49 protein-coding genes and 4 tRNA genes (1 of these 53 running past the window's edge) are annotated in these 56,518 nt (G+C 73.3%); 33 read left to right on the top strand and 20 right to left on the bottom strand.

Features of this window, described 5'->3' with window-relative positions; all coding sequences use genetic code 11:
- Both ACZ38L_RS15040 and ACZ38L_RS15035 read left to right on the top strand, forming a co-directional pair.
- On the top strand, positions 1–137 hold the 3' end of the coding sequence (locus tag ACZ38L_RS15040) for a bifunctional DNA primase/polymerase (RefSeq protein ID WP_465692928.1). The gene continues 472 nt to the left of window position 1, outside the view; only the last 137 of its 609 coding nucleotides appear in the window; the start codon falls outside the window, past its left edge; the stop codon is at positions 135–137.
- 76 nt (positions 138–213) lie between these two features.
- A tRNA-Lys gene (locus ACZ38L_RS15035) sits at positions 214–287 on the top strand.
- Between the two features lie 315 nt (positions 288–602).
- Here the strand turns inward: ACZ38L_RS15035 and ACZ38L_RS15030 are convergent.
- Complete coding sequence (locus tag ACZ38L_RS15030; protein WP_465692926.1) at positions 603–857, bottom strand: hypothetical protein; 255 nt, start codon at positions 855–857, stop codon at positions 603–605.
- A gap of 106 nt (positions 858–963) precedes the next feature.
- Here ACZ38L_RS15030 and ACZ38L_RS15025 point away from each other — a divergent pair, with 106 nt between their 5' ends.
- Complete coding sequence (locus ACZ38L_RS15025) at positions 964–1,245, top strand: hypothetical protein (protein WP_465692923.1); 282 nt, start codon at positions 964–966, stop codon at positions 1,243–1,245.
- 100 nt (positions 1,246–1,345) lie between these two features.
- Here the strand turns inward: ACZ38L_RS15025 and pgi are convergent, their stop codons facing one another.
- Together pgi and ACZ38L_RS15015 are read right to left on the bottom strand one after the other, a co-directional pair.
- The gene (gene pgi / locus ACZ38L_RS15020) at positions 1,346–3,007 is read right to left on the bottom strand and encodes a glucose-6-phosphate isomerase (RefSeq protein WP_465692919.1); all 1,662 of its coding nucleotides are present in this window, start codon (positions 3,005–3,007) and stop codon (positions 1,346–1,348) included.
- Between the two features lie 148 nt (positions 3,008–3,155).
- A complete protein-coding gene (locus ACZ38L_RS15015) occupies positions 3,156–4,736 on the bottom strand; it encodes a Na+/H+ antiporter (protein WP_465692917.1) in 1,581 nt (526 codons plus the stop codon).
- A 167-nt stretch (positions 4,737–4,903) separates the two neighbouring features.
- Here ACZ38L_RS15015 and ACZ38L_RS15010 point away from each other — a divergent pair.
- From ACZ38L_RS15010 to ACZ38L_RS15000, 3 genes are all read left to right on the top strand, one after another.
- Positions 4,904–4,977 (top strand) — tRNA-Lys (locus tag ACZ38L_RS15010).
- 103 nt (positions 4,978–5,080) lie between these two features.
- Positions 5,081–5,530, top strand: coding sequence for a hypothetical protein (locus ACZ38L_RS15005; protein WP_465692915.1), 450 nt, complete (start codon positions 5,081–5,083; stop codon positions 5,528–5,530).
- 228 nt (positions 5,531–5,758) lie between these two features.
- Positions 5,759–7,597 (top strand): AfsR/SARP family transcriptional regulator, encoded by a 1,839-nt coding sequence (locus ACZ38L_RS15000; protein WP_465692913.1) that lies wholly within the window; start codon positions 5,759–5,761, stop codon positions 7,595–7,597.
- Between the two features lie 46 nt (positions 7,598–7,643).
- On the opposite strand, the gene ACZ38L_RS14995 is transcribed toward ACZ38L_RS15000, so the two are convergent.
- A complete protein-coding gene (locus ACZ38L_RS14995) occupies positions 7,644–8,273 on the bottom strand; it encodes a helix-turn-helix transcriptional regulator (RefSeq protein ID WP_465692911.1) in 630 nt (209 codons plus the stop codon).
- A gap of 263 nt (positions 8,274–8,536) precedes the next feature.
- Entirely contained in the window at positions 8,537–9,964 is a 1,428-nt protein-coding gene (locus ACZ38L_RS14990; RefSeq protein ID WP_465692983.1) for a helix-turn-helix domain-containing protein, read from the bottom strand.
- Between the two features lie 201 nt (positions 9,965–10,165).
- On the opposite strand from ACZ38L_RS14990, the gene ACZ38L_RS14985 reads away from it, so the two are divergent.
- Complete coding sequence (locus ACZ38L_RS14985) at positions 10,166–12,562, top strand: ATP-binding protein (RefSeq protein WP_465692909.1); 2,397 nt, start codon at positions 10,166–10,168, stop codon at positions 12,560–12,562.
- A 26-nt stretch (positions 12,563–12,588) separates the two neighbouring features.
- Here the strand turns inward: ACZ38L_RS14985 and aspS are convergent, their stop codons facing one another.
- Entirely contained in the window at positions 12,589–13,938 is a 1,350-nt protein-coding gene (aspS, locus tag ACZ38L_RS14980) for an aspartate--tRNA(Asn) ligase (RefSeq protein ID WP_465692907.1), read from the bottom strand.
- A 147-nt stretch (positions 13,939–14,085) separates the two neighbouring features.
- Between aspS and ACZ38L_RS14975 the strand changes: the two genes are divergently transcribed.
- On the top strand, positions 14,086–17,304 hold the full coding sequence (locus ACZ38L_RS14975; protein ID WP_465692905.1) for a S41 family peptidase: 3,219 nt from the start codon (positions 14,086–14,088) through the stop codon (positions 17,302–17,304).
- Positions 17,305–17,432: 128 nt separating this feature from the next.
- Here the strand turns inward: ACZ38L_RS14975 and ACZ38L_RS14970 are convergent, their stop codons facing one another.
- On the bottom strand, positions 17,433–17,687 hold the full coding sequence (locus tag ACZ38L_RS14970; RefSeq protein ID WP_465692903.1) for a hypothetical protein: 255 nt from the start codon (positions 17,685–17,687) through the stop codon (positions 17,433–17,435).
- A gap of 261 nt (positions 17,688–17,948) precedes the next feature.
- Here ACZ38L_RS14970 and ACZ38L_RS14965 point away from each other — a divergent pair, with 261 nt between their 5' ends.
- Positions 17,949–18,638 (top strand): hypothetical protein, encoded by a 690-nt coding sequence (locus tag ACZ38L_RS14965; RefSeq protein WP_465692901.1) that lies wholly within the window; start codon positions 17,949–17,951, stop codon positions 18,636–18,638.
- Positions 18,639–18,656: 18 nt separating this feature from the next.
- On the opposite strand, the gene ACZ38L_RS14960 is transcribed toward ACZ38L_RS14965, so the two are convergent.
- Complete coding sequence (locus ACZ38L_RS14960; protein ID WP_465692899.1) at positions 18,657–20,699, bottom strand: phosphocholine-specific phospholipase C; 2,043 nt, start codon at positions 20,697–20,699, stop codon at positions 18,657–18,659.
- Positions 20,700–21,097: 398 nt separating this feature from the next.
- Here ACZ38L_RS14960 and ACZ38L_RS14955 point away from each other — a divergent pair, with 398 nt between their 5' ends.
- A complete protein-coding gene (locus tag ACZ38L_RS14955) occupies positions 21,098–22,258 on the top strand; it encodes a M20/M25/M40 family metallo-hydrolase (protein WP_465692896.1) in 1,161 nt (386 codons plus the stop codon).
- Positions 22,259–22,270: 12 nt separating this feature from the next.
- Here ACZ38L_RS14955 and ACZ38L_RS14950 read toward each other — a convergent pair whose 3' ends face one another.
- The 3 genes from ACZ38L_RS14950 to ACZ38L_RS14940 all read right to left on the bottom strand — a co-directional run bounded on the left by ACZ38L_RS14950 (position 22,271) and on the right by ACZ38L_RS14940 (position 23,937).
- Complete coding sequence (locus ACZ38L_RS14950) at positions 22,271–22,687, bottom strand: ester cyclase (RefSeq protein WP_465692894.1); 417 nt, start codon at positions 22,685–22,687, stop codon at positions 22,271–22,273.
- Positions 22,688–22,898: 211 nt separating this feature from the next.
- Positions 22,899–23,108: a DUF397 domain-containing protein gene (locus tag ACZ38L_RS14945; protein ID WP_465692892.1), complete on the bottom strand. Its 210-nt coding sequence runs from the start codon at positions 23,106–23,108 to the stop codon at positions 22,899–22,901.
- A complete protein-coding gene (locus ACZ38L_RS14940; protein WP_465692890.1) occupies positions 23,068–23,937 on the bottom strand; it encodes a helix-turn-helix domain-containing protein in 870 nt (289 codons plus the stop codon). The genes ACZ38L_RS14945 and ACZ38L_RS14940 overlap by 41 nt, the downstream gene beginning before the upstream one ends.
- Before the next feature lie 123 nt (positions 23,938–24,060).
- On the opposite strand from ACZ38L_RS14940, the gene ACZ38L_RS14935 reads away from it, so the two are divergent.
- The 3 genes from ACZ38L_RS14935 to ACZ38L_RS14925 are packed head-to-tail and all read left to right on the top strand — an operon-like array spanning position 24,061 to position 24,783.
- Positions 24,061–24,294 carry a hypothetical protein gene (locus ACZ38L_RS14935; protein ID WP_465692888.1) on the top strand — a complete coding sequence of 78 codons (234 nt, stop codon included), beginning with the start codon at positions 24,061–24,063 and terminating at the stop codon, positions 24,292–24,294.
- Positions 24,281–24,604, top strand: a complete 324-nt coding sequence (locus ACZ38L_RS14930; protein ID WP_465692886.1) for a hypothetical protein — start codon at positions 24,281–24,283, stop codon at positions 24,602–24,604. Before ACZ38L_RS14935 ends, ACZ38L_RS14930 begins: the two co-directional genes overlap by 14 nt.
- On the top strand, positions 24,601–24,783 hold the full coding sequence (locus ACZ38L_RS14925; RefSeq protein ID WP_465692884.1) for a hypothetical protein: 183 nt from the start codon (positions 24,601–24,603) through the stop codon (positions 24,781–24,783). The genes ACZ38L_RS14930 and ACZ38L_RS14925 overlap by 4 nt, the downstream gene beginning before the upstream one ends.
- 55 nt (positions 24,784–24,838) lie before the next feature.
- On the opposite strand, the gene nadE is transcribed toward ACZ38L_RS14925, so the two are convergent.
- Positions 24,839–25,669, bottom strand: a complete 831-nt coding sequence (gene nadE, locus ACZ38L_RS14920; protein WP_465692881.1) for an ammonia-dependent NAD(+) synthetase — start codon at positions 25,667–25,669, stop codon at positions 24,839–24,841.
- A 170-nt stretch (positions 25,670–25,839) separates the two neighbouring features.
- Complete coding sequence (locus tag ACZ38L_RS14915; RefSeq protein WP_465692878.1) at positions 25,840–26,424, bottom strand: TetR/AcrR family transcriptional regulator; 585 nt, start codon at positions 26,422–26,424, stop codon at positions 25,840–25,842.
- A 93-nt stretch (positions 26,425–26,517) separates the two neighbouring features.
- Between ACZ38L_RS14915 and ACZ38L_RS14910 the strand changes: the two genes are divergently transcribed.
- From ACZ38L_RS14910 to gcvH, 3 genes are all read left to right on the top strand, one after another.
- Positions 26,518–26,964 carry an anthrone oxygenase family protein gene (locus ACZ38L_RS14910; RefSeq protein ID WP_465692876.1) on the top strand — a complete coding sequence of 149 codons (447 nt, stop codon included), beginning with the start codon at positions 26,518–26,520 and terminating at the stop codon, positions 26,962–26,964.
- 536 nt (positions 26,965–27,500) lie between these two features.
- Entirely contained in the window at positions 27,501–28,283 is a 783-nt protein-coding gene (locus tag ACZ38L_RS14905) for a hypothetical protein (RefSeq protein WP_465692874.1), read from the top strand.
- Between the two features lie 26 nt (positions 28,284–28,309).
- A complete protein-coding gene (gcvH, locus tag ACZ38L_RS14900; protein WP_465692870.1) occupies positions 28,310–28,702 on the top strand; it encodes a glycine cleavage system protein GcvH in 393 nt (130 codons plus the stop codon).
- Positions 28,703–28,731: 29 nt separating this feature from the next.
- On the opposite strand, the gene ACZ38L_RS14895 is transcribed toward gcvH, so the two are convergent.
- From ACZ38L_RS14895 to ACZ38L_RS14885, 3 genes are all read right to left on the bottom strand, one after another.
- Positions 28,732–29,379: a pentapeptide repeat-containing protein gene (locus ACZ38L_RS14895; RefSeq protein ID WP_465692867.1), complete on the bottom strand. Its 648-nt coding sequence runs from the start codon at positions 29,377–29,379 to the stop codon at positions 28,732–28,734.
- Between the two features lie 70 nt (positions 29,380–29,449).
- Positions 29,450–30,646 carry a low temperature requirement protein A gene (locus ACZ38L_RS14890; RefSeq protein WP_465692865.1) on the bottom strand — a complete coding sequence of 399 codons (1,197 nt, stop codon included), beginning with the start codon at positions 30,644–30,646 and terminating at the stop codon, positions 29,450–29,452.
- A 456-nt stretch (positions 30,647–31,102) separates the two neighbouring features.
- The gene (locus ACZ38L_RS14885) at positions 31,103–32,818 is read right to left on the bottom strand and encodes an ABC transporter family substrate-binding protein (RefSeq protein WP_465692863.1); all 1,716 of its coding nucleotides are present in this window, start codon (positions 32,816–32,818) and stop codon (positions 31,103–31,105) included.
- Positions 32,819–33,110: 292 nt separating this feature from the next.
- Here ACZ38L_RS14885 and ACZ38L_RS14880 point away from each other — a divergent pair, with 292 nt between their 5' ends.
- The 5 genes from ACZ38L_RS14880 (at position 33,111) to ACZ38L_RS14860 (ending at position 38,221) form a co-directional block, all read left to right on the top strand.
- Positions 33,111–34,094 carry an ABC transporter permease gene (locus tag ACZ38L_RS14880; protein ID WP_465692861.1) on the top strand — a complete coding sequence of 328 codons (984 nt, stop codon included), beginning with the start codon at positions 33,111–33,113 and terminating at the stop codon, positions 34,092–34,094.
- A 14-nt stretch (positions 34,095–34,108) separates the two neighbouring features.
- Positions 34,109–35,074 carry an ABC transporter permease gene (locus ACZ38L_RS14875; protein WP_465692859.1) on the top strand — a complete coding sequence of 322 codons (966 nt, stop codon included), beginning with the start codon at positions 34,109–34,111 and terminating at the stop codon, positions 35,072–35,074.
- Positions 35,075–35,079: 5 nt separating this feature from the next.
- Positions 35,080–37,236: a dipeptide ABC transporter ATP-binding protein gene (locus ACZ38L_RS14870; protein WP_465692981.1), complete on the top strand. Its 2,157-nt coding sequence runs from the start codon at positions 35,080–35,082 to the stop codon at positions 37,234–37,236.
- Positions 37,237–37,357: 121 nt separating this feature from the next.
- Positions 37,358–37,431 (top strand) — tRNA-Lys (locus ACZ38L_RS14865).
- Positions 37,432–37,648: 217 nt separating this feature from the next.
- Positions 37,649–38,221: a DJ-1/PfpI family protein gene (locus tag ACZ38L_RS14860; RefSeq protein ID WP_465692857.1), complete on the top strand. Its 573-nt coding sequence runs from the start codon at positions 37,649–37,651 to the stop codon at positions 38,219–38,221.
- 69 nt (positions 38,222–38,290) lie between these two features.
- Here the strand turns inward: ACZ38L_RS14860 and ACZ38L_RS14855 are convergent, their stop codons facing one another.
- Complete coding sequence (locus ACZ38L_RS14855; RefSeq protein ID WP_465692979.1) at positions 38,291–38,698, bottom strand: VOC family protein; 408 nt, start codon at positions 38,696–38,698, stop codon at positions 38,291–38,293.
- 83 nt (positions 38,699–38,781) lie between these two features.
- Between ACZ38L_RS14855 and ACZ38L_RS14850 the strand changes: the two genes are divergently transcribed.
- The 4 genes from ACZ38L_RS14850 (at position 38,782) to ACZ38L_RS14835 (ending at position 43,721) form a co-directional block, all read left to right on the top strand.
- Entirely contained in the window at positions 38,782–39,264 is a 483-nt protein-coding gene (locus ACZ38L_RS14850) for a MarR family winged helix-turn-helix transcriptional regulator (RefSeq protein ID WP_465692853.1), read from the top strand.
- 314 nt (positions 39,265–39,578) lie between these two features.
- Positions 39,579–39,652, top strand: a tRNA-Lys gene (locus tag ACZ38L_RS14845).
- Positions 39,653–39,947: 295 nt separating this feature from the next.
- Positions 39,948–41,273, top strand: coding sequence for a sensor histidine kinase (locus tag ACZ38L_RS14840; protein WP_465692850.1), 1,326 nt, complete (start codon positions 39,948–39,950; stop codon positions 41,271–41,273).
- Positions 41,274–41,516: 243 nt separating this feature from the next.
- Positions 41,517–43,721, top strand: a complete 2,205-nt coding sequence (locus ACZ38L_RS14835; protein WP_465692846.1) for a transglycosylase domain-containing protein — start codon at positions 41,517–41,519, stop codon at positions 43,719–43,721.
- A gap of 30 nt (positions 43,722–43,751) precedes the next feature.
- Here the strand turns inward: ACZ38L_RS14835 and ACZ38L_RS14830 are convergent, their stop codons facing one another.
- On the bottom strand, positions 43,752–44,672 hold the full coding sequence (locus ACZ38L_RS14830) for a hypothetical protein (RefSeq protein WP_465692844.1): 921 nt from the start codon (positions 44,670–44,672) through the stop codon (positions 43,752–43,754).
- Positions 44,673–44,866: 194 nt separating this feature from the next.
- Here ACZ38L_RS14830 and ACZ38L_RS14825 point away from each other — a divergent pair, with 194 nt between their 5' ends.
- Positions 44,867–45,880: an EamA family transporter gene (locus ACZ38L_RS14825; protein WP_465692842.1), complete on the top strand. Its 1,014-nt coding sequence runs from the start codon at positions 44,867–44,869 to the stop codon at positions 45,878–45,880.
- A gap of 68 nt (positions 45,881–45,948) precedes the next feature.
- Here the strand turns inward: ACZ38L_RS14825 and ACZ38L_RS14820 are convergent, their stop codons facing one another.
- Complete coding sequence (locus ACZ38L_RS14820; RefSeq protein WP_396563962.1) at positions 45,949–46,287, bottom strand: chorismate mutase; 339 nt, start codon at positions 46,285–46,287, stop codon at positions 45,949–45,951.
- Positions 46,288–46,581: 294 nt separating this feature from the next.
- On the opposite strand from ACZ38L_RS14820, the gene ACZ38L_RS14815 reads away from it, so the two are divergent.
- The 3 genes from ACZ38L_RS14815 (at position 46,582) to ACZ38L_RS14805 (ending at position 50,556) form a co-directional block, all read left to right on the top strand.
- Entirely contained in the window at positions 46,582–47,364 is a 783-nt protein-coding gene (locus ACZ38L_RS14815; protein ID WP_465692839.1) for a VOC family protein, read from the top strand.
- Between the two features lie 159 nt (positions 47,365–47,523).
- Entirely contained in the window at positions 47,524–47,949 is a 426-nt protein-coding gene (locus tag ACZ38L_RS14810; protein ID WP_396563959.1) for an OsmC family protein, read from the top strand.
- Positions 47,950–48,423: 474 nt separating this feature from the next.
- Entirely contained in the window at positions 48,424–50,556 is a 2,133-nt protein-coding gene (locus tag ACZ38L_RS14805) for an EAL domain-containing protein (RefSeq protein WP_465692836.1), read from the top strand.
- A gap of 52 nt (positions 50,557–50,608) precedes the next feature.
- Here the strand turns inward: ACZ38L_RS14805 and ACZ38L_RS14800 are convergent, their stop codons facing one another.
- On the bottom strand, positions 50,609–51,685 hold the full coding sequence (locus ACZ38L_RS14800) for an LLM class flavin-dependent oxidoreductase (RefSeq protein ID WP_465692834.1): 1,077 nt from the start codon (positions 51,683–51,685) through the stop codon (positions 50,609–50,611).
- Positions 51,686–51,863: 178 nt separating this feature from the next.
- Between ACZ38L_RS14800 and ACZ38L_RS14795 the strand changes: the two genes are divergently transcribed.
- The 4 genes from ACZ38L_RS14795 to ACZ38L_RS14780 all read left to right on the top strand — a co-directional run bounded on the left by ACZ38L_RS14795 (position 51,864) and on the right by ACZ38L_RS14780 (position 56,422).
- Complete coding sequence (locus ACZ38L_RS14795; protein WP_465692832.1) at positions 51,864–53,183, top strand: multidrug effflux MFS transporter; 1,320 nt, start codon at positions 51,864–51,866, stop codon at positions 53,181–53,183.
- A gap of 343 nt (positions 53,184–53,526) precedes the next feature.
- Positions 53,527–54,126, top strand: coding sequence for a DedA family protein (locus ACZ38L_RS14790; RefSeq protein ID WP_465692830.1), 600 nt, complete (start codon positions 53,527–53,529; stop codon positions 54,124–54,126).
- Between the two features lie 274 nt (positions 54,127–54,400).
- Entirely contained in the window at positions 54,401–55,696 is a 1,296-nt protein-coding gene (locus ACZ38L_RS14785; RefSeq protein ID WP_465692827.1) for a polysaccharide deacetylase family protein, read from the top strand.
- Between the two features lie 216 nt (positions 55,697–55,912).
- On the top strand, positions 55,913–56,422 hold the full coding sequence (locus ACZ38L_RS14780; protein WP_465692823.1) for a copper chaperone PCu(A)C domain-containing protein: 510 nt from the start codon (positions 55,913–55,915) through the stop codon (positions 56,420–56,422).
- The last annotated feature ends 96 nt before the right edge of the window (positions 56,423–56,518 follow it).

Genomic DNA, 56,518 nt, shown 5'->3' with positions numbered 1-56,518 from the left:
CCGTCCTGCTCTGGGCCTGCGTCCGCGCCGCCCGCGGCGACGACACCCCGCACGCCCCCGCGCACCCCGAGCCCGCCGTCGCCCGCACCCCGCTCACCCCCCGCCCGGTCCACCTCCACCCCCTGCCCACCGCGTGACCCCGTCCACTCCCGCCCAGCGGTATTCGATTTTGGCCCGCCCCTCCCCCGCTGCTACAGTCTTCTCTGTCAGCAGGCGCCGCTAGCTCAGTTGGTTAGAGCAGCTGACTCTTAATCAGCGGGTCCGGGGTTCGAGTCCCTGGCGGCGCACCTGAGGATTGTGGGCCTCTTCGCTTCGGCGAAGGGGCCCACAATCGTTTTGCGAACGCTTACCGCGCGCACTCCAGCGGTCCGCGGCAGCCACTTGGCAAGTGGCCCACACATCGCCTGGCAGGTGACCACGGACCGGTCCGTCGCCGCACACAGGACAAGGCGTCAGCGCCCCCGATTGATCCCCAAGTCAGCGGTGACCGATGTTCCTTCATCGGCCACCGCCCCGCCGAGGCCTTCCGTCCGCCACCACATCCGCAAGGCGGGGCCCCGGCTACAGATCCGGTTGGGCCTCGCCTTTCAGTGCCGATTCGCCTACTCCTCGGTCTTCAGCTCCTCAACACATCGGATATATCTCGCTGGCAGCCCCAGGGCCTGAATGAGCTCGCGAATCAGCTCCACTTTCGCCGGCGCCAGGGGTTGCTCCTCGTCGGAGAGGACATCGCAGAGAATCCCTGGTCCCAGCTCGGCTTCGTCTGCCTGAACACAGGAGAGAAAGTCCTGCACCACAGGCGCGGGGAGATGCCCGGAGAGCATCGCGGCCAACTCACGCGATCTGTCACCAATCATCGGCATGCTCCTGGGGCCGGGAAAGCACTCACGACACCGCGACCACTGGAGTGGCGGGGCAGCCGAAACCTGAGCTCCCAGTGCCCCCGGCAACCTGAACCGGCCGGTGTTCGGGCTGGTCGCGTTCTTCTACCTGTTGATCGCCGCTGTCGCGCCCGGCTGGTTCTCGGCCGTCCGGTGGTCGTGGCTGACCGTGGCCGGCGCGGTGACGTACCCCCTCTACCTGCCGCACGAGGAGATCGACTGGACCGTGTTCCGGCACTACGGCCGAGAGGTCAACCCGCTGGGTCCGGTGCTCGGGACCGCGGCCGTCATGGTGCTGATCGCCTGCTGGCGCACCGGATCATCGAGCGACCGGCCCCCCGGGCGCTGCGGCAGGTACTGCTGAGGGCCGCCGACCAGATACGGACGGCCTGACCCCACCGCGAACGGGTCCGGCCCCGCGCCTCGGGAGGTGCGGGGCCGGACCCGTGTCACGGGACCCGCGGTCAGCGCCCGCGGAGCTCGCGGTAGCGGGCGACCAGGTCGGCGGTGGAGCTGTCGAGGGCGTCGGCGCCCTCGCCGGTGAGCAGGATCGGCTCGATCCGCTTGGCCAGCACCTTGCCCAGCTCGACGCCCCACTGGTCGAAGGAGTCGATGTTCCAGACCGCGCCCTGCACGAAGACCTTGTGCTCGTACAGCGCGACCAGCTGGCCGAGGACGGACGGGGTCAGCTCATCGGCGAGCAGCACCGTGGTGGGGTGGTTGCCGCGGAAGGTGCGGTGCGGGACCTGGTGGGCCGGCACACCCTCGGCGGCGACCTCCTCGGCGGTCTTGCCGAAGGCGAAGGCCTGCGCCTGGGCGAAGAAGTTGGCCATCAGCAGGTCGTGCTGGGGGGCCAGGGCGGCCGGCAGGTCGTCGACCGGCTTGGCGAAGCCGATCAGGTCGGCCGGGATCATCTTGGTGCCCTGGTGCAGCAGCTGGTAGTAGGCGTGCTGGCCGTTGGTGCCGGGGGTGCCCCAGACCACCGGGCCGGTGGTCCAGCCGACCGGGTTGCCGTCGCGCTGCACCGACTTGCCGTTGGACTCCATGTCCAGCTGCTGCAGGTAGGCGGTGAACTTGGAGAGGTAGTGCGAGTAGGGCAGCACCGCGTGCGACTGGGCGTCGAAGAACGCGCCGTACCAGATGCCGAGCAGGCCGAGCAGGAAGGGGACGTTCTGCTCCAGCGGGGCGGTCCTGAAGTGCTCGTCCACCAGGCGGAAGCCGTCCAGCATCTCCTGGAAGCGCTCCGGGCCGATGGCGATCATCAGCGACAGGCCGATCGCCGAGTCGTAGGAGTAGCGGCCGCCCACCCAGTCCCAGAACTCGAACATGTTCTCGACGTCGATGCCGAAGTCGGCGACGCCCTGGGCGTTGGTGGAGAGCGCCACGAAGTGCTTGGCCACCGCCTCCTGGCCGGCGCCCAGCTGGTCGAGCAGCCAGGTCCGGGCCGAGGTCGCGTTGGTGACGGTCTCGATCGTGGTGAAGGTCTTGGAGGCGACGATGAAGAGCGTCTCGGCGGCGTCCAGGTCGCGGACCGCCTCGTACAGGTCGGCGGGGTCGACGTTGGAGACGAAGCGGAACGCGAGGTCGCGCTGGCTGTAGGAGCGCAGCGCCTCGTAGGCCATCGCCGGGCCCAGGTCCGAGCCACCGATGCCGATGTTGACGACGGTGCGGATCCGCTTGCCGGTGTGACCGGTCCACGCGCCGCTGCGCACCCGGTCGGCGAAGGCGGCCATCTTGTCGAGCACCGCGTGCACGCCCGGCACCACGTTGACGCCGTCCACCTCGATCACCGCGTCGCGCGGGGCCCGCAGCGCGGTGTGCAGGACGGCGCGGTCCTCGGTGACGTTGATCTTCTCGCCGCGGAACATCGCGTCGCGCAGCTCGGCGACGCCGGTCGCCTCGGCCAGCGCGTACAGCAGCTCCAGCGTCTCGTCGGTGACCAGCTGCTTGGAGTAGTCCACGTGCAGGTCACCGACCCGCAGCGAGTAGCGGCTGCCGCGCCGCGGGTCCGCGGCGAACAGCTCGCGCAGGTGCAGCTCGCCGAGGTCCGCCCGGTGCTTCCCGAGGGCGGCCCACTGCGGGGTGCGGTCCAGGGGGGTACGGCCGCTGACGGGGTTCTCCGGCATCGGTTTCTCTCCTCGAATCGGTCTGACCAACGGTGTCCGACCCGGGGGGAAGGACCGGGCCGGCCGCCGGTGCTTGTGGCGGGATCGACCGGCCCAGCCTACGGAAGAGTCAGCACCCTTTGCGCCATCGCGACCTGACGTGGTGCGGTCATTTACGAGCCGATCGCAGGTCGAGCCCGCGCAGCACCTGGTCGACCAGCTCGGGATCGGTCCCCGGCTCGGAGCGGGCGGCGAGCACCTCGCGGCGCGAGGCCGCCAGCAACTCCTGTTCCAGCGCGCGCAGTCGGCGCAGCGCGGCGACCCGGCGGCGGACCTCGGCGGACTCGTCCTCCTCGTACTGCTCGGGGCAGAGCCGGGCCAGCCGGTCGTGCTGGCGGGTGCGCAGTTTCTCCACCAATTCCGGCGGGAGTTCATCCTCGTGTTCCAGTTCGGCCAACCGGTCCAGCCCGGCCCGGGCGGCTCGCCACCAGAGCTGGCGTTCCTGCTGCTCGCGGCGGTCCAGGTGCGGGTCGATGCCGAGCAGCCGGACCAGCCAGGGCAGCGTGAGGCCCTGGAACAGCAGGGTGAACAGGACCACGGAGAACGCGACCAGGATGATCCGGCCACGGCCGGGGAAGTCCGCGCCGCCGTGCACGGTGAGCGGGACGGCCAGTGCCAGCGCGACGGTGGCCACCCCGCGCATCCCGGACCACCAGAGCACCACGGTCTCCCGCCAGCCGAGCGGCACGTCGTCCTCGCCGCGGCTCAGCCGCCGGGAGATCCAGGCGGCCGGCAGCAGCCAGAGCAACCGGACCAGCACCACCACGACGATCACCAGGGCGGCGTCACCGAGCATGTCCTGCCAGCCCGCTCCGGCGTCCCGCAGCACGGTGGCCAGCTCCAGGCCGATCAGGCCGAACGCCACGCCGGTGATCAGGATCTCGACGATCTCCCAGAACGCGCCGCCGACCAGCCGGTAGCCGACGTCGTCCGCGTCGACCGCCCGTTCGGCCAGGTAGAGGCCGCAGACCACGACGGCCAGCACCCCCGAGCCCTCGGTCTCCTCGGCCAGCGTGTAGGCGGCGAACGGGACCAGCAGGTTCAGCGCGACCTGCTGGGTCGGGTCCGCCAGCAGTGCGGCCAGCCGGGCGTTCAGCCAGCCGAGCGCGATCCCGACCAGCACTGCCAGCACCGCGGAGAGCACGAAGCGCTGCAGGGCGTGCCAGGCCGAGAAGTCACCGCTGACCAACGCCTCGACGGCCAGCGCGTAGATCACGATCGCCGTCACGTCGTTGAACAGCCCCTCGCTCTCCAGCACCGCCACCAGTCGCCGGGGCAGCCCCACGCTGCCCGCCACCGCGACCGCGGCCACCGGGTCCGGCGGCGAGACCAGCGCGCCCAGCGCCACCGCGGCGGCCAGCGGCAGGGCCGGCGCCAGCGCGTGGAAGGTCGCCGCGACCGCCGTGGTGGTGACCACCACCAGGGCCACCGCGAGCAGCAGGATGGTGCGCAGGTTGGCCCGGAAGTAATGCAGCGAGGCGCGCCGGGCCACCGCGAAGATCAGCGGCGGCAGCACCAGCGGCAGGATCAGGCCCGGTTCGACGGCGATGTTGGGGATCTGCGGGATCAGCGCCATGACCAGCCCGAACACGGTCATCAGCACCGGCTGCGGCACGCCCGTGCGGCGGGCCAGCGGCATGGTGACCACCGAGGCGAGCAGCACCAGGAAGAGCAGGGAGAGCTGGGCCACGGGCGGGACCTTCCGACGACTGGGGGTTCGGGCCAGTGATATCCCACATGGGCGGTTATGTCCGGAAGGCCGCACTTCGGGGCGGGCCACCCCCGGGCAGCGGCGGCGGATGAGGAACCGATTAGACCGAACGGCCGCCGACCAGGTAATGTTTCCCCTGTCAGCAGGCGCCGCTAGCTCAGTTGGTTAGAGCAGCTGACTCTTAATCAGCGGGTCCGGGGTTCGAGTCCCTGGCGGCGCACAGCGAACGACCGAAGGGCGTCCTCCCAGTGGGAGGGCGCCCTTCGGCGTTCCCGGGTGCCCTACCCTGGCCGGGGCACGGCCTCGAAGTGAGGGGTTCGGTTATGCGAGTCGGAATCACCGGGTACCGGGGGCTGTCGGAGATCACCGAGATGCTGGTGCGCGGGGCGATGTGGGAGCTGGTCACCACGTACGGGCCCTACGAGCTGGTCGGGGTGACCTGCCTGCGGCCGGGGCCGGAGACCTGGTTCGCGCAGGCGGTGCGCGAGCACGGGGGCAGGATCGAGATCATCGTGCCGGCGAGCGGCGGGGCGCTGCCGGCCGGTGAGATCGCACGGGAGGCCACGGCGGTGCACCGGCTGGCCCCGGTGGCGGCCGGCGGGCTGGGCGACGACCTCGGGCGCGCGCTGGTCGGGATGGTCGACGAGGTGATCGCGGTCTGGGACGGCGCGCCGGACTGCGAGCCCGCCGAGGTGGCCGCGCTGGCCCGGCGGGCCGGGCTCTGGGTGCACGAGATCTGGCCGGACGGCTGCCAGCGGCCGGCCCGGGACTAGGGACGATGCCCGGAGGGGCAGCGAGTGCTGCCCCCGGCCCCGCCCGTCCGGGATACGCACACCGCCCCGGTCGCCGACGAACTTCCGCTAGCTGTTCTTCCTGTTGGAACGCCCGCCGGGCTGTTTGGCTGATGGGGCAAGCACCGTGCCGCCGCCCGCCGACCCGTCCGCACCGGAAGGGACGGGAGGCGGCACGGTCCGGACTCGACAGAGACGGAGGACACCCCTTTGCTGGACCCGTCCGCGACCGGTCAGGTCATCGCCCGCTCCCCCGTCCGCCCGGCCCACCCGGCCGAGTCGATGGAGACCCTGCACCGCGCCCTGAGCGCCGCGGCCGCCGGGAGGGACGGGGCGGCGCTGCTGGTCCGCGGCGAGGCCGGGATCGGCCGGACCACGTTCCTGGGCGAGGCCGCGCTGCTCGCCGAGCGGCTGGGCTTTCGCACCGCGTGGGCCCGCAGCCATCCGCCGGTCCACGAGGAGCAGCTGGTGACCGTGCGCCAGCTGCGCGAGGAGCTGGACCGTGGTGGTTCCGGCCCGGCCCGGCCCGGGCACCCGCTCTGCCGCACGGCCGGGGCGGGCACCGGGCTCTACCGCTCGGTGGCCGCCGCGCAGACGGACCGGCCGGTGCTGCTCGCCATCGACGACCTGCAGTGGTGCGACGCCTGGTCGCTGCGCGAGGTCAGCCACCTGCTGCACCGGCGGACCGGGCTGCGGGTGGTGGTGCTGGCCGCGCTCCGCGGCGATCTGCCGGCCACCCACCCCGAGGCCTGCCGGGACGTGGTGACGGCGATGCGGCAGCTACGGCTGCGTGGGCTGGACCGGACGGCCGCCGAGCAGCTGGTCCGGAGCGTGCTGCCCGGCACCCCCGATCCCGGCTTCGTCACCGCCTGCCTGCGCGCCACCCGGGGCAATCCGCGGCTACTGCTCGCCCTGCTCACCGAGCTGGCCGAGCACGGGGTCGAGCCCGACCGGATGGGTGCCGGGCTGCTCGCCCGGTTCGCGCCCGAGGTCGCGGCGCAGCACGTACTGGCGGTGGCCGGCGGGCCGGACGGCGACGCCTGGCGGCTGGCCGCCGCGCTGGCGGTGTTGGGCGGCCGGGCCACCCTGGAGCGGGCCGCCGCGCTGGCGGGGCTGCCGCTGGAAGGCGCGGCGCACGCGGCGGACCGGCTCTTCCGGGCCGAGCTGCTGGCCACCGGGCGGCCGTTGGCGTTCTCGCACCCGATCGTCGGGGACGCGGTGGCCCGGCACCTGCCGGCCGGCACCGCCGCCTGGCTGCACGGACGGGCGGCGGTGCTCGCTCCGGCGGCGGCCACGGTTCCCACGACCGCCGCGGCTCCCACCCCGGTGACGGCCCCGGCCGCGCTGACGCCCCCGGTCGCGCCGCCGGTCACCGAGCTGCGCTGCCTGGGCGGCTTCCGCCTGGTCGTGCAGGGCCACGAGGTGGACTGCTCGTCGGCCCGCCCCAAGACCCGCAGCCTGCTCCGGCTGCTCGCGCTGCACGGCGGCAGGGCGGTGCACCGCGAGGTGCTCCTCGACGCGCTCTGGCCGGACCTGCCCTCGGACGCGGGGGTCCGCAACCTCCAGGTCACCGTCTCCCGGCTGCGGGTGCTGCTCGGCCCGGGGCTGCTGGTCCGCACGGGCGCCTCGTACGGCCTCGCCTTGGAGGGCGAACTAGTCAGCGACGTAAGGGAGTTCGAGCACGCGGCGGACGCCGCCCGGGGGTACGCCCGGGCGACCGGGGAGGAGCGGGCGGCCGGCCTGCGCGCCGCCCGCCGCTGGTACGGCGGCGACCTGCTGCCGGAGGAGGGGCCGGCCGAGTGGGTGGTCGAGGAGCGGGCCCGGCTGCGGGCCCGGGCGGCCGAGGTCTCCGCGCTGCTGGCCGAGGCCGAGCTGGCCACCGGCCGCATCCGGGCCGCGGTGCGGGCCGCCGAGGAGAGCCTGCGGCTGGAGCCGTTCCACGACGCGGCGTGGCGGACCCTGATCGACGCCTACCGGCGGGCCGGCGACCGGGCGTCGTCCGAGCAGGCCTCGCGGCGCTACGACGACATGCTGTCGTCGCTGGCCTGACCGGAAGGGGCTGGCCCGCCCCGAGCAGGCCGACCCGGTCCCGTCGTCAGATCAGCCCCTGGCGCAGCGCGTACGCGACGGCGTGGGTGCGGTTGCGCAGCTGGAGCCGGCTGGTGACGTCGTGCAGCACGTTCTTGACGGTCCGTTCGGAGTAGGCGAGCTGCTGGGCGATCTCGCGGGTGTCGTGCCCCTCGGAGACCAGCCGCAGCACCTCGATCTCCCGCTGGTGCAGCCCGGAGAACGAGAGGCCACGCGGGTCGAGGATCTGCCGCTGGATCCGGCCCATCTGGTTGAGCAGCCGCCCGAGCAGGTCCGGCGGGATGGCGCCCTCGCCGCGGACGGCCGCGCCGAGCGTGGCGACCAGCTGGTCCGCGGTCGCCTCGGAACGCCGCAGCAGCCCGACCACCCCGCACTCCACGGCGGTCGCCACGGCCGCGTCGTCCAGCGCCGAGACCACCAGGACCAGCGCGGCGGGCACCGCCCGGCACAGGCCGCGCAGCGAGCTGACCACCCGCTGGTCCACGCTGTCCGCGACGACCAGGACGACGTCCGCCGGGCTGGGGTCGGTGCTGGCGAGCAGCCGCAGCTCGGGCCGGGTGCGCAGCTGGGCGGCGACGCCCGACTGCGAGATGGGGTCGTCGGCGTGGATGCGAACGGCCATGCGCGTCGCGGTCATGAGGGGTCTCCCGGGTGGCTCGGGCCGGCCGTGAGCCTTGGTGTCGGGCGGTCCGGGTCACCCGGGCCGGCGGCCGGCGGATCCTGCCCGCGTGCCGACCGCCGTCCACGGTTGCCCGTTCGATCCGGCCGGTCGGCCACGGGCCGATGCCCTCGAGTGTGACGGACGCTGCCTACCAGGAACCTAACAGGCGATCCCCCCGGCTCACCGCCGCAGGACGGACGGGCGGACGCACGGGCCCGGTCCCGCCGCTCCCCGCCCGACTAGGCGAGTTCGGCGAGCTCGACGAGCTCGGCGAACTCCGCGGAATCGGCGAGCTCGGCGAGATCGGCGAGCTCGGTGGCGTAGCACTTCACCAGCGGCGGGATCCGGTAGTCGCCCCCGCCCAGCGGCTCGACCAGGTGACCTGCCGTCAGCTCATCCAGTGCCGCGGCCACGCCGGACCTCGGCAGGCCCAGCCGGGCCGCCAGCGACCGCCCGCAGAACCGGTCCCCCGGCAACCCCCCGAGCAGCCGGAACACCTCCGCCGCCGAGAGCACCGCCGCCCGGTCCTGGACCACCGACGCCAGCCCGGTCCAGGCCACCCTCCCGGCACGGCGCGGCTGCTCGGGCCCGCTCCCGGACAGCGCCAGGTAGCTCTCCCGCAGCCCTTGACGGACCGACAGGTCCCCCACCACCAGCTCGTCCAGCAGCCGCTCCCGGTCGCCGAGGCGTTCGGCGAGCGCCGCCACGCCCCAGGTGGGCCGCCCGGCCAGCCGGGCGCCTGCCGCCCGCAGGGCGAGCGGGAGGCCGGCACAGGCGGCCAGCACCTGGTCCACCGCCGCCGGCTCGGCGGCCACCCGGTCGGCTCCGATCAGCCGGCCGAGCAACGCGGTCGCGTCCGGCCGTTCGAACGGGCCGAGTTCGAGGGGGTGTCCCGGGTGCTGCCCCGTGGTCAGCCGGCGGCGGCTGGTGACCAGTACCCCGCAGGAGCCGGTGTCCGGCAGCAGCGGCGCCAGCTGCGTCGCGTCCGCCGCGTCGTCCAGCAGCAGCAGGAAGCGCCGGCCGGCCACGAGTCCGCGGTAGCGGGCGACCCGTTCGGGCTCCCCGTGCGGCACCTCCTCGGCCGGCACGCCGAGCATCCGCAGCAGGCGGCCGAGCAGCGCGGTCGCGTCCGGTGGGTTCTCGGTCCGGCCGCGCAGGTCGAGGTGGAGCTGCCCGTCCGGGAAGCTCTCGCGCGCCCGATGGGCCGCGCGGACGGCGGTGACCGTCTTGCCGACCCCGGCCGGGCCGGTCAACACGGCCATCGCCATCGCCTCCGCGCCGGTGCCGTCGCCCGCACCCGCGAGGATCTCGTCGAGCCGCTCCAGCTCCGCCGTCCGACCGGAGAAGTCGGCTATGTCCGACGGGAGTTGGGCCGGACGGACGAGCGGACGCGGCGGCCCGCCCGGCACGTTCCCGACACCGCCGGCCCCACCCCGCAGGGCCCGTTCGGCCGTCGCGGCGCGCAGGAAGTCGGCCCGCACCGGACCGGCCAGCCCCAGCGCGGCCGCCAGCGCCTCCACCGAGCGGCGCTGCGGCACCCTGGCCCGCCCCCGCTCAAGGTTGCCGACCGCCCGCGCGCTCAGTGCCGCGGTCTCCGCCAGCGTCTCCTGGGTCATGCCCACTGCCTTGCGATGCCGCCGGAGCAGCTCCCCGAAACTCCCCAGCATCCCGTAGGTACCCAACTTTGTTGCCCCTAAGGTCACTATGTTCGTGCCCCTCCAAGGGGTTACGACGTACCCCGGCTGCCATCGGTTACAGAGTGACGCGTATTTTTTTGGTGACCAGCCGTGGGCGAACAGTAGCCGAACGCCGGCCCGAGGGGGGCAGTGTCACCACGGCGAGTAACTGGGAATCCGGGGGGCATCGACATGACATATCAGGCACCGGCGGACGACCCGGGGCGAACTCCGGACGAACCGCCCGCCTTCGACCGTCTCCTGCTGACGCACCGTCGCACCGCCGGACTGACGCAGAGTGAACTCGCCGCCGCGTCCGGGGTGAGCGTCCGGGCGATCAGCGAGCTGGAGACCGGGCGCAGCCGGGCGCCCCAGCACCGCTCGGCCCAGGCCCTGGCCGAGGCCCTCGGTCTGGCACCGGCCGCCCGGGAGGTGTTCCTGCGCGCGGCCGGCGCCGGCCGCGCGCGCCGCCGGGGCGCACCGCCGGCGCGGCCCGGCGCGCCGCCCCAGGCGACGCGAGGGCGCCCGGCCGGCCCCACGCCACCCGCCGCCCCCGCCGACTTCACCGGCCGGCGCGCCGAACTCCGCCGCCTGCACGCCCTGGTGGCGGGCCTCGAGGCGGCCCCCAGCGGCCCGGCCCCGGTGGTCGTCACGCACGGCCCCTCCGGTCTGGGCAAGACCTCGCTGGCGCTGCGGCTGGCCGCGGAGAGCGCCGCGAGTTTCCCGGACGGCGTGCTCCATCTCGACCTGCGCGGCGCGGGCACCTGGCCGCTGGCCGCCGAGGAGGCACTGGCCCGGTTGCTGGAGTCGCTGGGCGTCCCGGCCGACCGGCTGCCCCGCGACCAGGCCGAACGGGTGGCGCTCTACCGGTCGCTGCTGCATGACCGGCGGCTGCTGCTGATCCTGGACAACGCGCACGACGAGGGCCAGGTGCGGCCGCTGCTGCCGGGCAGCCCGGGCAGCCTGACCCTGTTGACCAGCCGCCGCTCGCTGGCGGGCCTGGAGGTCAGCGAACGGCTGCCGCTGGACGTGCTCCCGGAGGCCGACGCGGTCGAGCTGCTCGGCCGGCTCGCCGGCACCGGCGCCGAGGCGGGCGCCGGTGACCTCGCGGAGCTCGCGGTCCTCTGCGGCCGCCTCCCGCTCGCCCTGCGGATCGCCGGCAACCGCCTGGCCGGCCGCCGGGGCGAGACCCCGAGCGCCCTGGCCGAACAACTGCGTGACGAGGCACGCCGGTTGGACGGTCTGGCCGACGGCGATCTCCAGCTGCGCTCCGCGTTCCAGCACTCCTACCGCTGCCTCCCCGAGCGGGCGCGCCGCCTGTTCCGCCGGCTCTCCCTCGTCCCGGGCCACGACTTCGGGCGCGGCACGGCCGCCGCCCTGACCGGCCTGCCGGAGACCACCGCCGAGGAGGTCCTGGAGGCGCTGGTGGACAGCGGGCTCCTGGAGCCGGCCCAGCAGGCGTTCCGCTATCGCTTCCACGACCTGGTCCGGCTGTTCGCCGGCGAGTCGCTGGAGCGGGACGAGACGCCGGCCGAACAGCGCCGGGCCCGGGCCGAGTTCATGATCTGGCTGCTGGAGACGGCCACCTGGTCCGGCCACCGCTTCGACCCCCCGCCGTCCGGGCCCGCGCGCCCAGCCGCCCCGGACGAGTGGAGCCGGGCGCTGCGCTGGCTGGACGCCGAGCGGGCGAACTGGCTGGCCGCCGCCCGGTGGGCGGCCGAACTCGGCCAGCACCGGCGGGTGGTGGACCTCGCCGAGGCCATGCACTGGTTCGCCGACCTGCGCAGCACGCTCAGCTCGTGGAGCGAGCTGTTCGAGCTCGCCGCCGGCTCCGCGCGGGCCCTGGGCAGCCGCCGCGAGGAGGCGACCATGCTCAACTACCTGAGCTGGACGCTGAGTCTCTGCGCGGGACGCCACCAGGAGGCGGTCACCGTGGCGGGCCGGGCGGCGATGTCGGCCCGGCTGGCCGGCGACCTGCTGGCCGAGGCCTGGTCGCTCACCTACCGCGCCACCGCGCTGCGCCGGCTCGGCATGCTGGTCGAGGCGGCCGTCGAGTACCGGAGCTCGGCCGCCCTGATGGCCGAGGCCGGCTACCCGACCGGCCGGTGGGTGGCCCGACGCCATCTGGGCACCACGCTGAGGGCGTTGGGCCACTCCGAGGAGGCCGCCGGGATCCACCGCGAGGTGGTGGACCAGTACGAGTCGGGCCACGGCGACCCACCGGGCAGCGTCCACCAGACCGCGGCACTCGCCCTCGCCCTGCGCGAACTCGGCGAGGACGAGATGGCGTTGGGCCACTGGGAGCAGGCCGCCACGGCGTACGAGCGGGTCGTCCCGCTGCTGCGCAGCCTGCAGTCGCGCTCGACCCTGGCCCAGTCCCAACTCGCCCTGGGGCGGGTGCGGTTCGAACTCGGCAGACCGGACGTGCTGGACTGCCTGGACCCGGCACTGGCCTACTTCGAGCAGTCGCCGGACCTGACCGCCCAGGCCAGCGCCCTGCGTGAACTGCGCTGCTCGGTGGAGCAGTTGGCGCCGAGCGGCGCGCTCCGCGACCAGTGGGCGCGCGCCCTCGAGCTCTGCCGCACCTGACCGGACGACGGGACGACCGGTGGGCGCTACGGCGTCAACCGGTTCGGCCCCCGGAACAGGAACCCGGCGTCCCGGATCGACCCCAGCCCCAGCAGCACCATCAGCACCCGCCCGAGCCCCAGCCCGAACCCACCGTGCGGGGGCGTCCCGTACCGGAAGCAGTCCAGGTACGACGCCAGTGGTTCCAGCGCCATCCCCTTCTCCGTCGCCTGCGCGCGGAGCACCTCGTACCGGTGCTCGCGCTGGGCGCCGGTGGTGATCTCCAGCCCCTGCCACAGCAGGTCGAAGCTGGCCGTCACCGACGGGTCGGCGGCCCGCCGGTGGTGGTAGAACGGGCGCACCGACGCCGGGAAGTCGGTGACGAAGACGAACGCGTGCCCGTGCTCCTCGGCGACCAGCGCGGCCAGCCGCCGCTCGCCCTCCGGGTCCAGGTCCTCGGCGACGCCCTCCGGGTCCCACCCCGTGGCGCGCAGCCGGGCCAGCGCCTCGGCCATCGTGACCCGCGGGAACGGCAGCGCGGGCACCACCGGCTCCACCCCCAGCAGCTCGCGGATCGCCTCGCCGTGCCGCTCGGTGACCCGGCTCAGCACCCGGTGCAGCATCCGCTCCTCGAAGGCCATCACCTCCTCGACGTCCTCGATCCAGGCGATCTCGACGTCGACACCGGTGAACTCGGTCGCGTGCCGGGAGGTGAAGGAGGGCTCGGCGCGGAAGACCGGCCCGATCTCGAAGACCCGGTCGATCCCGCCCGCGATCGCCAGCTGCTTGTAGAACTGCGGCGACTGGGCGAGATACGCGGTGCGGTCGAAGTACCCCACCCGGAACACCTCGGCACCGGACTCCGAGGGGGCGCCCATCAGCTTGGGGCTGTGCAGCTCGGTGAACCCCTCCTCGGCGGCCACCTCGCGCATCGCCTGCTCGACCGTGGTCTGCACGGCGAGCACCAGCTGCCGCTCCGGGCGGCGCAGGTCGAGGAAGCGCCAGTCGAGCCGGTGCTCGGGCCCGGAGTGCTCGTCGATCGGCAGCCCGGCCTCGGCGAGCGCGACGATCTCCACCCGCTCGGGCCTGACCTCCAGGCCGCCGAGCTTGACGATCGGGTTGGCCACCACAGTGCCAGTGATCTTCACCGCGGACTCCGGGGTGAGCCGTTCCAGGGCCGCCTCGACCGGGTCGCCGTCGCCTCCCCTGCGGTGGGTGACCTGGACCAGGCCGGTGTGGTCGCGGACCACCACGAACTGCATCCGGCTCTGCAGCCGGAGGGCGTTGATCCAGCCGTGGACGGTGACGGTCTCCGCGGGATCCGCCGCGGCCCCGGTCCGGGCCCCGGGCTGGGCCCCGGCGAGGCGGGCGAGCTCACGGATCAGGGTGCGGGCCATGGTGCGGCTCCCGGTGTGCTGGCGCGTTGTTCGCGCACTCGGCGGGTGGTAGACGGCCACCCGGGGGACCCCCACGCTAACCACGTGATCAGCGCCCGGTCACCTGGTTTTCCGCTCCGGTTGCCGGTCCCCCGGTACCCCCGAAGGATGGACGGGGTGACGACTCAGCCCGGGTATCTGCGCTTCCCGCACCTGCGCGGGGAGCTGCTCGTCTTCACCGCCGAGGACGACGTCTGGTTGGCCCCGCTGGACGCCGACGGCGCCGCGGCCGGTCGGGCCTGGCGGGTGAGCTGTGACCGGACCAGGGTCAGTCACCCCCGGCTCTCCCCGGACGGCCGTACGGTCGCCTGGACCAGCTGGGCCGCGCTCACCCCCGAGGTGTGGACCGCGCCCACCGAGGGCGGCCCGTCCGTCCGGCTGAGCCACTGGGGCAGCTCGGACACCCGGGTGCGCGGCTGGCTGCCGGACGGCCGGGTGCTGGCGGTCAGCTCGCACCACGAGCCGTTCGCCCACTACACCTGGGCCTACGCGCTGCCGACGGACGGCTCGCCGGGCACCCGGCAACCCTGGGGTCCGGTCCGCGACGCCCAGGTCACGGCCGCCCACACCGTCCTGCTGACCGGCGCCGCACCGCACGAGCCGACCGCCTGGAAGCGCTACCGCGGCGGCGCCCACGGCCGGCTCTGGCTGGACGGCGAGCGGCTGCTGCCCGATCTGGCCGGCCACCTGGCCGCGCCGCTGCTGGTGGACGGGCGGGTGGCGTTCCTCTCCGACCACGAGGGCATCGGCAACCTGTACTCCTGCCGCCCCGACGGCACCGACCTGCGCCGGCACACCGACCACGCCTCGTACTACGCCCGGGAGGCCGCCACCGACGGCCACCGGGTGGTCTACCAGCACGCCGGTGACCTCTGGCTGCTGGACGGCCTGGACACCGCCGCCCCGCTCCGGCTGACCGTCCCGCTCGGCGGCGCCCGGGCCGGCCGCCGCCCGTACCAAGTCACGGCCGCCCGCCAGCTCAACGACATGGCCTGCGACGCCACCGGCCGGGCCGGTGTGGTCGCGGTGCGCGGCAGCCTGTACTGGCTGACCCACCGGGACGGCCCGGCCCGGGCACTGGCCGACACGCCCGGTGTGCGGGCCCGGCTGCCGGTGATGCTCGGGCACAGCGGCCGGGTCGCCTGGGTCACCGACGCGACCGGCGAGGACGCCGTGGAGCACGTCCCGCTGCCCGGCCACCCGGGCCACCCGCCCGAGGAGCCGCGCCGGATCGCCGCCGGGCGACTCGGCCGGGTGCTGGAACTGGCCGCCGCGCCGGACGGGCGCACGCTCGCCACCACCGCCTCGGACGGCCGGCTGCTGCTGGTGACGGTCGAGGACGGCACGGTGCGCGAGCTGGTCCGCTCGGAGTTCGGGCCGGTGCGCGGACCGGTGTTCTCCCCCGACTCGCGCTGGCTGGCCTGGTCGCAGCCGGTGGCCGGCCGTTCGCTGCGCCGGATCCGGCTGGTCCGGTTGGACGCGCCCGAGCAGATCATCCAGGTGACCAGCGGACGCTTCGAGGACGAGCAGCCGGTCTTCACCCGGGACGGCCGCTACCTGGTCTTCCTCTCCTGGCGTGGCTTCGACCCGGTGCACGACGTGCACACCGGCGACCTGTCGTTCCCGCTGGGCTGCCGCCCGTACCTGGTGCCGCTGGCCGCCGACACGCCGTCGCCGTTCGCCGCGCCGGTGGACGGCGGGTACGGGCCGCCGGAGAGCACGGGTGACGGGACGGTCGTGGTGGACGCGGAGGGGCTGAGCACCCGGCTGGTGGCGTTCCCGGTGATCGCCTCCAAGTACTCCGCGCCCTGGCCGGTCCGCGGCGGCGTGGTCTGGCTGCGCTGGCCCATCTCCGGGATGCTCGGGGAGACCTTCGCCAGCCCGACCGACGTCTCGGCCCGGCCCGCGCTGGAGCACTTCGACCTGGCCAGCGCCACCCGCAGCACGCTCCAGGAGCAGCTGGACGGCTACGCGGTCTCCGGTGACGGCGGCACCCTGCTCACCTTCTCGGGCGGCGTGCTCAAGGTGCTGCCGCTGGGTGCGCCGGGCGCGGCGGGCGTCGTCGACCTGCGCCGGATCACCCACACCGTGCACCCGGCCGCGGAGTGGCGGCAGGCCTTCCACGAGGCGGCCCGGCTGGTCCGCGACCAGTTCTGGGACCCGGGGCTCGGCGGCCTGGACTGGACCGCGCTCACCGCGCAGTACGAGCCGCTGCTGGAGCGGATCGCCACCCCGGACGACTTCGCCGACCTGCTCCGCGAGCTCCTCGGCGAGCTGGGCACCTCGCACGCGTACGTCACCGCGGCCCGGCGCGGCGAGGGCCCGGCGCCGGTGCAGCAGCCGCTCGGGCTGCTCGGCGCCACGACCACCCGGACGGACGACGGGCGCTGGCTGCTCTCGCACATCGTGCCCGGCGAGTCCTCCGACCCGCGCGCGCACGCCCCGCTGGCCGCACACGGGGTCCGCGACGGCGACGAGCTGGTCGCCATCGCCGGGCGGCCCCCCGACCCGGTGCGCGGGCCCGACCCGCTGCTGGTCGGCACCGGCGACACCACGGTCGAACTGGCCGTCCGCGGCGGCCCGGACGCCCCGCTGCGGCGGATCGCGGTGACCCCGCTGACCGACGAGCGGCCGCTGCGGTACCAGGACTGGGTGCTCAAACGGCGGGAGCTGGTAAGGGAGTTCAGCGACGGGCTCTGCGGCTACCTGCACATCCCGGACCTCGGCGGTTCCGGCTGGGCCCAGTTCAACCGCGACCTGCGCCGCGAACTCGACCGTCCCGCACTGGTGTTGGACGTGCGGGGGAACGCTGGCGGCAACGTCTCGGAGCTGGTGCTGGAGAAGCTCAGCCGCCGGGTGCTCGGCTGGGACCTGCCGCGCGACCGCCGCGCGATCCGCTATCCGCGGGACGCCCCGCGCGGTCCGGTGGTGGCGCTGGCCGACGAGGCCACCAGCTCGGACGGGGACGTGATCATCACGGCGGTCAAGTTGCTCGGGCTCGGCCCGGTGGTGGGCTCGCGCACCTGGGGCGGGGTGATCGGGACCACCGGCCGGCACGTCCTGGGCGACGGCACCCAGATCTCGGTGCCCTCGACGGCGTCCTGGTTCACCGGCGGGTACGGGTTCGCGGTGGAGAACCACGGGGTCGAGCCGGACGTCCCGGTGGTGCGCACGCCCCGGGACTGGGCCGCCGGACGCCACACCGACCTGGCGGCGGCGGTCCGGGTGGCCCTGGACCTCCTGCGCCGCCACTCCGCCGCCGCACCGCCACCGGCCGGCACCCCGCGTCCCGACCTGCGCCGCCCGCCCCTGCCGCCGCGGACCTGAGACTCCCCGTACGGGGTGAGCACCGGGTGAGCGGCACCGCGCCGGAGGGCGCACCTCGGGGGTGCGCCCTCCGGCGCGGTGATCAGCGGGCCTCCGCCGGGGCGACGGGCGGCGCCGAAGCAGCGGGCCTACTTCTCCGGGTCGGGGCCGCCTTCGCTCTCCATGTCGTGGGCGGCCTGCTCGATCTCGTCCTGGCCCATGTCCTGGGCCTTGTGGGTGGCGTTGCCCATCGCGTCCGCGGCCGGGCCGGGCATGCGCTCGCCGGCCTTCTGCCCGGCCGAGCCCATCGCGTCGGAGGCCTGCTGGTGGTGGCCGCCGAGTCCGGCCTTGGCGTGTTCGAGGACCTCGTCCGTCTTGCTCCTGAACCGGTCGAAGAATCCCATGTCTCCTCCTTGTGGTGGTCGGCCAAGGGACTGTGACCAACATGTCACCGCTGGTACCACCCCGCACGTCGAGCAGCTCGGCCGGCGGCTACCCTCCCGCCTCAGCCCCCACACCCGCCCCCATACCCCCCCGGCGGCGGCGAAAAAGTTCCCGCCCCGGGCAATCACCGAGCCCTTCCCGGTAGTGCACCAACCGTGAGCGCACCCCCTCCCGGAAAGGGCCGACCATTGCCCCGCCCTGCCAGGCTCCGCCAGGTCCTGATGGCACTGCTGACCGCCGCCACCCTTGCCGCCTGCAGCAATCCGCCACATTCCGCCGCGGTCGACCACACCCGCGGCGTCCCGCCGTCCGGCCAGACCGCGCCGGCCACGTCAGCCGCGCCCGTCAGCCCGGCCGGCCTGCCCGGCGTCGGCCCGGCCGCAACGGCCCGGATACCCGCGGACACCGACCAGGTCCTGCTGGTCACCGGCCAGGCCCGCGACTCCCCGGCCTCCACCGCCGCCCTCTACCAGCGCACCCAGCAGGGCTGGCGGCCCGCCGCGGCCCCCTGGCCCGCCCACAAAGCGCTCAACGGCTGGACCGACGACCACCACGTGGGCGACCTGCGCTCCCCGATCGGCGTCTTCACCCTGAGCGACGCCGGCGGCCTGCTCGCCGACCCCGGCAGCAAGCTCCCCTACCACCAGTCCCCGGGCTTCACCATCGGCGGCGACGGCTTCGACGGCGAACCGCTGACCGGCTCCTTCGACTACGTGGTGGCCATCGACTACAACCGGGTCAGCGGCAGGTCGCCCCTCGACCCGACCCAGCCACTGGGGACCGGCAAGGGCGGCGATGTCTGGGTGCACGTGGACCACGGCGGCCCGACCACGGCCGCGTCAGCCTGTCGAAGGACGACATGGCGGCACTGCTCCGGGCCCTCGACCCGGAGCAGCACCCCGTCATGGTGATGGGCGACGCGGCCTCGCTCAGCCGGTGACGCTGGCCGCCCCCGTCTCCAGGTGCCCGGTGAACCGCTGCGACCAGCTGGCGTCCACGTCCACGGTCACCGACAGGTCGTACCAACCATCGTTGTAGGCGCACGCGTTGAAGTAGTCGCTGACACTGCCGCCGGCCGGGACCTCGTACGTCCAGGGCCCGTCCGTCCGGTAGTTGTTGGCGGCGATGGTGAAGGTCACCGCCGAGCTCCCGCTGTTCGTCAGCTCGAACCAGATCGCGAGCTGCCCGGTGTCCGGCGCCGCCGCGTACGAGGCGGCCACCGCCACCGCCTTGCCGGCCTTGGTGGTGTTACCGGTGAAGCGCCGCAGGAACCGGTTCGGCCCGACCACGCTCAGGTCGTACGCGCCGTTCCCGTACCCGGTACCGCAGTTGAAGAAGTCGCTGGTCGAGCCGCCAGGGTCCACCGTGTACTGCCACGGCCCACCGCTCCGGTAGGCGTTCGCGTAGGCCGCGAAGTGCGCCGAACTCGTGCCCTGGGCACCGACGTTGGCCATCGACAGCCAGACCTTGGTGACACCGCCGGAGTCGAACTCGAGGTGATCCAGGTTGGCGTTCGGCTGGTACGGCAGCGCCCGGGCCTGCCGGGTACCGGACTCCTGCACGGGCAGCGCGTTGTTCGCCGGCGCCGGGTTGGGCAGCGGGCCGCAGGCGGACAGGCCGATGGTGGCCGAGGTGTCGGGCAGCGCCGGCAGACCGTACACCGGGTTGGCGAAGTCGAAGACCGAGGTGAGGTCGCCGCACACCTTGCGCCGCCACGCGCTGATGTTGGGGCAGCTCGCCGGCTTGCCGATGGCGGCCGTCCAGACCTCCAGGAAGCGCAGCACCGAGGTGTGGTCGAAGACCTCCGAGTTCACCCAACCACCGCGGCTCCAGGGCGAGATGGCGATCATCGGGACCCGGAACCCGAGCCCGATCGGCGTTCCGCCGTACGTCTCACCGGCGGTTCCGGCCGGGGCGACGGGCGGCGGCACGTGGTCGAAGAACCCGTCGTTCTCGTCGTAGTTGAGGAAGAGGATCGAGGAGTTGTAGACGTCGGGGTCGGCGTTCAGCGCGTCGATCACCATGTGCACGAAGTGCGCGCCGTCCTCGGGCGTGGCGTAGGGGTGTTCGGACGAACCCTGGTCGGCGACCACCCAGGAGACCTGCGGCAGCGTGCCGCCCAGCACGTCGGCGCGGATCGCGGCGGCGATGTCGTTCGGGGTGTCGCCGGTGCTAGGCACCGAACCCATGCCCTTGACGGCCAGGTCGCTGCCGGCCGGCGCGTTGGCGAACTGGGTGAAGTAGGCCAAGGCGTTGTCACCGAAGTTGTCGCTGGCGTTCTGGTAGACCTTCCAGCTCACCCCGGCGGCCTCCAGGGCCTCGGCGTAGGTCTGCCAGCGCAGCCCGGACTCGTCGCCGCCGTCGTACGCCGGGCCGCCCGCGGTGCCGGCCGGGTCGATCCAACCGCTCCAGTGGTAGGTGCGGTTGGGGCCGGTGGCACTCAGGATCGAGCAGTGGTAGGCGTCGCAGACGGTGTAGTTGTCGGCCAGCGCGTAGTGGAACGGGATGTCGGCACGCTGCAGGTAGCCGAGTGTGCGGATGTTGCCCTTGGCCGAGACCCAGGAGTCCATCCTGCCGTTGTTCCACGCCGCGTGCTGGTCGCTCCAGGCGTGCGAGAGGTCGCCGTTGCACTGGGCAAGCCGCTCGGGGTCGGCGCCGCCGGCCGGACCGGTGGCGCCGAACGCCCACGGGTACTGCCGGCCGCTGCCGTTGGGCTGGTTGAACACCGAGTAGCCGCCGGCGAGTTGGATCGCGCTGCGGTCGGCGAAGCCGCGGACGCCCTGCAGCATGCCGAAGTAGTGGTCGAAGCTGCGGTTCTCCTGCATCAGGATCACGATGTGCTGGGCGTCGGTGATGGTGCCCGTGCTGGTGAGCCCGGTCGCGGCGGCGGACGCGGTGGAGGCACTCACCGCCGCGGTGGCCGCCGCACCCGCAGCGGCCACCATGAACGTTCTACGGCTCAGCTCTGTCATCGGGATCGCCAACCCTTCGATCGCGCCGCGCCGGGCGGCGTACCGGCCCCCGGGCGGATGCCGCGCGGCGCCTGAGGCCCTGTCCGCATGCCGTACGCACGTACGCGCCTTGGGGGTTGTGTGCACAACTTGAGCCGCGCGCCATCCTGACCCCACCGGCTCGCCGGAAACCAGGGGTGTGCGGCGAGTTTGGCGGACTGTTCGCCTCACCGTCAGCGGGTTGCCGCAGGGTGAACCCGAGTTGGCCGTGCCAGGGAGATGGGCCCAACTGATCGTTTCGGGTGTGGCGGCGGCTCCACGCCTGGCGGCGGGCGATCCACCGGCCGGCAAGGCGGCCGTTCGGACACCGCTGCCGGGCCCCACGCCAGGGCGCGTGGGCAGTGGGCGATGATGTCGGAGTGGAGACGATCAAGGGCGACGACCGACTGGCAGGGCTGCGCCGACGGACGGACCGCATGGTGGACCAGCTCGGGAGGCTGGTTTCCGCCGAGACCCCCTCGGAGGACCTGGCTGCCTGCGCCGCCGGTGCGCACGTGGTCTCCGAGCTCGGGAAGGAGATCCTGGGGCACCCGGCCGAACTCGTCGAGTCCGCCGGCCGGACTCACCTCCGCTGGCGCTGGCCCGCTCGGGCAGGTGGCGCCACCGTCGCCCTGATCGGGCACTACGACACCGTCTGGCCGCTGGGCACGCTGGAGCGCTGGCCCTTCGCGGTGGACGAGGCCGCCGGTACGGCCACCGGTCCGGGCTGCTTCGACATGAAGGCCGGCATCGTTCAGCTCCTGCACGCCGTCTCGGTGTTGGACGACCGGGCCGGGGTCGAGATCCTGTTGACCTCCGACGAGGAGGTCGGTTCCCACAGCAGCCGGCACCTGATCGAGGACCTGGGCCGACGGGCCGTCGCCGCGCTGGTCCTCGAGGGCTCCGGTCGCGGTGCGCTGAAGACCGGGCGCAAGGGCACCGGCATGTACCGGCTGGACGTGGCGGGCCACGCGGCGCACGCGGGCCTGGAGCCGGAGAGGGGAGCCAACGCGCTCACGGCGTTGGCGCACCTGCTGCTGGCCGTCGACGCCCTGGCGAGGCCCGAGGTGGGATCCACCATCACCCCGACCCTGAGCGCGGCGGGCACCGCGAGCAACACGGTCCCGGCCCATGCGTACGTCGAGCTGGACGTGCGGGTCCCCAGCCAGGAGGAGGCCGACCGCATCGACGGCGCGCTGAGGGACCTGACGACCGTCGTGCCCGGAACCTCGCTGACCGTCAGCGGTGGACCGCACCGTCCGCCGCTGCCGCTCGCGTCCAGTGCCGCGTTGTTCCGGCGCGCTCGCACCCAGGCGGCCCGGCTCGGCCTGGGGCCCCTGCGGAGCATCGTGGTCGGGGGCGCTTCCGACGGGAACTTCACCGCCTCGGTGGGTTGTCCCACGCTCGATGGCCTGGGCGCCGTCGGCGACGGGGCCCACGCCGAGGGCGAGCAGGTCTCGATCGTCGACATGCCCGACCGTGCGGCGCTCCTGGCTCACCTCGTCGACGACCTGCGCGCGGAGCCGGACTCCGCCGGCTGACCGCACCCCCGGTCAGAAGGGCGGAATCTGCTCGGGCACCAGCCCGGCCTGGCGGAGCAGGCCGTACAGGTCGGTCTCGCCCCAGAACTCGACGATCAGTCCTTCGCGGAGCCGGTAGGACTTGACTCCGGTCATGGTGATGTCCCGGCCGCTGCGATCGTGGGTGTAGGTGAGGGTGAAGGCCACGGTGACCCGGTCGCCGGCGGCGAAGAGGTCGTCCACCCGCACGCGGCAGTTGGACAGTCCCGGCGTCAGCACCGATCCCTCGGGGAGGTGTCGGCCCCGGCCGTGGAAGCCCGCACCGTGCACGAGGACGTCCTCGGCGACGAGTTCCTCGAGCTCGGCGACCTCCCTCGTCTCGAAGACCCGGAGGTAACGGCGGACGACCTCGGCGTTCCGCCGGCTGACGGCTTCGGTTGAGTCGGACATGGAAGGACCGTACCTCCGGCCCGCAACCGAGGTCGACCCCGGTGCGGCCGGGCTGGACGGCGAGTGCGTCGAGCATGAACTGCTCGGACCGGCGGGCCTGATCGGCCGCGGCCAGGTGATCGGGGTAGTCGATCTGGGTCGGCGCGGCGGTCTCGAAGGGGCCCTCGGTCATGTGCGTACGGTACGTGGGCCCCACGGACCGTACGCATGGTCAGATCTGGTCGAACGTACCGACCTTGACGGCCTGCACGAACGTGGCGAACGAAGCGACCGGGAACTCCAGCACCGGCCCCTCGGGATCCTTGGAGTCCCGCACCCGCCCGGGACTCGCGACATCGACCTCGACGCAGTCACCGCCGCCACCACCACCATTGCTGTAACTACTCTTCCGCCACTGGGCGGTGTGCTGATCGGTTCGCATGGCGCTCGTACTCCTCCACTACCGCTCTGATCATCTCTGCGGAGTCCCGCGGCGACAGGGCCTCGGCCCTGAGGAGATCGTAGATCTCGCGAAGCGCGATGACCTCCTCCCGACGCTCCTCAAGGTGCCCCGTACTGCTGCCTTCAAGGTAGGCCACCAGGGACCGTTCGGGCGAGGTCAGCAGCGTGAGCGAGCCAACCATCGCACCGTGCGCACCACTCCCGAACGGCAGCACCTGGATCGTCACATGCGGCAGCTCACCAGCAGCCAGGATGCGACCAAGCTGTACCCGCATCACCTCGGGGCCGCCGACCGCCCTGCGCAGTGCACCCTCATCCAGGATGAACCAGTACCGGGCGGGCTTGGGTCCGTACATGCGCTTCTGCCGGCCGAGGCGCACCGAGACCCTCTCCGCGATCTCCTGCTTCTCTGCATACGGGGTGGCAGATCGGAACAGCTCCCGCGCGTAGTCAGCCGTCTGGAGGAGGCCGGGCACGATCGGGACGTAGCTCTCATGGACCACCGCCTTCTCGGCCTGTCCCAGGAACCGCCGGTACCGATCGGGGTACGGCTCCTTCTTCGCCAGCGGGTAGAGCCGGCCGAAGATCCCGTCCGTCCCGAACGCCACGTCCAACTTCTCGGACAGCCCCTCCGGTGGCAGCGACTCCGCCGCCTCGATCCGCGCCAGATGGGCCTTGCTGAAGTTCACGATCTCCGCCAGGGCGGCGATGGACATCCCGTTCGCCCGCTCGCGGCGGCTCCGGATCTCCCACCCGTACAGATCGCGGGCCGAGCGTTCCGGCTGAAGCTCGTTCGGCTTGAAGCCCACTTCCGCTCCCCTCGCCACGCGTCTCCTCCTGTCGAGTGGAGACGCGGTTCCGCTTCCCAGGATAGCTCCAGAGCGCGACGATCGAGACACAGTCAGTGACAACTACTCCCGGGGTCCCCAGCCATGACCTCGAGACTCCAGCGGCAGATGCACCTCGCCCGTGCCCAAGCGGTCCACGCACTCGCCGATTTGACCGACTCCCTCGGCTCCGCCGGGATCGTCCTGCCCTCCGCCGCCCTCGACGACCACGCGCCGTGCACCGGCATCGTGCTGATCGAACTCGGGCGTGCCCGAGCCGACGTGGTGCTGCGCATGGCCCAGTTGATCCGCATCGGGGTCCGGCATGAGCACTCCTGATGGGTTCCCCACCATCGAGCAGCACCAGGCCCGCCTCTACCGGCTGGAGGCGGAGCGGGCCATCCGCTCCCTCACCGACACCCTGGACCTCGCCGAACTCCCGCCGCTGGTCGGCCTGGAGGCGTTCCGCATCACCGTCACCCCGGCCAGCGCGCACGTGGAGCTGGGCGGTTGCGGCGCTCGGACGCTCCAGGCGATCTCCGACTACCTGGCCGCCCACACCCGTCGCCTCGGCCGTGTCATCCGGGGTGTCACGCTGCCCGCTCGACTGGCCGAACTGCCCACTCTGCCAAGGGAACTGACCGAATGAGCCGCATGACGATCCGCACCTACCGGATCACCTCCGCCGGCCAGCGGATCGACCTCACCGCCCCCGAGGAGGTCGAGACGGAACACCGCCCGGCCGCGCCCCTCGCCTGGTCCGGCCGCGGCTGCCTCCGCTGCCTCCAGGCTCGCCCCCACCCGGACGAGGAGCCTCGGCACCGCTAGGTGTACTGGCCGGCCGGCGCGCGATCCGGCACCCTCCCGCCGGCGAGGAACCGGCTCAGGGGGCGATCGGCAGCTGCCGCTTGTGCTCGGTGAGCCGGTAGCGGCGGACGATGACCCCGAGGGCGGCCTCGTCGACCGGCTTGCCCTCCAGCAGGTCGTCGATGTCGTCGTAGCTGACGCCGAGCGCGTCCTCGTCGGGCCGGCCCGGCTTCAGCGTTTCCAGGTCCGCGGTCGGGGTCTTCCGGACCAGCGCGTCGGGCGCACCCAGCTCCTGCGCGATGGCCCGCACCCGCCGCTTGGTCAGGCCGGTGAGCGGAACCACGTCGGCCGCGCCGTCGCCGAACTTGGTGAAGAAGCCGGAGACCGCCTCGGCGGCGTGGTCGGTGCCCACGACCAGGCCCTCGTGCGCGCCCGCCACCGCGTACTGGGCGATCATGCGCTGCCGGGCCTTGATGTTGCCGTGCACGAAGTCCTGGTGGTGCGCGTCGCGGAAGACCGTGCCGCCGGCCAGCACCGCCTCCAGCGCGGCGTCGCTGGCGGACTTCACGTCGACGGTCAGGATCCGGTCGGGCCGGATGAACTCCAGCGCCAGCTGCGCGTCCTGCTCGTCGGCCTGGGCGCCGTACGGCAGCCGCATCGCGAAGAACGTCGCCTCCCGCCCGGCGTCACGGACCCGCTCGACGGCGAGCTGGCACAGTCGGCCCGCGGTCGTGGAGTCCACCCCTCCGCTGATGCCCAGCACGAACGAGCGCAGACCCGTGGAGGTCAGCTGGTCGGCGAGGAAGGCCGCCCGGCGCTCGATCTCCTGCCGCGCGTCGAAGGACGCGGTCACCCGGAGATCCCGGGCGATCTCCTGCTGCACGGATATGGACGCCAGGTCGGTCACGGTTGCTCCTCGCTCGGGCCCGCGGGGCAGGATCGGCACGCGCCGCCGGGGCCACAGGCGCGCGTGGGGGACGGAAGCACTCTAGAGGAAGGCCGCGAAGCCCTGCTCAGGGCCTGTGCCCCGGCAGCCGCCCTCCCGCTCGGGGGACCGACCCGGTGAACCGGCGGCGATCACCGGCCCGCACGGGGGACGAAGCGGTCGACCAGGAGCGCGAGGCGGTCGGGGACCCGGTCGGCGGGCAGGCGTCCGGCACGGGTGAGGGTGACCAGCCCGTGCAGCGCGGCCCAGAAGGTCTCGGCGAACAACCCCGGCTCATCGGGGTGCGCGTGGTCGGCGAGGGGCTCCAGCAGGGCCTCGAACGCCTCGCGCAGCGGGGCGGGCGTGGCCTCGTCGGCGAACAGGAGGCCGTTGTCGAGGCTGAACATCGCGTCGTACAGGACGTGGTTGCGCGCGGCGAAGTCGGTGTAGGCGCGGGCCATCGCGGCCGCCGCCTCCCGGCCGCCGGGCCGCTCCGGGACCGCGGCGCGCAGTGCGGCCGTCAGCTCGGCGAACCCCTCCAGCGCGACCGCTCCCACGATCTCGCTCTTGCCCCGGAAGTGGCTGTAGAGCACGGGCTGGCTGTACTCGATCCGCTCGGCGAGCCGGCGCGTGGTGACGGCGTCCCAGCCGTGGGTCTCGGCGAGCTCGCGGGCCGTGGAGACGATCAGCCTGTGGCGGTTGGCCCGCTCGCGTTCCTTGCGTTCGTGTACCGACATGGGTCGATTCTAGCATCGCTAGACACCGGAGCATCGACATGCCTAGCATCGACTCATAGCCTAGCGGTGCTAGGAAGAGCCTTTGGAGGGGACATGCAGGAGGCACTGGCCGTCGTCACGATCGTCGTGGTCGGGGTGATGGTGGGCGTGGAGTTCGCGGTGGCGGCGTTCGTCAACCCGATCCTTGACCGGCTCCCGAACGATGGCGGACTCGGCGCCCGCGGCGACGGGGCACGCGTCCTCGGCCGGATCATGCCGTTCTGGTACATCGGCTCGGTGGTCCTCGGTGCGGTGTGGGCCGCGCTGGCGTGGGGCGGCGCGGGCGCTTCGCTGATCGCCACGGGCACGGCACTGCTCGTGCTGAGCGTGGTGATGTCGATCCTGCTGCTCGTGCCGATCAACTCACGTGTCGCGACCTGGTCGAACGGGGGCGCACCCGCGGACTGGAAGCGGCAACTGGAGCGGTGGGACCGGCTCCACCACGTCCGCGTGGGCGTCATCGTGCTCGCCTTCGCGCTGTTCGCCATCGCCCTCGCCTAGGGGCGGCCAGATCGGTTCGCCGGGTCGGTTCGCGGGTCGTGCCGCATCGGCGAGCCGCCCGGATCGGCCGGCGGGGCAAGGGAGTTCACGGCCACCGGCGGACGGGGCGGGGCGCCGGACCGGGCGGAGACGCGGTGCGTCGTCCACAGGGGCGCCCAGGGCCGTCGGATCGAGTTCAGGCCGGGCGCGCGGGGGCTGGGCCCCCGAGACTGGGCGTCGGCCGTCGCGTTCCGGTGGTCCACCTTCCCGAACAGCGGTCAAGAGCACGGGCGTTCACCTGGCGCCGTCGGGTGGCCCCCGTGGTCGCGCTCCGGCTCGGCACTGCCGCGTTCCCCGGCCCGACGACCCTTGCCGTTCCGACGTAGCGTCATCGGCCGGGGGCGTGGCAGCGGGCGACCTCAGGGGGTGCCGGCGAGGACCGGCGCCGCATCGGCGTGGCTGCACCGACACCTCGTACCCCTTCGCATACGTTCGGTCACCGTGCGGGCACCTGCCCGCACGGCGTCCGTGCGTCCCGTCCGAAGAACGAGGCCCCCATGCGCAGCACCATCCTCGCCGCCACCACCCTGGCGGCCGCCACCGTCCTCACCGCCACTCCCGCCCAGGCCGCCCCGGACCCGGCCTCCAGAGCCACGACCACCACGTCCTCACTCGACGTGTGGATCAAACAGGCGACCGCCTCCGTCACCCCCAGCGGCCTGGTCGTCCTCGACGGCGGCTACGCGTGCCAGGACACCGACCACACCGGCAACGCCCGGATCCGGCTCGACCTCGCGGCCGACAACAACGCACACGGCACGGCCGACGTCACCGTCCCCTGCCAGACCGCCGACGGCACCTTCACCACCACCGTCATCCCCGACGCCGGCTCCCCCGCCTTCACCAAGGACCACACCGCCGAGGCCCACGCCACCATCACCCGGAGCGGCCAGCTGGGCGAGGAGGCCACCGCCGAGGCCATCCTCTTCAACCACCCGCTCTTCCTGCGGGCCGACCCCACCCTCACGCCCGACGCCAGGGGCGGCTACACCGCCACCGGCACGTACGGCTGCTCCAGCACCGCCCCCACCGTGAACCTCACCCTCACCCTCACCGACAGGTCCGCCGCCGGCATCGCCGTGGGCAGCGCGCTGGCCAGCCTCCCCTGCCCCGCCACCGACCAGCCCTGGACCGCCACCGTCGCCCTCCCCGCGCTGCCCGCCCCCAGTACCCAGCAGGCCACCGGCCACCAGCTCTCGCTCCTCGCCAGCCTCGACGGTGCCGGCACCGGCGGCTCCGAGGGCATCCGCGAGTACACCTCCCTCAAGCTCACCCGCTGACGGCAGACCCATCAAAGGAGAGAAACATGGCCAACACCCCGAGCGACCTCAAGTACACCAGGGACCACGAGTGGATCAGGACACTGGGCGACGGCAAGGTACGGATCGGCATCACGGAGTTCGCGCAGAAGCAACTCGGCGACATCGTGTACGTCGAACTTCCCAAGGTCAAAGACAAGTTCGACGCCGGCGAACCCTTCGGCAGCATCGAGTCGGTCAAGGCGGTGTCCGAGGTCTACGTCCCGGTCGCCGGTACCGTCGCGGCAGTGAACGAGAGCCTGGACGGTGAGCCGGAATCGGTCAACGACGACCCCTACGGCGACGGTTGGCTGATCGAGCTGACCCTGGCGAAGGCCGCCGACCTGAACGGCCTGCTCTCCGCCGCCAAGTACGAGGAGTACCTCAAGGAAGAAGCGTAGGGCCGCGCCTGAGCGGGGCCCGCTCCCGCTCAGGCGTCCTTCACCACGACCCCCAACGCCTGCGCGAACTGCGGTGCCAGCTCGAAGAGTTGGACGGACGAGATGAGCGCGCCGCGCAGGCCCTCGTGGCCGTCCGGGAGGTCCAGCCGGGTGGCACCGCGCAGGTCCACCTTCGTCAGCTTCGCACCACCGAAGCGCACCTGCTGCAGCGAACTGCCCGGGAACGAGACCTCGGCGAGCTTCGCCCCACCGAAGTCCACATCGGTCAACTGGCAGTCCTCGAAGACCACTTCGCGCAGCACCGCGGAGCGCAGGTTGACCGACTCCAGCTTGCACTGGCGCAGCACCAGCCGGCGCAGCTGCGCACCGTAGCCGGCGATCCCGGCGAACAGGCCGCCGCGCACGGTGGCGTCCTGCCACTCGCTCTCGGCCAGGTCGGTGGCCACCCAGCGGCAGGCGTCCAGCCACACCTCGGTGAACCGGGCCTGCCGCAGCCGGGCCTCAAGCACCGAGACGCCGGTGAACGCACACTCCAGGAAGGACGCCCCACCCGCCTGCACGCCCTGGTACGTGCCGCCGTCGAAGTGCGCGGTGTCGTAGCGCTCGTCGCGGCGCCACGGACCGGGGTGCGGCTGGAGCAGGTGGGCGAAGGGCAGGTCGGCGAGTTCGCGGGGCATGGGGTGGAACCTCCGGACGGGACGCGGGGACGGCCTGGCGATCCTCGCACCCGGCACCGACAGCCGCCGCTCAGGCCGCGGCCGTGTCCCGCGCGTGCAGCGCGACCCCCACCGCCACCGCCGCGGCCGCCACCAGCCCCGCCGCCAGCACGCCCGCCGCGCCCGCCAGCGCCGTGCAGGCCAGCACCGCCGCCGAGGCGATCGGCAGCACCCACTGCGAGGCGCCGCTCTTCACGTGCCGGGCGTGCAGCAGCCAGACGGTCAGCAGGTAGAGCGCCGCCGGCACGGTCACCGCGGCGGTGGCCGCGGTGACCGAGATGTGCGCCTGGCCGACCGCGGACTCCACCGCCACCTCCAGTCCGGCCCCGATCGCCGCCGCCGATCCGAAGATCGGATAGTGGCCGTACCCCCAGAGGAACGCCTGCCGGTTGGAGCGCAGGTGCTCGTGCACCGAGCGGGCGAAGTAGATCCACCAGGCCGAGAAGCAGAGCAGCAGGCCGCCGGCCGCGACCGGCAGCAGCCGCCCCAGCGACCGGTGCTCGTCCACCCCCGACTGCACCGCGACGGTGGCCGCGGAGACCGTCTCACCGAGCACGATCAGGGTGAACAGGCCGTAGCGCTCGGAGATGTGGTGCGGGTGCCACTGGGTCTGCGCCACCCGCTCGGCCACCGCCGGGACGCTCAGCTCGGCCGCGGCGCCGATCGGCATCACGTACGGGATCACCGTGTGTGGCAGCAGCAGCACCAGGGTCCAGCCGACCTGCACCAGCGAGACGCCGATCGCGTAGCGCCGGGCCATCCGCCGGGCCGGGCCGTGCTCGCCGCGGAACGCCCGCACCCACTGGCTGACCAGGGCGAGCCGCATCACCACGTAGCCGAGCACGCCGAGGGCGAAGTCCCGGTCGACGAAGAGCCGCGGGATCCCGGCCGCGAAGATCAGCACACCGGTGATCTGCACCAGGGTGGTGATCCGGTACGGCACGTCGTCGGTGTCGTAGGCGGAGGCGAACCAGGTGAAGTTCATCCAGGCCCACCAGACCGCGAAGAACGCGATCAGGTAGCCGGTCAGGGCGAGCCGCAGGTGCCCCTCGGCCAGCGCGGCGGCCAGCTGGCGACCGGCCTGGGCGACCGCGACCACGAAGCAGAGGTCGAAGAAGAGCTCCAGCGGGGTCGCCACGCGGTGCGGTTCGTCCCGGTGGCGGGGCACCATCCGGCGCATCACCGGCTCGGCCGGGACGGGCCCGGCGGCGGATGGTCCAACGGTCATCGGGCGGCTCTCCAGGCTCGGGGAAGGCTCGGGGAAGGCTCGGGAACGGCTCGGGAAAGGGCTGCGGACAGGCACGGGAACGGGCCGCGGACACGGATCCCCGTGATGGTCGCACCCGCCGCCGACCGGCGCACGCACCCGCCCGGCACGCCACGGCAGCCGGTCACCTGGGCCGCCCAACTCCCCCGCCCTCCCGTCAAGGGGAGTTGACGATCCAGTGCGCGAGACGGGTGACAGCTCGGCCGCCGCCGGGCGCGCCCTCGCGTCGCGCGCGGCGGGCGCCCCGAATGTCCCGATACATTCCTTCCCAGTGGATCGGCGACAGGGGCGTCCTGCGGGCAACGCGGAAGGTCAAGGCCGGTGCGGCGAGCCCGGGGGAGACATTCCCCCGACCCGGCCGCACCGGCCTCGTGATCACCGCGCTGCCCGACAGCGCCTCGGCTCTCCGTACCGGCGCTACTTCTGCCAGCCGACCGTGGTGTAGTCGGTGTCCGCGAGCCCGCTCTCGCCGTAGTTGGCCAAGCCCTTGCGGAAGGCGGCGATCCCCGGGCGCTGGTAGAGCTCGATGGTGTGCCCGAGCTCCCAGATCTTGGCGTCCGCCTCGTTGTAGAGCTTGAGCGACTGCGCCTGGTCCAAGGTGCTGGTCGCCTGCTTGAGCAGGCTGTCGATCTCCGGGGTGCTCAGCCGCGAGTAGTTCTCGAAGACGTTGTTGCCGACCGGCTCCTGGTAGTAGGGGATCGCGGTCGAGGGCGGGAAGGAGCCGGTGTTGCGCCAGGTCGCCAGGTCGAAGTTGCCGGTGTTGATGTACTTGTCGTCCAGGTCGTTGTCCGGCACCCGGTCCACGTCCACCTTGATGCCCGCCTGCAGCAGCATGTTCTGGGTCGCGGTGGCCAGGTCGAAGGTGCTCTGCGCGGAACCCTGGCCCACCACGAAGTGCAGCTCCAGCTTCTGGCCGTCCTTGGTGCGCGGCTGGCCGGCCCCGGCCTCCTGCCAACCGGCCGCCGTCAGCAGCTGCTTGGCCGAGGGCAGGTCATAGGCGCCCCACGGGCCGGAGTTGTCCTGATAGCCGACCTGATTGGTCATCAGGAAATGGTTGCCCAACTCCTTGAACTGGACGGGGACTCCGGCGTTCATCACCTTGATCAGGGCCTGCCGGTCGAGCGCCTCGCCGATCGCCTGGCGGACCCGCTGGTCGGCCAGCGGGCCGTTGGAGCCGAGCGAGATGTGCACGTCGTCCCAGGGACTGGCGCTGCGGATCACCGCGTCCGAGTCGCCCTTCAGCTGGCTGTAGGCGTCGGCCCGGCCGGCCGAGGCCTCGTCGATCTCGTTGTTGAGGAACGCCTGGGTGATCGCGTCCTGGCTCAGCACCCGGTAGGTGAACTTGTCCAGCTTCGGCTTGGGCCCCCACCAGCCGGGGTCCGGTACCACGGTGATGGTCTGCGCGGTCTTGTCGGTGGTGCCGAGCTTGAACGCGCCGCCGGTGATCGGGATCTGCTCGATCCAGCCCTTGTTGAACTCGTCCGGAGTGGCGATCCCCGCCGCCGGGAGCAGCGGGTAGAAGAGGCTCTGCCAGTCGGCGTACGGAGTGCTGAAGGTGACCTTGACCTCGGTCGGGTCCGCGCCCTGCGAGACGTCGCTGATCTGGTCGTAGCCCGCGTTGCTGGCCGCGTCGTAGGCCGGGTTCTGGCCGTTGTCAGCCTGCCACACGGCCTTGAAGTCGAGGTAGCTGAGCGCCTTCCCGTCCGACCACTTCGCCTTCGGGTTGAGCTTGTAGTCCACCACCTGCGGGGAGGTGGAGACCAGCTTGGCCGACTCCAGGTACTCCGGCACCGGCTGGTAGACACCGGAGGCGTCCACCCGGAACAGCATCGGCTCGACCATCTTCATGATCTCGACCGAGTCGCCGTAGGTGCCGTCCACCTGGTACGGGTTCCACTGACTGATCCACTGCTGGAGCGGGAGCCGCAGCTCGCCACCGTCCTTGACGTCGGACAGCGGCTGCGGGTTGATGTCGGTGGCGTTCAGCGCGGGCGCGGCGCCGGTCACCGTACCGCCGGCCCCCGAGCCGCCCGAGCCGCACCCGGCGACGAGCAGCGCGCACGCGGTGGCGGCGAACAGCGCACGCGGAATGCGCCGGCCGGACGATCGGCGGCCCGGGGCAACTACGGCCATGGAAGGGGTCTCCCAGCGTTGGGTCGTGTCGGAGGTGTCCAGCCGCCAGGTGTGGCGACCGACCGGCCTGGGCAACTTGTCGATGCTCGGCCAGGCCGAAGCTAACAGCGGATCAACGCCTGTACCAGAGGACGAAATTGGGCCATGACGGAACCGCAACGCTACGCAACACCGACGCAACATCCGCTCCGCAACTCGCTGTAACACTCTGAGCGGACACGAAGCACGACACCCCTCCCAGCGAAGGCTCGGTACTCATGACGATCGGGAACTCCCCGGCGGGGAGCGGCTGATGCTCCGCTACCTGGCGAAGCGTCTCGCCTACTACCTGCTGCTCCTGGTCGTGGCGGTCTTCCTCGCGTTCGCGCTGGCCAGCAGCGCGCTCAACCCGCGCGCCTACTTCGAGGCCAAGCAACCCCGGCCGTCCGCCGCCGCGGTGGACCGGCAGCTCACCGCGCTCGGCATCAACGACAGGACACCGGTGGTGATCCGCTTCGGCCACTGGGCCGACCGGGCCGTGCTCCACGGCGACCTTGGCCAGAGCATCCACAGCACCTCGATCAACGCCGAGTTCGGCCGCCGGGTCTGGGTCTCGCTGCGGCTGCTGGTGATCGGCAGCCTGCTCGGGATGCTGCTCGGGGTGGCCGCCGGCGCCTGGGGCGCGGTGCGGCAGTACCGGGTGTCCGACCGGGCGCTGACCTTCGCCTCGTTCGTGCTGCTCTCCACCCCGGTGTTCCTGCTGGCGCTCTTCCTCAAGAACGGTGCGATCGCGATCAACCAGGCCAGCGGGCACCAGCTGATCAACTTCACCGGGTACCAGACGCCCGGGCTGACCGGCGGGATCGGCGCCCATCTCGCCGACTGGGGCGTCCACCTGTTGCTGCCCACCCTGTCGCTGGCGCTCACCGGCCTTGCCCAGTACAGCCGTTACCAACGCGGCACGATGCTGGACGTGCTCGGCTCCGACTACCTGCGCACCGCCGAGGCCAAGGGGCTGAGCCGGCGCCGGGTGCTGGTGAAGCACGGACTGCGGACCGCCGTGATCCCGATGGCCACCCTCTTCGCCTACAGCTTCCTGGGCATCCTGACCGGCGCCACCTTCACCGAGGAGATCTTCGGCTGGCACGGCATGGGCGAGTGGTTCATCAGCGCCGTCCAGGAGAACGACACCAACGCGGTGGTCGCGGTCAACCTGTTCACCGCGGTGGTGGTGCTGGCCTCCGGGTTCCTCGCCGACGCGCTGCACGCCGCCCTGGACCCGCGGGTCCGGGCCTGATGACGGGAGCCGAGATGACGACGGAGACCGACGCACTCGTGGCACCCGCCCCCACCGCCGTGCGGGCGCCCGGCCGGGGGCGGCTGGTGCTCGGCCGGCTGCTGGCCGCGCGTGGCGCGCTGGTGGGCTGCCTGATCGTGGTGTTCCTCTTCCTGCTGGCCTTCGTCGGGCCGTTCCTGACGCACTGGACGTACACCGACATCGACTACTCCGCGATGCGCCAACCGCCCTCCGCCCAGCACTGGTTCGGGACCGGTGGGCTCGGTCAGGACGTCTACGCGCAGACCCTGCGCGGGCTGCAGAAGTCGCTGATCATCGGCCTGCTGGTGGCGCTGCTCTCCACCGTGCTGGCCGGCCTGGTCGGCGCCTGCGCCGGGTACTTCGGCGGCTGGACCGACCGGCTGCTGATCTTCGTGGTCGACCTGCTGCTGGTCTTCCCCAGCTTCCTGGTGATCACCGTCATCTCGCCGCGGCTGAAGGACGCCGGCTGGATCGCCTTCGTGGTGCTGCTGGCCGCGTTCAACTGGATGATCACCGCGCGGGTGGTGCGCTCGATGACGATCTCGCTCAAGGAGCGCGAATTCGTCCGCGCCGCACGGTTCATGGGGGTCCGGCCGCTGCGGATCATCCTGCGACACATCCTGCCGAACGCCGCCTCCTACCTGATCGTCGACGCGACCATCGCGGTCGGCGCGGCGGTGATGAGCGAGACCACGCTCTCCTACTTCGGCTTCGGGGTGCGCGCGCCGGACGTCTCGCTCGGCACCCTGATCGCCGACGGCACGGACGCCGCGCCGACCTACCCGTGGATGTTCTACTTCGCCGCCGGGCTGCTGGTGCTCTTCGTGCTGGCCGTCAACCTGATCGGGGACGGGCTGCGGGACGCGCTCGACCCCACGGCCGCGGCCGGCCGGCGCCCGTCCCGGCGGGTCGCCCGACGACGGGCCGCCGCCCCTTCGACCCCCGAGGCCACTTCGTGAGCGCCATCACCGATCTGCCGGCCCAGCGCCGGACCGAATCCGGCACCGAGCTGCTGACCGTCCGCGACCTGCACGTCGAGTTCGCCGGGGGCCGCGGCCGGGCGGCCGTCCCCGCCGTCCGCGGCGTCGACCTCACCCTGCGGCGCGGTGAGACGCTCGGCATCGTCGGCGAGTCCGGCTCCGGCAAGTCGGTCACCGCGCTCGCCGTGCTCGGCCTGCTGCCCGGCACCGCGACGGTCCGCGGTTCGGTCAGCCTGGACGGGCAGGAGCTGATCGGCCTGCCCGGCCGTGAGCTGGCCCGGATCCGCGGCCGGCGGATCTCGATGGTCTTCCAGGATCCGCTCTCCGCCTTCACCCCCGTCTACCGGATCGGCGAGCAGATCGCCGAGGCCGTGCTGGCGCACCAGCGCGTCGGCAAGGCCGAGGCCCGGCGGCGGGCGGCCGAACTCCTCGAGCTGGTCGGCATCCCCGACCCCGGGCGGGCACTCGAGAGCTTCCCGCACGAGTTCTCCGGCGGCATGCGGCAGCGCGCGATGATCGCCATGGCGGTCGCCAACCAACCCGACATCCTGCTCGCCGACGAGCCCACCACCGCGCTCGACGTCACCATCCAGGCACAGGTGCTGGACGTGCTGCGGACCGCGCAGCGGGAGACCGGGGCCGCGCTGGTGCTGGTCAGCCACGATCTCGGGGTGATCGCCCAGATGGCCGACCGGGTCGCGGTGATGTACGCGGGGCGGGTGGTGGAGCACGCGGGCGTCGACGAGCTCTTCGCCGCGCCCCGGCACCCGTACACGCTCGGGCTGGTCGGCGCCGTGCCGCGGCTGGACGCCCGGGGCGGACCGCTGGTCCCGATCCCCGGCAACCCGCCGGCACCCGGCGCGCTGACCAGCGGGTGCCCGTTCGCGCCGCGCTGCCCGCTGGTCGAGGAGCGCTGCCGGGGCGCCGAGCCGGCGCTCAACGGGAGTTCCCACGCCGCTGCCTGTGTCAGGGCCGAGGAGCTGGCCCGGACCCGGCCGGCGCCGGCGGAGGTCTACCCCGTGCCCGCCGTCCCGCCGGTGGCCCGGCCGGCCTCCCGTGCCGAGCTGCCGTCCGTGCTGGAGGTCGGCGGGCTGGCCAAGACCTTCCCGGTGCTGAAGGGCTCGGTCTTCAAGCGCAAGGTCGGCGAGGTGTACGCGGTGGACGGGGTCGACCTGGACATCCGGCGCGGCGAGACCCTCGGGCTGGTCGGTGAGTCCGGCTCCGGCAAGTCCACCACCCTCTTCGAGGTGCTCGCTCTGGCCCGTCCCGAGGCCGGCCGGATCACCCTGCTCGGGCAGGACACCGCCACCCTCGGCCGGGACGCCGCCCACCGGCTGCGAGCCCAGCTACAGATCGTCTTCCAGGATCCGATGGCCAGCCTCGACCCGCGGATGCCGGTCGGCGACATCATCGCCGAGCCGTTGCGGGCCCAGCACTCCGACCGGGAGCTGATCGCCCGCCGGATCCCCGAGCTCCTGCGCCAGGTCGGGCTCGACCCCGCGCACGCCGCCCGCTACCCGCACGAGTTCTCCGGCGGCCAGCGGCAGCGCGTCTCGATCGCCCGCGCGCTCGCCGTCGAGCCCCAACTCCTCGTCCTGGACGAGCCGGTGTCCGCGCTTGACGTCTCCATCCAGGCCGGCGTGCTCAACCTGCTGCAACGGCTCAAGGCCGAACTCGGGCTCGCCTACCTCTTCGTGTCGCACGACCTCGCGGTGATCCGGCACCTGGCGGACCGGGTGAGCGTGATGTACCTGGGCCGGACCGTCGAACAGGGCGCCGTGGACGCGGTGTTCGACGCCCCTCGGCATCCCTACACGCGTGCGCTGCTCTCCGCCGTGCCGCTGCCCGACCCGGCCGCCGAGCGGGCACGCACCCGGCTGCTGCTCGCGGGTGATCCGCCCAGCCCGACCACTCGGCACGCCGGCTGCCCGTTCCGGACTCGCTGCCCCGTCTACGCCGGGCTGCCCGCCGCGCTGCGGCCGAGCTGCGACAGCACGCCGCCGCCGCTCGCTCCTGCCCCGGCTCCTGCCCCGGCCGGGGCATCGGCCAGTGCGTCGGCCGGTGCGTCGGCCGATGCCTCAGCCGGCACCTCAACCGGTGCCGACCACGCTGCCGCCTGCCACTATCCGGAGCGCGGTTAGGGCCCTGTCAGGCGGACGCGCCGGACGGTGGCCCCGCTCGCACCGATCGATACGCTGCGCGACCGCAGGATGACGATTCGGCGAAAGCCTCATGTCCGTGTAATGTTCTCGGTGTCAGCAGGCGCCGCTAGCTCAGTTGGTTAGAGCAGCTGACTCTTAATCAGCGGGTCCGGGGTTCGAGTCCCTGGCGGCGCACATGCAGGTCAGGGCCTCCTCGCCATCGCGAGGAGGCCCTGATTCGTTCCCGCGCACCCGCGGCCCCCGACGTCCCCGACACCCCCCCGATGCGCCGGGAGTGCCCCGTTGCGCAGAGTGGCACGGATGCGACAGGTTGTAGTCGACATCACACGGCCCGGCCGATGTCGCCCGCCGGGCCGGCGAACTGACCGCTGATCAGAATCGAGGCCGGCCGATGGCTGCTGCTGTGAAGATCCTGCTCGTCGCCGGGGACGCCGCGGAGTCCCTGGAGGTGCTGTACCCGTACCAGCGGCTGCTGGAGGAGGGCTACCAGGTGGACATCGCGGCCCCGACCGCCAAGAAGCTGCAGTTCGTGGTGCACGACTTCGAACCCGGCTTCGACACCTACACCGAGAAGCCGGGCTACACCTGGCCGGCCGACGTGGCCTTCGCGGACGTCGACCCGGCCGACTACGCGGCGCTGGTCGTCCCGGGCGGCCGCGCCCCCGAGTACCTGCGCAACAACCCGGACCTGAAGCGCATCGTGGCGCACTTCTTCGCGTCCGAGAAGCCGGTCGCGCAGATCTGCCACGGGCCGCTGATCACCGCGGCGGCGGGCGTGCTCGACGGGCGGCGGACCGCCGCGTACCCGGCCCTGGAGCCGGACGTGCTGTCGGCGGGCGCGGCGTACGAGGACGGCGAGGCGGTGGTGGACGGCGTGCTGGTGTCGGCCCGAGCCTGGCCGGACCACCCGTCCTGGCTGCGCGCGTTCATCGAGGTGCTGCGCAGCAAGGCACCGTTGGCCTGAGCCGGCGATCGGGGCGGCGGGGGCGGTTTCGTGCGGACCGCCTCCGCTTCCGCCGGCGGGGCCGTTCCGTCAGTAGGACTGCAGCTCGATCAGCGTTCCGTCGGGATCGCGCAGGTGCGCGGTGCGCAGCGTCGGGCCCCACTGTGGACGGTCGGTCGCACCGACCACCAGCGTGCCGCCGTGCGCGAGGCAGAGCGTCAGGGCCGCGTCCACGTCCTGGACCCGACAGGTGAGCATCGTCCGGTCCTGGGCGGCCGGCGGTTCGGCGGGCAGGTCCTCGGTGCCGACGACGGCGGCCAGCGCCGCGCGGTCGAAGAGCACCAGGGCCGCCTCGGTACCGACGTCCCAGTTGGCGTACGGTCCCGACGGGTCACCCTTCTGCCTCGCCGCGCCGAGCAGTTCGGGCAGCACGGCGTCATAGAAGCGGAAGCACTCGGCGAAGCGGGCGACCAGCAGGCGGGGGTAGAGCGCGTCCATGGCATCCTCACGGTCCGGCACGCAGTGTTAGTGGGTGTAAACCTATCATTGGGCAGCTCCCAGGAATCCCTAGAATGGGAACCATGGACCACACGGACCGCCCCGACTCCCCGGGCCCACTGGACGCCACCCCGCCGAGCCTGCTCGACCTCACCACCTACCTGCTCTCCAAGACCGGCAAGGCGGCCCGACTGCGCTTGGCGGAGCGGCTCGCGGAGCGAGACCTGCGGCTGTGGCACATGGCGGTCCTGGCCGCGCTGGCCGACCACGGCCCGCACGTGCAGCGCGAACTGGCCACCCGGCTGACCATCGACCCGAGCGACGTGGTGAAGGTGCTGGACGGCCTGGCGGCGGCCGGCCAGGTCGAACGCGCCCGCGACACCGCCGACCGGCGCCGGGTCCTGGTCACCCTCACCCCGGAGGGACGGACCGCGCTGGACCAACTCCGCACCGAGGCCCGCGAGGTGCAGGACGAGCTGCTCGCCCCCCTGACCACCGACGAGCGGGCCCAGCTGCACGGGCTGCTGCGGAAGGTGTTCGCGGGGGTGGCGGGGGCTGGGATGTGACGGGGGCACGGCGTGATAGGGGCGCGGCGTGATGGGGGGCACGGCGTGATGGCGGCCCGAGCGTGAGCGGTGCTCTTCTTTGCGAGCAGTCGTCGCGAAGAAGAGCACCGCTCACATCCCGGATCGCCGATCAGAGCAGCGAGCGCACAGCTCTCGGCAGAGATCGCCGATCACCATGCAGAGCACAGCTCTCGGCAGAAATCGCCGATCACTGTGCAGAGCACTGCTCTCGAAAGAGGTCGGCGCTCACCCCGCCCGCGCGGCCCGATTCGGCGTATCGCCACTGATCAGGTAATGTTCTCCGCGTTGAACAAGCGCCGCTAGCTCAGTTGGTTAGAGCAGCTGACTCTTAATCAGCGGGTCCGGGGTTCGAGTCCCTGGCGGCGCACAACCGCGAAGGGCGCCCCTCCTCCGGGAGGGGCGCCCTTCGTCGTACCCGCCCCCACTCCGCCGGCCGCGGCCGCCGCCTGCTCCACCTGTGGCCAAGCTCACCCCGCCCCGCCCCCGCGAGCCCAGCAGGTCGCGCCCACGCCGCCGCACGCCCTACCGGCCAGTACCCCCGCACTCCCATGCCCCGGCGGCTCCCATCGTCCACGACCCGAGCCCTTCGTCCCTCCGGTCACCCCCACCCCTTGGGGTACCGTCGCCGCGGGGATGCGCGAGGAATCGGACGGAGTGGCAGCGTGGCCGTGGAGACTGGCTCGCCGCTGGGCGCGGCGAGCAGACCGGGACCGTTCGGCCGGGTCTGGCGGCTGGTCCGCCGTGCGTGGCAGCCGCGCAGGCGGTGGCACGCCTGGGTGGTGGACCTGTTCCTGGTGCTCATCGCCGCCGCCGACGCGCTGCTCAACTTCCCGCCACCGCGCGACTGGCACTTCGCGGTGTCACTGGTCGCGGCGGTGGTCCTGGTGGTCCGCCGCCGGTTCCCGCTGACCGTGCTGCTCCTCGCGCTGCCCGGCCTCTACGCCGGCCACGCGATGATCGCGGCCGTGATCGGCGCGTTCACGGTCGCCTGGAGCGCGCGGGCGACCTGGCCCAAGGCGCTCGCCGCCGTCACCGTGACCCTCGGCAGCTTCCTGCCCTGGCCGATCAGCGACCTCTCCCACTTCTCGCTCAGCGACCTGCTCCAGCAGCTGATCTACGCGATCATGCTCGGCACCGGCCCGGTGATGCTCGGCCTGCTCGCCCAGACCCGCAGGGACCTCTCCGACCGGGTCGCCGAACTCGCCGTGTTGCGCGACCACGAACGGGCGCTCTACGCCAAGACCGTGATAGCCGAGGAACGTGCCCGGATCGCCCGGGAGATGCACGACGTGGTCTCGCACCAGGCCGGGCTGATCGCCGTCCAGGCCGGGGCGCTCCAGGTCACCACCAAGGACCCGGCGGTCAAGGAGGTCGCGACCACCCTGCGCCAGCTCGCGGTGGCCACCCTGGAGGAGTTGCGCAGCATGATCCTGGTGCTGCGGGCCGCCGGGGCCGGCCCGACCGAACTCGTCCCACAACCCCGGCTGGCCGACCTGCCGCGCCTGGTGGCCGCCTCCGAGGTGGACGCCGAGCTGGTGGTCGAGGGCCCGACCGGCCGTGCCCTGCCCGAACCCGTCGAGCGGGCGGCGTACCGGACGGTCCAGGAGGCGCTCACCAACGTCCGCAAGCACGCGCCCGGCGCGGCGACCGCCGTGACCGTGCAGATCGGCGCCGACTTCCTCCGCGTCTGCGTACGCAACGCCGCGCCGTCCGGAACCTCGGCGGCGCCGGAACTCCCCGGCGGACGGCACGGGCTGGTGGGCCTGCGCGAACGGGCGTCCCTGCTCGGTGGGACGATCAGCGCCGAGGCCGTCACGGACGGCGGCTTCGCGGTGCGACTCTGGCTCCCGCTCCCCCGACTGTCACAGGCGGAGCCGGGGTCCGAGCCGATGCCGGAGCCGGAGTCACGGCCGGAGCCGGAGTCGGAGTACGACCGGACCACCGGCACGCTCCCTGCCACCCAGCCTCAACCGGGTCGATTCAGCTGATGACCCACCAGGAGTAGAAAAGGGGACAAAAGTCCCTACCCTGCGGTAGTACACCCCGGCAGGCTGGCACGGTCCCGTCCGTTCGACCGCGTGAGTGACCGTCACCGGGCTCGCAGGAAAGGCTCCCCCGTGCCGCGTGCCACGCTCCGTTCGTCCGCCCCGCGCCGTCCCGGGACCGGTCGGCGCCCCCGGCCGCGGCGGCCACGGCGGACCGGTTGGCGCAGGCTGCTGCCGACCTGGCGGTTGGCCCTGGGTTCGGCGGTCGTCGTGCTGCTGCTCGGAGTGGGCTTCTTCGCGCTCGGTCTCGCCCTCGTCAAGGTCCCCGACGCGCACGCCGCCGCCACCGCGCAGAGCAACACCTGGCTCTACCAGGACGGCACGCCGATCGCCCGGACCGGCGACACCAACCGGCAGAGCATCGGCCTGGACAGGGTGTCCCTCGACGCCCAGCACGCCGTGCTGGCCGCCGAGGACCGCGGCTTCCACCGGGAGGGCGCGGTCAATCCGACGGCGCTGACCCGGGCCGCCTGGAACACCCTCACCGGCAAGGGCGCCCAGGGCGGTTCCACGATCACCCAGCAGTACGTCAAGAACGCCTACCTCAACCAGCGGCAGACCATCAGCCGCAAGGTGCGCGAACTCTTCATCGCGCTGAAGGTGGACGCCACCCAGTCCAAGGACGAGATCCTGGCGAACTACCTCAACACCACCTACTACGGGCGCGGCGCGTACGGGATCCAGGCGGCGGCGCAGGCGTACTTCGGGATCGACGCCGACCGCCTCGATCCGGCGCAGGGGGCCTACCTGGCGACGCTGCTCAACGCGCCCTCCGCGTACGACGTTTCGACCGCCACCGAGACCGGCAAGCGGAACGCGCGGGCGCGATGGACCTACGTGCTGGACGCGATGGCCCAGGAGGGCTGGCTCTCCGCCGCCGACCGGGCCGCCGCCACCTTCCCGGACGTCCGTGCCCCGCAGAGCAGTTCGGGGCTCTCCGGCCAGGCCGGCTACCTGGTGGACACCGCCCGGTCCGAGCTGCTGACCCAGGGCGTGCTCGACGAGGCGGCACTGGCGAAGGGCGGCTACCGGATCACGCTGACCGTCGCCCCGGCCCGCCAGCAGGACCTGCGCACCGCCGTGGAGCGACGGCTCACCGACCAACTCAACCCGGCCAAACGGTCCAAGGACGCCGACGCCCAGGCCGGCGCGGTGTCGGTGGACCCGAAGACCGGCGCGGTGGTGGCCCTCTACGGCGGCACCGACTACACCGCGCACTACGTCAACAACGCCACCCGCCGGGACTACCAGGCCGGTTCGACCTTCAAGGCGATAGCCCTGGCGGCCGCCCTGGAGAACGGTGCCCGCACCCAGGACGGCCGCCTCATCGACGCCGGCACGGTCTACGACGGCACCAGTGGACGCCCGGTCCGCGGCGGCACGGCCAACCCCCCTTACGCGCCGCCGAATTCGGGCGGACGCGACTTCGGTCCGGTCACCCTGCGCCAGGCCACCGACTGGTCGGTCAACTCCGTCTTCGCCCAACTCGCCCAGGACACCGGGCTGGAGACCGTCCGGAAGACCGGGATCGCGCTCGGACTGCCCGCCGGCACCGGGGCGTTGACGGCCGAACCCGCACTGCCGCTCGGGGTCGCCACGCCGAGCGTGCTGGACCTCACGGGTGTCTACGCGACGCTCGCCAACGACGGTCAGCAGATCACCCCGTGGCTCGTCCGTTCGGCCCAACTGAACGGCAAGGAGCTGAAGTTGGCTCCGCACGAGGCGAAGCGGGCGACCAGCTCGGACACCGCGCGCAGGGTCACCGGGCTACTCGAGGGAGTGGTGTCGGATCCGGGCGGGACGGGGTACCGGGCGAAGGAGCTGGGCCGCCCGGTGGCGGGCAAGACCGGGACCACGGACGCCAACCGGTCGGTCTGGTTCGTCGGCTACACACCGGAGTTGGTCACCTCGGTGGCACTCTTCGGTGAGGAGGCCGGCACCGGCCGGCAGGTCACGCTGTCCGGCACGGGCGGCAGCGCACAGGTCGGCGGCGGCGGGTATCCGGCGCAGATCTGGACCGACTACATGACGGCGGCCCTCAAGGGGCGGCCGGTCAGCGACTTCGCCCAGCCGGGGAGCGGCAGCACGGGCCAGGCCGGGCCGGCGGGCACCCCGGCGGCGAGCAGCCCGGCGGCGGGCCGCACGCCCTCGCGCGGTGCGGGTCCCACGACGCCGTCCGGCCCCGGTTCCACGGCACCCGCCGAGCCGGCGGCACCGGACACCCCGCCCGCCCCGCCGGCCGTCACCCCCGCCCCGGGAGCCGAGTCCCCCAGCACGCCCCGGCCCCCGAGGCCGACGCCGACCGCCCCCGACCCGTCGGCGTCGAGCACCCCGACGGGAGGCACCGCGACCACGTCCGGGCCGCCGCGCGAGTCGGCGCCGACCGGATGAGCCACCGTCCCCCGAGCCACTGGCCAGTCCTCACGTGACGCTGTCCGTCCGCAGTGGGCCGGCGGTGACGTGCGGGGCCCTGGCGCGCGCGGGCTTCCCGCCGTCGAGACGACAGACGTGCGTGAACGGGGCCCGCACGACAGCGTCGGGGCCGGTGGGCGTCGGCGTCATCGCTCCGCCTCCTTCAGGCCGCCGCGGCGGACCGGCCGGCGACGCCGTCAGCGCCGCTCGGCGGACGGCTGCCCGTGGCCCGGGTCCGCGAACAGGGCGGCCCGGCGCAGCGGCGGCGGCTCGCCGGGGGCGCCCGCGCGGCGCCAGGAGACCCGCGGGGTGATCCGCACGATCCGCACCGCCCGGATCAGCAGGTACGCCGCGCGGGAACTCCACCAGGAACGCGGAGGCCAGGCTGCTCCAGAGGCCGGACGTCCCCCAGGAGAGCATCACGTCGAACCAGGCGTCGCAGGTCAACAGCACGGCGCTGACCAGGCAGCAGAACACCGCCAGTTGGCGCCGCCGGAACCCGAACCACGCGGTGGCCGCGAGCGCGCCCAGCAGCGCCACGTCGAAACCGACCCAGGCGTACCGCCACTGCCGCGACTCGTAGTCGACCGGGAGGGTGAGCGCCAGGTAGACGATCCAGGGGATCAGTGCCAGACAGCAGACCAGCAGCACCACCAGCGCGTTCCGCCGCCACCGAGGACCGACCGGCGCGAGTGCGCCGAGCAGCCCGCGCACCCGCGCCTCGGGCGTGACCTCGGCGGCGACGGATCCGGCGGAGGTACCGGCGTACGCGGCCGTCGCGTCCGTGCGGTCCCCGTCGGTACGAACGGGCCACTCACCACCGGCACCCTCCGGCGGCTCGGCAACGGGCGCCGCCGGAGCGGACCGGCCACCGACCGGCTCGGCGGGGTGCCGGCCACAGTACGGGCAGGCCCGCGACTGCTGCTCCATGGTGTCCTCCCGTACCGGGGATCTCCCCACCTCCGTCCTGCCCCGCGCGGCCCGGCGGACCGAGCGGAGCGGCCGGCCGGGCGGGGGTACCGACGGTGCGTCCGGCCGTGGGCACGGACGGCCGACGACGACGGTCGGAGTCCGAACCGTGGGCACGCCGGGCCGGTCCGCGCCCCGGCTGACAGAATGCGGCAATGCGCAGCAATACCGCGGCTCCCCAGCCCTCGCACCGCGGAGTCGGACTCACCCTGGCCCTGATCTCCGCGTTCTCCTTCGGCGGCTCGGGCACGGCGGCGAAGCCACTGATCGAGGCCGGGCTCTCGCCGTCGCACGTGGTCTGGCTGCGCGCGACCGGGGCTGCCGTGGCGCTGCTGCCACTCGCCTGGCGGCACCGGGCGATCGTGCGGGAGCGGCCGGGGCTGCTGCTCGGTTTCGGGCTGCTCGGCGTGGCCGGCGTGCAGGCGTGCTACTTCGCCGCGATCTCCCGGATCCCGGTCGGGGTGGCGCTGCTGATCGAGTACCTCGGGCCGCTGCTGCTGCTCGGGTACGTCCGGTTCGTGCAGCGCAAGCCGGTCAGCCGCGGGTCGGCCATCGGCGCCGCGGTCGCGGTGACCGGGCTGGTCTGCGTGGTCGAGGCCTGGGACGGGCTGCGCTTCGACGCCCTGGGGGTGCTCTTCGCGCTGGCAGCGGCCTGCTGCCAGGTCGGCTACTTCGTGCTCGCCGACGCGGGCAGCCGCGGCGACCGGCCGGCCGATCCGCTGGGGGTCAGCGCGTACGGGCTGCTGATCGGCGCGCTCGCGCTGACCGTGCTGACCCGTCCCTGGGAGGCCGACTGGCACCCGTTGGCCGGCCAGGTACGACTGGACGGGACGACGGTGCCCGCGGTGCTGCCGGCCGCCTGGATGATCCTCGTCGCGACGGTGCTGGCGTACCTGACCGGGGTGGTCTCGGTGCGACACCTGTCACCGCCGGTGGCCGGGGTGGTCGCGAACATCGAGGCGATCGTCGCCACCGTGCTGGCCTGGGTGCTGCTCGGCGAGCACCTCGGGGCGCCGCAGGTGCTGGGCGGGGTCCTGGTGCTGGCGGGGGCCTTCGCCGCCCAGACCGGCCGCCCCGCGGAACCGGCGGAGCGGGTGGAGAGGGCGGGGGAGGCCGAGCGGGCGGGGCTCGGGGAGCCGGCGGAACGCACCCCGGTCACCCCCGGCTAGGACCATGGCACGCGACTCGGCCCGGCCGGGCGCACCCCGTTCGGACGCGGGCGGTTCAGGCGGGCGGTTCAGGCGCGGGCGATCGCCTCGTGGTGGCGGATGACTTCAGCGATGATGAAGTTCAGGAACTTCTCCGCGAAGACCGGGTCCAGGTGCGCGCCCGCCGCGAGTTCGCGCAGCCGCCTGATCTGGTCGCGCTCGCGGGCCGGGTCGGCCGGCGGGAGCTTGTGCTCGGCCTTGAGACGGCCGACCCGCTGGGTGGCCTTGAACCGCTCCGCGAGCATGTGCACCACGGCGGCGTCGATGTTGTCGATGCTCTGCCGCAGGCCCTCCAGCTCGGCCCGAACGGCGTCGTCGACCCCCTCCAGCGAGGCGGTGGTGTCGTTGGCGGGCTGCTGCTCGGTCATCGCGTCTGCTCCGGATCGGGCGTCCCGGCACGGTAGGTACGACCAGGGACTGACGGGGGCCACCCGGACCTGGCCGGGCCTCCCCGGAACGGGGCAGCACCGGGGGTCAGGGGCTCGGGTCGGGCAAATCTAACAGGGAGGCAGCCGCGTCTTCGCCCCAATTGCCGCGATCGTCCGCCATGTGGACAGCGTCCGTGGACATCGGCGGGCGGGTCTCCCACCAGCCATCGTCACCGTCCGCTCTACTGTGCTCGCGGAAAGTGAACACCTGCACACCGAGAGAGGACCCCCGCCGTGCCCGTCCGTCACTCCTACCCCGACGGCGCCCCTTGCTGGGCCGACCTGACCACCGCCGACCTGCCCGCCGCCCAGGCCTTCTACGGACCGATCCTGGGCTGGGAGTTCCAGGACACCGGCCTGAACGGCTACACCATGTGCCTCAGCGGCGGCCGCCCCGCCGCCGCGCTGATGCCACCGCCGCCCGACAGCGAGCAGCTGTCGCCGATGTGGAACGTCTACCTCTCGACCGGCGACCTCGACGCGGTCTACGGCAAGGTCGCCGAGGCCGGCGGCAAGCCGGTGTTCGGACCGCACGACATCCCGGGCGCGGGCCGGCTGGCCTTCGCGTACGACCCCACGGGCGGCTCGTTCGGGCTCTGGCAGCCGGCCGGTCACCCCGGTGCCGCCGTGCACGGCGAGCCCGGCGCGCTCTGCTGGCACGAGCTCAACACGCCCGACGGGGCGCGGGCCGACGCCTTCTTCGCCGCGCTCTTCCCCTACCGGCAGCAGCAGATCGGGGACGGCGGATCCTTCGACTACACGGTCTGGCGGTTGCCGGGGTCCGGCGAGGACGAGGTCTGCGGGCGCTACCGGACCAGCGAGCTGCCGCCGTCCTGGACCACCTACTTCGGGGTGGCCGACGCCGACCACGCCGCCGAGCAGGCCGCCAAGCTGGGTGGACGGCTGCTGCGCGAGCCGTTCGACTCGCCGTACGGACGGATGGCGCCGTGCGTCGACGCCGTCGGCGCGCACGTCACCTTCTGCCGACTGCCGGAGGGCGCGCCGGCCGGCACGTAGGCTGGGCCCGCGTGACCGGGCCCACCACCCGGAACTGACCTGACGACAGTTCCCCCGGGTACGGCCCGGCCCCGGCCGGGTGAGTACCGCCCAGCACGGCGAAGTCCCAGTACGGCGAAGTACAGCGACAATCCCCCTCAGCACAGGAGGTATCCGATCGTGGCAACCATCCGCACCGCTCGCACCGCGTGGGACGGCAACCTGCTCGAAGGCAAGGGCGAGGTGACCTTCGCGACCTCCGGGATCGGCCAGTTCCCGGTCTCCTGGGCGTCCCGGGCGGAGCAGGCGAACGGGAAGACCAGCCCCGAGGAGCTCATCGCGGCCGCGCACTCGGCCTGCTTCTCGATGGCGCTCTCGCACGGCCTGACCGGCGCCGGGACCCCGCCCACCAAGCTGGACACCCAGGCCGACGTGACCTTCCAGCCCGGCACCGGGATCACCGGCATCCACCTGACCGTCACCGGCCAGGTACCCGGGCTGGACGAGGCGGGCTTCGTGAAGGCCGCCGAGGACGCCAAGGCCAACTGCCCGGTGAGCCAGGCGCTGTCCGGCACCACCATCACGCTCACCGCCAAGCTCGGCTGACCCACCGCGCCGGTGCGTCGCCCGGGCCCAGCGCTCGGCCGGCGCACCGGGCGACCCCCGCGTACGCCCCTGGAGTGCAACGATGCGTGCACACTGGGGGCGTAGCCGTCACTCCGACAGCCTCCTCCGAAACCCGGCGAATCACCCTGACGGCTGTGGCCGCGACTTCTCCCGGCCCCCTATGATCGGCCACAGTGTCTGCTCGCACGGTGCCGAACGGTGCTGAGCAGGAAGACTCCCGGGTCCACGCGACAGCTGCGGGGCCGGGCGGTTCCGGTGCCGGGCACCGGCCGGAGGAGCGTCAGCAGCGGACGGGAGCGTGCCGTGCGAGGCCGGAACGAGGGGGCCGACGCACACCGCGACGGCGTGCGACGCGAGGAGCTGTCCGATCCGGCTGTCCGGCCGACGTCCGTGACTCCTCCGGCGTCCGCAGCGCACCCGAACCACCCGGAGCCCGGACCGCTCCCGGAGTCCGTGCCACTCTCGGGGCGCTTCGCCGCCGCCCGCCGTGCCCGGTCGGACGCTGCGGCGACCCCCACCGACCCCGTCTGCCCCACCTGCGCGACGCCCCTGACGGCCCCGCCGGCCGCCGCCACCGTCCCCACCGCCACCGTCCCCGCCGACAGCGCCGAGCCGGCCCGCACCGAGGAGTTGCTGGCCGCCCTGCGCGCCAGCGAGTCGCGGTTCCGGGCCGCCTTCGCGGACGCGGGGATCGGGATGGCCCTGATCGACTCCGATGACCTGGTGATCGAGGCCAACCCGGCCTTCGCCGCGATGATCGGACGGGAGGTCAGCGAGCTGGTCCGGATGCACATCCACGAGATCATCGAGCCCGAGGACACCCCCCGCCGGCTCTACCGCGAACTGGTCGCCGGCGAGCGCGACCGGCTGCGGGTGGAGAAGCAGCTCAAACACCGCGACGGGCGGGTGGTCTGGAGCAACGTCACCATCTCGCTGATCCGGGACGGCGCCGGTCGCCCGCTCTACACCCTCGCGATGGTCGAGGACGTCACCGAGCAGCGCCGGCTCGGCGCCCGGCTGGAGTACCAGGCGCTGCACGACCCGCTGACCCGGCTGCCCAACCGCACCTTCTTCTTCGACCGCCTGAACGCCGCCTGCCTGCCCGGGGTCAGCCGCTCCCCGCAGACCGCGGCCGGCCAGCGCGCCACGATGCCCCGCCCCGCCGTCCTCGGCCCGACGGGCCCGGGCTGCCCCGGCAGCCCCGGCAGCCCCGGCAGCGCAGGCAGCGCAGGCAGCCCGGGCATCGCGATCGGCGCGGCCCGGCCGGGGAACTCGGCCGCCGCGCCCGAGCCGCCCCCCGAACGCCGGGTCGGGGTCTGCTACCTCGACCTGGACGGCTTCGCGGCGATCAACGACACCCTCGGCCACCACATCGGCGACCAGCTGCTGGTCGCCGTCGCGGCCCGGTTGGAGCGCCGGTTCGCGCGCGGTGAGGGGCGCCTGGTGGCCCGGCTGGGCGGTGACGAGTTCGCCATCCTGGTCAGCGACAGCGAGGGCAGCGAGCAGCTGACCACGCTGGCCGCCCAGGTCCTGACGGTGCTGGAGCACCCGTTCGAGGTGGCCGGGCACCGACTGGTGGTGACGGCCAGTATCGGCGTGGTCGAGCGGCCGGTCAGCTCGACCAGCCCGACCGACCTGGTGAAGGACGCCGACGCCACGCTCTACTGGTCCAAGGCGGACGGCCGGGCCCGCTGGACGCTCTACGACCGCGACCGCGGCGCCCACCAGCTGACCCGCCAGCTGCTGGCCACCGCGCTGCGCCCGGCGCTGGAGCGGCGCGAGTTCACCATCGAGTACCAGCCGCTGGTCGGCCTGGCCGACGGTGCGGTGCACGGCGCCGAGGCGCTGGTCCGCTGGCGCCACCCGCGTTACGGCATCCTCTCCCCCGATCGGTTCATCCCGCTGGCCGAGGAGTCCGGCGCGATCGTGCCGCTCGGCAAGTGGGTGCTGGAGGAGTCCTGCCGGCAGGCCCGCAGCTGGCTGGCGGAGTTCCCGGACGCTGGGGCCTTCGTCAGCGTCAACCTGGCGGCCCGGCAGATCTGGGACTCGGACGTGGTCGCCGACGTCGCCCAGGTGCTGGACCGCACCGGCCTGCCCGCCCGGCTGCTCCAGCTGGAGCTCACCGAGAGTGCCGTCCTCGGGCCCAGCGGGCGCCCGCTGCAGGCCTTGCAGGCGCTCGCCGACATGGGTGTGCGCATCGCCATCGACGACTTCGGCACCGGCTACTCCAACCTCGCCTACCTCTCCCGGCTCCCGGTCCACGCGCTGAAGCTGGACGGCACCTTCATCGAGGGCTTCCGCGACCCGGCGCCGACCGGCCGGCCGGACGCCCGCTCCCGCCGCACCGAGGCGGACGAGCAGATCGTGGGCGCGATGGTGCGCCTCGCCCACGATCTGGGCCTCACCGTCACCGCCGAGGGCATCGAGAGCGCGGCGCAGGCCGAGCGGCTCCGGCTGACCGGCTGCGACACCGCCCAGGGCTGGTACTTCGCCCGCCCGGGCCAGGCCGAGCTGGTCGCCGCCATACTGCGCGAGGGCAAGGTCCGCCAGGGCAGCCTGCCCGGCCAGGACACCCCGGTCCGATAGCGAGCGAGCACGCGCGCACCCGTCCGACCGCCACCGCCGGCCGGCCGCCGGCTCAGACCTCCTCGGTCAGCCCGTAGGCCCGGGCTATCAGCTCGTACGAGCGGAGGCGGTCCTGCGGGCTGTGCAGCTGCGAGGTCACCATCAGTTCGTCGGCCCCGGTGCGCTTTCGCAGCGCCTCCAGCCCGTCGGCCACCTCACCCGGCTCGCCGAGCACCAGGTTACCCAGCCAGGACTCGACGAACTCCGCCTCGGCGGGACTGTAGGGGTAGCTCGCGGCCTCCTCGGGCGTGGGCACCGCGGCCGGCGCGCCGCGCCGCAGCCGGAGCATGCCCAGCGCCCCGGACATGGCCAGCCGCCGAGCCTCGGCCACCCCGCCCGCGGGCACCGCGACCGCGCCGACCCCGATCAGCGCGTACGGCTCGGCCAGCACCGCGGACGGCCGGAAGCTCGCCCGGTAGAGGTCGAGCGCGGGCACCGTGTTGGCCGCGCTGAAGTGGTGCGCGAAGGCGAACGGCAGGCCGAGCCGCCCGGCCAGCTGCGCACTGAAGCCGGACGAGCCGAGCAGCCAGAGCGGCGGCCGGGTGGCGTTCCGCGGCACCGCGGTGAGCCGCTGGTAGGGGTGGCCGGGTGGGAAGTCGCCGTCCAGGAAGTGGGTCAGCTCGGCCAGCTGTTCGGGGAAGGCGTCGGCGTCGTCGGTCCGGCCGCGGCGCAGCGCCCGGGCGGTGGCCTGGTCGGTGCCGGGCGCCCGGCCCAGGCCCAGATCGATCCGGCCCGGGTGCAGCGCCTCCAGCAACCCGAACTGCTCGGCTATGGCGAGCGGAGCGTGGTTGGGCAGCATCACACCGCCGGAGCCCAGCCGCAGCGTGCTGGTGTGCGCGCCGAGGTGAGCGAGCAACACGGCGGGGGTGGAGCTGGCCACGCCGGGCATGCCGTGGTGCTCGGCGACCCAGAACCGGTGGTAGCCCCACCGCTCGGCGTTGCGGGCCAGCTCGGTGCTGCCGGCGAGCGCCTCGGTCGGGCTGGTGCCGACGCCGACCGTGGCCAGGTCGAGGATCGAGAGCGGGGCCGGCGCGCTGCCGCGGGCCACGCCTCGGATGTCGCCGCGGGTCTGCCGGTCCTCGGTGCTCATCGGGTCGTCCTTCCACTGCGCTGTTCGGTACCGAAGCTGTTCGGTCCTGGGCCGTTCGGTCCCGACCGGCCACAACAGGCGGACCGGGCACGCTGTTCCCGCCCCCACCGCGGGCCACTCGAACGAGTGGCCGACCCGGGCTGTTCCCCGGTCGGCGGGCAGCACCTAGGGTGGGGCGATGTCCGAGCGACCGACCGCCGCCACGCCCCCGACCCCCACCGCTGCCACCACCACGGCCACCACGGCCACCACCGGCCGGGGACCGGCGCGGGTCGGCCTGCTGCTGACCCTGGTCCTCGGCTCCCTGAGCGCGCTGGCGCCGCTCTCGATGGACATGTACCTCCCCTCGTTGCCCCGGATCACCACCGGCCTGCACACCTCCGACGCCCTGGTGCAGCTGACCCTGACGGCCTGTCTGACCGGCCTCGCGCTGGGCCAGCTGCTGGCCGGACCGCTGAGCGACGCGCTCGGCCGGCGCCGCCCGCTGCTGGTCGGGCTCGCCCTCTACGTGCTCTCCACCGCGGCCTGCGCGCTGGTCGGCGACGTCCGGCTGCTGATCGCCTGCCGGGTGGTGCAGGGGCTCTCGGGGGCCGCCGGGATCGTGATCTCCCGGGCCGTGGTCCGGGACCTGTTCGACGGGCTCGCCGCCGCCCGGTTCGCCTCCACCCTGATGCTGGTCTCCGGGTCGGCACCGCTGCTGGCCCCGATCCTGGGCGGTCAGTTGCTCCGGTTCACCTCCTGGCGCGGGGTGTTCGGAGTGCTGACCGGGCTGGGCGTGGTGATCCTGCTGGCCACCGCCGCGCTGGTGCGCGAGACGCTCCCGCCCGGCCGGCGCCGCCGGGGCGGGCTGCCGGACACCGCGCGGACCATCCGGGCGCTGCTGGCCGACCGGCTGTTCAGTGGCTACCTGCTGGCCGTCGCCTTCGGCTTCGGCGCGCTGTTCGCCTTCATCGCCGGCTCGCCGTACGTGGTGCAGCAGGTCTTCCACGGCTCGGCGCAGACCTACAGCCTGCTCTTCGCGCTGGTCGAGACCGGGCTGGTGGGGATGTCCCAGCTGACCGGCCGGCTGCTGCTGGGTCGGTTCCGCTCGCACGGGATCCAGCTGACCGGGGTGCTGGTGCTGGCCCTGGCCGGGACCGGGCTGGTGCTGATGTGCACGGTCTGGCACGCGGGGCTGGTCGCGCTCACCCTCGGGCTCTTCGCGATGGCCGGCGGGCTGGGCCTGGTCACGCCGGCCAGCTCCGCGCTGGCCCTGCAACGCGCGCCGCACGCGGCCGGCACCGCCTCCGCGCTGCTCGGCACCCTGCAGTTCCTGACCGCGGCCCTCGCTCCGGCGCTGGTCGGGCTCGGCGGGCAGGGCAGCGCGCTGCCGATGGCGGTGGTGATCCTGGGCATGGCACTGGCGGCACTGCTCGCCTTCGCGCTGCTCTGCCGGCCGTGGCAGCCGGCCGGCGACCCGCTGCGCGCCGGCGCCGGCACCACCGGCTCCGGAGCGTGATGGCGGGATCACGCCAGCGCCGGTTCTCGCCACGTGTGGATCTTTCGGACAGCGGTCCGGTTCGGGCAGGCTTGAGGCTCGTACGGATCACCGATCAGTGCCGTACTCCTGCGCAGGCGCGCGGACTTGGACCAGTGCCGCGTGACCCCGTCGAGCCCCTGCGACTGACCCCGTCGCAGGGGCTCACGCATGCGCGGGGCGGGCGCGGGCCCTCGGGTACACCCCGAGCCGGAGGCAGGACCCGCCGTTCGGGGGGTGCCGTTCAGCGCGAAACTGTGAAGCGCTAGCGTTGGCTCCTACAACCACCTGTCCCCCCTCCAGGCGGTCTGGAGGGAGTTGGACCATGGGTACCGCGGCACTGCTCGGTTCGTCGTCCTGGTTCTGCATAGCGGCACTGGTCGCCGTGATGGGCGACGCGTTCCTGCCGTTCCTGCCGAGCGGCACCCTGGTCGTGCTGGCCGTGCTCAAGACCGACCGGATCCACAACGCCCCGCTCCTGCTGGGCCTGGGCGTCGCCGTCGCGTCCTTCCTCGGCGATGTGCTGTTGCTCACACTCGCCCGCCGCGGTGCGCCGTTCATCCGGCGCCGCCTGCTCGCCAAGCCACAGGTCTCCTCCGCCGTCCGGCGGGTCCAGCAGGCGCTGGACGGCCGGACCAGCCGGGCCGCCGCCATCGTGGTGGTGATCGCCCGCTTCGTGCCCGGCGGCCGCACCGCGCTCGACCTGGCGATGGGCCACGCCCCTCAGCTCTCTCGCAGCTTCCTGCGCTGGTCGGCGCTGTCGGCGTCGGTCTGGGCGAGCTACATCGTCAGCCTCGGGTGGCTCAACAGCCACTGGTTCAGCACCACTTGGCTGAGCCTGGCGGTTTCCTGCGCGGCCGCCACCACGATCAGCGCGGCGGTCGCCCGGCTGGTGCACCGCAACCGGCGGGCCGGCCTGAGCTGAGGCCGGGGTCCGACCCGGACCGAACCCGCCCGCCGAACCCGCCCCGCCAACCGGCCCCCGCCGTCCGACGAACTGTCTCAGGACTGCAACAGAACACCAGTTCCGGGATCCGCCCCACCCGACCGGGCCGTCATGAGCATCGTGTGAGAACGCCGCTGGATCGCTCCCGGCATCACATGACATGCTGATGAGAAATAACTATCAAACGCCTGATAACGCCCCTGTCTTCCACCGTTCCTGGGAGACACCTGGGCATGAGCTGGCTGGGGAGACCATGCGAAGCATCTCGCGCCGGAAGATACTGGGCACCACCGCGGCGACCGCCACCCTGGGCGCGCTGACCGCCTGCGGCAGCAACATCGCCGGCCGGTCGTCCGCGGCGGGTTCCGACGCGGGATCGGCCTCCCCCGCCGGTGGTGCGAGCGGCACGCCGGCCGTCAAGGCCACCCCGATCGGCGACGGTTCGACCTCCGACACCGGTCCGCAGCCGAACCAGCCGAAGCCCGAGAAGCTCAAGCCCGGCGAGCGCCCGCCGCAGTTCGTGGTCTTCTCCTGGGACGGCGCCGGCGCCACCGACGACGGCCAGTTCGAGCGCTTCCTCAAGCTCGCCGAGCAGTACAAGGCGACCATGACCTTCTTCCTCTCCGGCCTCTACACCCTGCCGGCCGCGAAGAAGGACCTCTACCACCCGCCGCAGCACTCGGTCGGCGCCTCGGACATCGGCTACCTGTCCGACAACGCGATACGCAACACCATCAAGCTGGTCAGCCAGGCCTGGCTGGCCGGGCACGAGATCGGCACGCACTTCAACGGCCACTTCTGCTCGTCCCGTTACGACCACAAGGGCGTCAACCTGTGGTCCTCGGCGGACTGGGAGAGCGAGATCCAGCAGGCGGTCTCGTTCGTCACCAACTGGAAGACCAACACCGGCTTCAGCGACCTGCCCCCGCTGCCCTTCGACTACACCAAGGAGCTGATCGGCGGCCGCACCCCCTGCCTGGAGGGGCAGAAGGCCCTGCTGCCGACCGCCGCCAAGCTCGGCTGGAAGTACGACGCCAGTTCGCCGGGCGGGCTGCAGATCTGGCCGCAGAAGGTGCAGAACGGCCAGGTCTGGGACTTCCCGCTGCAGTCCATCCCGTTCCCCGGGCACACCTTCCAGGTCCTCTCGATGGACTACAACATCCTGGCCAACCAGTCGAACGGCAGTGTGAACGGCGACCCGGCCAAGCGCGACACCTGGCGCCAGGAGGCCCACGACGCGTACCTGGCGGGCTTCAACCGGGCCTACACCACCAACCGGGCGCCGTTCTTCGTCGGCAACCACTTCGAGCAGTGGAACGGCGGCATCTACATGGACGCCGTCGAGGAGGCGCTGAAGTCCATCGCCGGGCAGCCCGAGGTGCGGCTGGTGTCGTTCCGCCAGTTGGTCGAGTGGCTGGAGGTGCAGGACGAGTCCACGCTGCGCAAGCTCCGCACGCTGAACGTCGGCCAGGCGCCGGCCGGCGGCTGGGACGGGTTCCTCGGCACGCCCACCTCGGCGGGCACCAGCGGCTCGCCGTCCGGCACCTGAGGTCGGCGGCAGCCGGGCCGCGCCCCCGCACCGGTCCGCCGGGCGGGGGCGCGGTGCGTCGTCGGCCCCCGGGCAGCGGCCACAGCCCGGTGTGATATCCCTGACGGAGTTGTGTTCTCCCGGTGCCACCACCCGCGGCGCGCCCTCCCCCGGGCCGGTCGCCGGCCGCCCGGACCGGATCAGGCGGCCCAGCGGGAGACGGACACGGAGGCAGTGGTGAAGCACTTGGACCCGCGTCGCGCGCTGGGCGCGGCCGCGCTGGCGGGCACCGTCGCGCTGCTGGCCGGGGCGTGCGCCTCGACCCCGCAGCCGGCTCCCGACCGGGCCGCCAGCGAGTCCGCCACGCCGGGGTCGCTGAGCGCGCGGATCGACGGCGGTCCGGACCATCCGGGCGTCACCATCACCGGAGCCACCGTCCGCCCGGGCGCCAACGGCGACGGCGAGCTCACCATGACCGTGCGCAACGACGGGAGCACGCCCGAGCACCTGTCGATGGCCTCGGCGGCGGTCGCCGACAGCGTGGAGCTCCAGGGCGGCGGCCCGTACACCGACTCGCCCGCCGGGGTGCTGCTGCCGCCGGGCAGCATCGCCACCTTCGGCGCCGCCGACGGTCCGCACCTCGTGCTGCACGGGCTGCACGACCTCACCCCGGGGGCCGACGTCCCGGTCACGCTGATCTTCGCCCGGCTCGGCCTGGTCCACCTGCAGGCCCTCCCGGCGAGCTGAACCGAAACGGGCCGGGGGGGGGGGGGGGGGGGGGGGGGGGGGGGGCCCACCAAAGGGCGACCCCCCCAAGGGTCATCCCAACGAAGTCCGCGCCCC

The sequence above is a fragment of the Kitasatospora sp. NPDC024654 genome (assembly GCF_055559155.1).
This window is presented reverse-complemented; position numbering and strand designations above follow the sequence as displayed.

Coding starts and splice junctions, on each gene's coding strand:
- ACZ38L_RS15030 (WP_465692926.1), bottom strand. CDS start 857: ATGATTGGTGACAGATCGCGTGAGTTGGCCGCGATGCTCTCCGGGCAT.
- pgi (WP_465692919.1), bottom strand. CDS start 3,007: ATGCCGGAGAACCCCGTCAGCGGCCGTACCCCCCTGGACCGCACCCCG.
- ACZ38L_RS15005 (WP_465692915.1), top strand. CDS start 5,081: ATGCGAGTCGGAATCACCGGGTACCGGGGGCTGTCGGAGATCACCGAG.
- ACZ38L_RS14995 (WP_465692911.1), bottom strand. CDS start 8,273: ATGACCGCGACGCGCATGGCCGTTCGCATCCACGCCGACGACCCCATC.
- ACZ38L_RS14990 (WP_465692983.1), bottom strand. CDS start 9,964: ATGCTGGGGAGTTTCGGGGAGCTGCTCCGGCGGCATCGCAAGGCAGTG.
- ACZ38L_RS14985 (WP_465692909.1), top strand. CDS start 10,166: ATGACATATCAGGCACCGGCGGACGACCCGGGGCGAACTCCGGACGAA.
- aspS (WP_465692907.1), bottom strand. CDS start 13,938: ATGGCCCGCACCCTGATCCGTGAGCTCGCCCGCCTCGCCGGGGCCCAG.
- ACZ38L_RS14975 (WP_465692905.1), top strand. CDS start 14,086: ATGGACGGGGTGACGACTCAGCCCGGGTATCTGCGCTTCCCGCACCTG.
- ACZ38L_RS14970 (WP_465692903.1), bottom strand. CDS start 17,687: ATGGGATTCTTCGACCGGTTCAGGAGCAAGACGGACGAGGTCCTCGAA.
- ACZ38L_RS14965 (WP_465692901.1), top strand. CDS start 17,949: ATGGCACTGCTGACCGCCGCCACCCTTGCCGCCTGCAGCAATCCGCCA.
- ACZ38L_RS14960 (WP_465692899.1), bottom strand. CDS start 20,699: ATGACAGAGCTGAGCCGTAGAACGTTCATGGTGGCCGCTGCGGGTGCG.
- ACZ38L_RS14950 (WP_465692894.1), bottom strand. CDS start 22,687: ATGTCCGACTCAACCGAAGCCGTCAGCCGGCGGAACGCCGAGGTCGTC.
- ACZ38L_RS14945 (WP_465692892.1), bottom strand. CDS start 23,108: ATGCGAACCGATCAGCACACCGCCCAGTGGCGGAAGAGTAGTTACAGC.
- ACZ38L_RS14935 (WP_465692888.1), top strand. CDS start 24,061: ATGACCTCGAGACTCCAGCGGCAGATGCACCTCGCCCGTGCCCAAGCG.
- ACZ38L_RS14930 (WP_465692886.1), top strand. CDS start 24,281: ATGAGCACTCCTGATGGGTTCCCCACCATCGAGCAGCACCAGGCCCGC.
- ACZ38L_RS14925 (WP_465692884.1), top strand. CDS start 24,601: ATGAGCCGCATGACGATCCGCACCTACCGGATCACCTCCGCCGGCCAG.
- ACZ38L_RS14915 (WP_465692878.1), bottom strand. CDS start 26,424: ATGTCGGTACACGAACGCAAGGAACGCGAGCGGGCCAACCGCCACAGG.
- ACZ38L_RS14910 (WP_465692876.1), top strand. CDS start 26,518: ATGCAGGAGGCACTGGCCGTCGTCACGATCGTCGTGGTCGGGGTGATG.
- ACZ38L_RS14905 (WP_465692874.1), top strand. CDS start 27,501: ATGCGCAGCACCATCCTCGCCGCCACCACCCTGGCGGCCGCCACCGTC.
- gcvH (WP_465692870.1), top strand. CDS start 28,310: ATGGCCAACACCCCGAGCGACCTCAAGTACACCAGGGACCACGAGTGG.
- ACZ38L_RS14895 (WP_465692867.1), bottom strand. CDS start 29,379: ATGCCCCGCGAACTCGCCGACCTGCCCTTCGCCCACCTGCTCCAGCCG.
- ACZ38L_RS14890 (WP_465692865.1), bottom strand. CDS start 30,646: ATGACCGTTGGACCATCCGCCGCCGGGCCCGTCCCGGCCGAGCCGGTG.
- ACZ38L_RS14885 (WP_465692863.1), bottom strand. CDS start 32,818: ATGGCCGTAGTTGCCCCGGGCCGCCGATCGTCCGGCCGGCGCATTCCG.
- ACZ38L_RS14880 (WP_465692861.1), top strand. CDS start 33,111: ATGCTCCGCTACCTGGCGAAGCGTCTCGCCTACTACCTGCTGCTCCTG.
- ACZ38L_RS14875 (WP_465692859.1), top strand. CDS start 34,109: ATGACGACGGAGACCGACGCACTCGTGGCACCCGCCCCCACCGCCGTG.
- ACZ38L_RS14860 (WP_465692857.1), top strand. CDS start 37,649: ATGGCTGCTGCTGTGAAGATCCTGCTCGTCGCCGGGGACGCCGCGGAG.
- ACZ38L_RS14855 (WP_465692979.1), bottom strand. CDS start 38,698: ATGGACGCGCTCTACCCCCGCCTGCTGGTCGCCCGCTTCGCCGAGTGC.
- ACZ38L_RS14850 (WP_465692853.1), top strand. CDS start 38,782: ATGGACCACACGGACCGCCCCGACTCCCCGGGCCCACTGGACGCCACC.
- ACZ38L_RS14830 (WP_465692844.1), bottom strand. CDS start 44,672: ATGGAGCAGCAGTCGCGGGCCTGCCCGTACTGTGGCCGGCACCCCGCC.
- ACZ38L_RS14825 (WP_465692842.1), top strand. CDS start 44,867: ATGCGCAGCAATACCGCGGCTCCCCAGCCCTCGCACCGCGGAGTCGGA.
- ACZ38L_RS14820 (WP_396563962.1), bottom strand. CDS start 46,287: ATGACCGAGCAGCAGCCCGCCAACGACACCACCGCCTCGCTGGAGGGG.
- ACZ38L_RS14800 (WP_465692834.1), bottom strand. CDS start 51,685: ATGAGCACCGAGGACCGGCAGACCCGCGGCGACATCCGAGGCGTGGCC.
- ACZ38L_RS14795 (WP_465692832.1), top strand. CDS start 51,864: ATGTCCGAGCGACCGACCGCCGCCACGCCCCCGACCCCCACCGCTGCC.
- ACZ38L_RS14790 (WP_465692830.1), top strand. CDS start 53,527: ATGGGTACCGCGGCACTGCTCGGTTCGTCGTCCTGGTTCTGCATAGCG.
- ACZ38L_RS14785 (WP_465692827.1), top strand. CDS start 54,401: ATGCGAAGCATCTCGCGCCGGAAGATACTGGGCACCACCGCGGCGACC.